General features: G+C 72.3%; 54 protein-coding genes (2 of these 54 cut by a window edge). 13 read left to right on the top strand and 41 right to left on the bottom strand.

Annotated features, from left to right (window positions below):
- On the bottom strand, positions 1-590 hold the 5' portion of the coding sequence (gene tsf, locus A6A08_RS22260; RefSeq protein ID WP_073704575.1) for a translation elongation factor Ts. 247 nt of this gene lie to the left of the window's left edge; 590 of the gene's 837 nt are visible here — the first part of the coding sequence; it begins with the start codon at positions 588-590; its stop codon lies off the left edge, out of view.
- Between the two features lie 119 nt (positions 591-709).
- Entirely contained in the window at positions 710-1693 is a 984-nt protein-coding gene (gene rpsB / locus A6A08_RS22255; protein WP_073704574.1) for a 30S ribosomal protein S2, read from the bottom strand.
- Between the two features lie 280 nt (positions 1694-1973).
- Between rpsB and A6A08_RS22250 the strand changes: the two genes are divergently transcribed.
- The gene (locus tag A6A08_RS22250) at positions 1974-2606 is read left to right on the top strand and encodes a murein hydrolase activator EnvC (protein ID WP_083609227.1); all 633 of its coding nucleotides are present in this window, start codon (positions 1974-1976) and stop codon (positions 2604-2606) included.
- Here the strand turns inward: A6A08_RS22250 and A6A08_RS22245 are convergent.
- From A6A08_RS22245 to A6A08_RS22160, 18 genes are all read right to left on the bottom strand, one after another.
- Positions 2579-3448, bottom strand: coding sequence for a tyrosine recombinase XerC (locus tag A6A08_RS22245; protein ID WP_073704573.1), 870 nt, complete (start codon positions 3446-3448; stop codon positions 2579-2581). The two genes, A6A08_RS22250 and A6A08_RS22245, sit on opposite strands and share 28 nt — an antisense overlap.
- A 4-nt stretch (positions 3449-3452) precedes the next feature.
- Complete coding sequence (locus tag A6A08_RS22240) at positions 3453-3809, bottom strand: RidA family protein (RefSeq protein ID WP_073704572.1); 357 nt, start codon at positions 3807-3809, stop codon at positions 3453-3455.
- A 48-nt stretch (positions 3810-3857) separates the two neighbouring features.
- Entirely contained in the window at positions 3858-5027 is a 1170-nt protein-coding gene (locus tag A6A08_RS22235; RefSeq protein ID WP_073704714.1) for a DNA-processing protein DprA, read from the bottom strand.
- 53 nt (positions 5028-5080) lie between these two features.
- Positions 5081-6604, bottom strand: coding sequence for a YifB family Mg chelatase-like AAA ATPase (locus A6A08_RS22230; protein WP_073704571.1), 1524 nt, complete (start codon positions 6602-6604; stop codon positions 5081-5083).
- Positions 6604-6969 carry a YraN family protein gene (locus A6A08_RS22225; RefSeq protein ID WP_073704570.1) on the bottom strand — a complete coding sequence of 122 codons (366 nt, stop codon included), beginning with the start codon at positions 6967-6969 and terminating at the stop codon, positions 6604-6606. Before A6A08_RS22225 ends, A6A08_RS22230 begins: the two co-directional genes overlap by 1 nt.
- A 107-nt stretch (positions 6970-7076) precedes the next feature.
- Positions 7077-7406 carry a DUF2469 domain-containing protein gene (locus A6A08_RS22220; protein ID WP_073704569.1) on the bottom strand — a complete coding sequence of 110 codons (330 nt, stop codon included), beginning with the start codon at positions 7404-7406 and terminating at the stop codon, positions 7077-7079.
- A 280-nt stretch (positions 7407-7686) separates the two neighbouring features.
- Positions 7687-8562: a signal peptidase I gene (lepB, locus tag A6A08_RS22215; protein WP_073704568.1), complete on the bottom strand. Its 876-nt coding sequence runs from the start codon at positions 8560-8562 to the stop codon at positions 7687-7689.
- A gap of 80 nt (positions 8563-8642) precedes the next feature.
- Positions 8643-8987, bottom strand: a complete 345-nt coding sequence (rplS, locus tag A6A08_RS22210; RefSeq protein WP_073704567.1) for a 50S ribosomal protein L19 — start codon at positions 8985-8987, stop codon at positions 8643-8645.
- 183 nt (positions 8988-9170) lie between these two features.
- Positions 9171-9935, bottom strand: a complete 765-nt coding sequence (trmD, locus tag A6A08_RS22205) for a tRNA (guanosine(37)-N1)-methyltransferase TrmD (protein ID WP_073704566.1) — start codon at positions 9933-9935, stop codon at positions 9171-9173.
- Between the two features lie 11 nt (positions 9936-9946).
- Positions 9947-10459 (bottom strand): ribosome maturation factor RimM, encoded by a 513-nt coding sequence (rimM, locus tag A6A08_RS22200; protein ID WP_073704565.1) that lies wholly within the window; start codon positions 10457-10459, stop codon positions 9947-9949.
- Between the two features lie 126 nt (positions 10460-10585).
- The gene (locus tag A6A08_RS22195) at positions 10586-10828 is read right to left on the bottom strand and encodes an RNA-binding protein (protein ID WP_073704564.1); all 243 of its coding nucleotides are present in this window, start codon (positions 10826-10828) and stop codon (positions 10586-10588) included.
- 1 nt (position 10829) lies between these two features.
- On the bottom strand, positions 10830-11288 hold the full coding sequence (rpsP, locus tag A6A08_RS22190) for a 30S ribosomal protein S16 (protein WP_073704563.1): 459 nt from the start codon (positions 11286-11288) through the stop codon (positions 10830-10832).
- A 279-nt stretch (positions 11289-11567) separates the two neighbouring features.
- Entirely contained in the window at positions 11568-13169 is a 1602-nt protein-coding gene (gene ffh, locus A6A08_RS22185; protein WP_073704562.1) for a signal recognition particle protein, read from the bottom strand.
- A gap of 212 nt (positions 13170-13381) precedes the next feature.
- Positions 13382-14590 carry a hypothetical protein gene (locus tag A6A08_RS22180; RefSeq protein WP_073704561.1) on the bottom strand — a complete coding sequence of 403 codons (1209 nt, stop codon included), beginning with the start codon at positions 14588-14590 and terminating at the stop codon, positions 13382-13384.
- 399 nt (positions 14591-14989) lie between these two features.
- Entirely contained in the window at positions 14990-16321 is a 1332-nt protein-coding gene (locus tag A6A08_RS22175; RefSeq protein WP_073704560.1) for an ammonium transporter, read from the bottom strand.
- A gap of 455 nt (positions 16322-16776) precedes the next feature.
- Positions 16777-17958: a signal recognition particle-docking protein FtsY gene (gene ftsY / locus A6A08_RS22170; RefSeq protein ID WP_073704559.1), complete on the bottom strand. Its 1182-nt coding sequence runs from the start codon at positions 17956-17958 to the stop codon at positions 16777-16779.
- A 246-nt stretch (positions 17959-18204) separates the two neighbouring features.
- The gene (locus A6A08_RS22165; RefSeq protein WP_073704558.1) at positions 18205-19239 is read right to left on the bottom strand and encodes an iron ABC transporter permease; all 1035 of its coding nucleotides are present in this window, start codon (positions 19237-19239) and stop codon (positions 18205-18207) included.
- 1 nt (position 19240) lies between these two features.
- Entirely contained in the window at positions 19241-20191 is a 951-nt protein-coding gene (locus A6A08_RS22160; protein WP_073704557.1) for a helical backbone metal receptor, read from the bottom strand.
- A gap of 613 nt (positions 20192-20804) precedes the next feature.
- Here A6A08_RS22160 and A6A08_RS22155 point away from each other — a divergent pair.
- Positions 20805-23456: a S8 family serine peptidase gene (locus A6A08_RS22155; RefSeq protein WP_073704556.1), complete on the top strand. Its 2652-nt coding sequence runs from the start codon at positions 20805-20807 to the stop codon at positions 23454-23456.
- 245 nt (positions 23457-23701) lie between these two features.
- Here the strand turns inward: A6A08_RS22155 and smc are convergent, their stop codons facing one another.
- The 10 genes from smc to recG all read right to left on the bottom strand — a co-directional run bounded on the left by smc (position 23702) and on the right by recG (position 35241).
- Positions 23702-27247, bottom strand: coding sequence for a chromosome segregation protein SMC (smc, locus tag A6A08_RS22150; protein WP_073704713.1), 3546 nt, complete (start codon positions 27245-27247; stop codon positions 23702-23704).
- A gap of 370 nt (positions 27248-27617) precedes the next feature.
- Entirely contained in the window at positions 27618-27809 is a 192-nt protein-coding gene (locus tag A6A08_RS22145) for a hypothetical protein (RefSeq protein ID WP_073704555.1), read from the bottom strand.
- 366 nt (positions 27810-28175) lie between these two features.
- Positions 28176-28463, bottom strand: a complete 288-nt coding sequence (locus A6A08_RS22140) for an acylphosphatase (RefSeq protein WP_073704554.1) — start codon at positions 28461-28463, stop codon at positions 28176-28178.
- 58 nt (positions 28464-28521) lie between these two features.
- On the bottom strand, positions 28522-29376 hold the full coding sequence (gene mutM / locus A6A08_RS22135; protein WP_073704553.1) for a bifunctional DNA-formamidopyrimidine glycosylase/DNA-(apurinic or apyrimidinic site) lyase: 855 nt from the start codon (positions 29374-29376) through the stop codon (positions 28522-28524).
- A 6-nt stretch (positions 29377-29382) separates the two neighbouring features.
- A complete protein-coding gene (gene rnc, locus A6A08_RS22130) occupies positions 29383-30165 on the bottom strand; it encodes a ribonuclease III (protein WP_073704552.1) in 783 nt (260 codons plus the stop codon).
- A gap of 359 nt (positions 30166-30524) precedes the next feature.
- Entirely contained in the window at positions 30525-30701 is a 177-nt protein-coding gene (rpmF, locus tag A6A08_RS22125; protein WP_013151268.1) for a 50S ribosomal protein L32, read from the bottom strand.
- Between the two features lie 132 nt (positions 30702-30833).
- Entirely contained in the window at positions 30834-31379 is a 546-nt protein-coding gene (locus tag A6A08_RS22120; protein WP_073704551.1) for a DUF177 domain-containing protein, read from the bottom strand.
- A 237-nt stretch (positions 31380-31616) separates the two neighbouring features.
- On the bottom strand, positions 31617-32111 hold the full coding sequence (gene coaD, locus A6A08_RS22115; RefSeq protein ID WP_073704712.1) for a pantetheine-phosphate adenylyltransferase: 495 nt from the start codon (positions 32109-32111) through the stop codon (positions 31617-31619).
- Positions 32112-32417: 306 nt separating this feature from the next.
- On the bottom strand, positions 32418-32999 hold the full coding sequence (rsmD, locus tag A6A08_RS22110) for a 16S rRNA (guanine(966)-N(2))-methyltransferase RsmD (RefSeq protein ID WP_073704550.1): 582 nt from the start codon (positions 32997-32999) through the stop codon (positions 32418-32420).
- A 34-nt stretch (positions 33000-33033) separates the two neighbouring features.
- Positions 33034-35241, bottom strand: coding sequence for an ATP-dependent DNA helicase RecG (recG, locus tag A6A08_RS22105; protein WP_073704549.1), 2208 nt, complete (start codon positions 35239-35241; stop codon positions 33034-33036).
- 487 nt (positions 35242-35728) lie between these two features.
- On the opposite strand from recG, the gene rpmB reads away from it, so the two are divergent.
- A complete protein-coding gene (rpmB, locus tag A6A08_RS22100) occupies positions 35729-35914 on the top strand; it encodes a 50S ribosomal protein L28 (RefSeq protein ID WP_073704548.1) in 186 nt (61 codons plus the stop codon).
- Between the two features lie 386 nt (positions 35915-36300).
- On the opposite strand, the gene A6A08_RS22095 is transcribed toward rpmB, so the two are convergent.
- Both A6A08_RS22095 and A6A08_RS22090 read right to left on the bottom strand, forming a co-directional pair.
- Positions 36301-36969 (bottom strand): cellulose binding domain-containing protein, encoded by a 669-nt coding sequence (locus tag A6A08_RS22095; RefSeq protein WP_073704547.1) that lies wholly within the window; start codon positions 36967-36969, stop codon positions 36301-36303.
- A gap of 226 nt (positions 36970-37195) precedes the next feature.
- Positions 37196-38191 (bottom strand): thiamine-phosphate kinase, encoded by a 996-nt coding sequence (locus tag A6A08_RS22090; RefSeq protein WP_073704546.1) that lies wholly within the window; start codon positions 38189-38191, stop codon positions 37196-37198.
- Between the two features lie 132 nt (positions 38192-38323).
- Between A6A08_RS22090 and A6A08_RS22085 the strand changes: the two genes are divergently transcribed.
- Entirely contained in the window at positions 38324-38557 is a 234-nt protein-coding gene (locus A6A08_RS22085) for an Lrp/AsnC family transcriptional regulator (RefSeq protein WP_073704545.1), read from the top strand.
- Positions 38558-38591: 34 nt separating this feature from the next.
- Positions 38592-39059, top strand: coding sequence for a DUF3515 domain-containing protein (locus A6A08_RS22080; RefSeq protein ID WP_073704544.1), 468 nt, complete (start codon positions 38592-38594; stop codon positions 39057-39059).
- Between the two features lie 125 nt (positions 39060-39184).
- On the opposite strand, the gene A6A08_RS22075 is transcribed toward A6A08_RS22080, so the two are convergent.
- Complete coding sequence (locus A6A08_RS22075) at positions 39185-39958, bottom strand: DUF3105 domain-containing protein (protein ID WP_073704543.1); 774 nt, start codon at positions 39956-39958, stop codon at positions 39185-39187.
- Positions 39959-40046: 88 nt separating this feature from the next.
- Between A6A08_RS22075 and A6A08_RS22070 the strand changes: the two genes are divergently transcribed.
- The 7 genes from A6A08_RS22070 (at position 40047) to A6A08_RS22040 (ending at position 49380) form a co-directional block, all read left to right on the top strand.
- The gene (locus A6A08_RS22070; RefSeq protein ID WP_073704542.1) at positions 40047-40781 is read left to right on the top strand and encodes a DUF305 domain-containing protein; all 735 of its coding nucleotides are present in this window, start codon (positions 40047-40049) and stop codon (positions 40779-40781) included.
- Positions 40782-41249: 468 nt separating this feature from the next.
- A complete protein-coding gene (locus tag A6A08_RS22065) occupies positions 41250-42695 on the top strand; it encodes a cytochrome ubiquinol oxidase subunit I (protein ID WP_073704541.1) in 1446 nt (481 codons plus the stop codon).
- Positions 42696-42707: 12 nt separating this feature from the next.
- Positions 42708-43760, top strand: coding sequence for a cytochrome d ubiquinol oxidase subunit II (gene cydB, locus A6A08_RS22060; protein ID WP_073704540.1), 1053 nt, complete (start codon positions 42708-42710; stop codon positions 43758-43760).
- Between the two features lie 221 nt (positions 43761-43981).
- Positions 43982-45778, top strand: a complete 1797-nt coding sequence (cydD, locus tag A6A08_RS22055) for a thiol reductant ABC exporter subunit CydD (protein ID WP_073704539.1) — start codon at positions 43982-43984, stop codon at positions 45776-45778.
- Positions 45775-47544, top strand: coding sequence for a thiol reductant ABC exporter subunit CydC (cydC, locus tag A6A08_RS22050; protein WP_073704538.1), 1770 nt, complete (start codon positions 45775-45777; stop codon positions 47542-47544). Before cydD ends, cydC begins: the two co-directional genes overlap by 4 nt.
- 147 nt (positions 47545-47691) lie before the next feature.
- Positions 47692-48471 carry an RNA ligase family protein gene (locus A6A08_RS22045; RefSeq protein ID WP_073704537.1) on the top strand — a complete coding sequence of 260 codons (780 nt, stop codon included), beginning with the start codon at positions 47692-47694 and terminating at the stop codon, positions 48469-48471.
- Between the two features lie 75 nt (positions 48472-48546).
- Positions 48547-49380, top strand: coding sequence for an EI24 domain-containing protein (locus A6A08_RS22040; RefSeq protein WP_073704536.1), 834 nt, complete (start codon positions 48547-48549; stop codon positions 49378-49380).
- Between the two features lie 136 nt (positions 49381-49516).
- Here A6A08_RS22040 and A6A08_RS22035 read toward each other — a convergent pair whose 3' ends face one another.
- From A6A08_RS22035 to A6A08_RS22015, 5 genes are all read right to left on the bottom strand, one after another.
- Entirely contained in the window at positions 49517-50062 is a 546-nt protein-coding gene (locus A6A08_RS22035) for a Uma2 family endonuclease (RefSeq protein ID WP_242422806.1), read from the bottom strand.
- Between the two features lie 345 nt (positions 50063-50407).
- On the bottom strand, positions 50408-51532 hold the full coding sequence (locus A6A08_RS22030; RefSeq protein WP_073704534.1) for a D-alanine--D-alanine ligase family protein: 1125 nt from the start codon (positions 51530-51532) through the stop codon (positions 50408-50410).
- Positions 51533-51590: 58 nt separating this feature from the next.
- Positions 51591-52820 carry a PLP-dependent aspartate aminotransferase family protein gene (locus A6A08_RS22025; protein WP_073704533.1) on the bottom strand — a complete coding sequence of 410 codons (1230 nt, stop codon included), beginning with the start codon at positions 52818-52820 and terminating at the stop codon, positions 51591-51593.
- 11 nt (positions 52821-52831) lie between these two features.
- Positions 52832-53887 (bottom strand): NAD(P)H-dependent glycerol-3-phosphate dehydrogenase, encoded by a 1056-nt coding sequence (locus tag A6A08_RS22020; protein ID WP_073704711.1) that lies wholly within the window; start codon positions 53885-53887, stop codon positions 52832-52834.
- An 8-nt stretch (positions 53888-53895) separates the two neighbouring features.
- A complete protein-coding gene (locus A6A08_RS22015) occupies positions 53896-54762 on the bottom strand; it encodes a 1-acyl-sn-glycerol-3-phosphate acyltransferase (RefSeq protein WP_073704532.1) in 867 nt (288 codons plus the stop codon).
- Between the two features lie 286 nt (positions 54763-55048).
- Between A6A08_RS22015 and cofC the strand changes: the two genes are divergently transcribed.
- A complete protein-coding gene (gene cofC / locus A6A08_RS22010) occupies positions 55049-55741 on the top strand; it encodes a 2-phospho-L-lactate guanylyltransferase (protein ID WP_242422804.1) in 693 nt (230 codons plus the stop codon).
- A 251-nt stretch (positions 55742-55992) separates the two neighbouring features.
- Here the strand turns inward: cofC and A6A08_RS22005 are convergent, their stop codons facing one another.
- From A6A08_RS22005 to leuC, 3 genes are all read right to left on the bottom strand, one after another.
- Complete coding sequence (locus tag A6A08_RS22005) at positions 55993-56274, bottom strand: HU family DNA-binding protein (RefSeq protein WP_017576946.1); 282 nt, start codon at positions 56272-56274, stop codon at positions 55993-55995.
- A 362-nt stretch (positions 56275-56636) separates the two neighbouring features.
- Positions 56637-57233: a 3-isopropylmalate dehydratase small subunit gene (gene leuD / locus A6A08_RS22000; protein WP_073704530.1), complete on the bottom strand. Its 597-nt coding sequence runs from the start codon at positions 57231-57233 to the stop codon at positions 56637-56639.
- Between the two features lie 24 nt (positions 57234-57257).
- Positions 57258-57671 carry the 3' portion of a 3-isopropylmalate dehydratase large subunit gene (leuC, locus tag A6A08_RS21995; RefSeq protein ID WP_073704529.1) on the bottom strand. The gene runs 993 nt beyond the window's last position, so 414 of the gene's 1407 nt are visible here — the last part of the coding sequence; the start codon falls outside the window, past its right edge — the gene reads right to left on this strand; the stop codon is at positions 57258-57260.

The following is a 57671-nucleotide window of genomic DNA, read 5'->3' as shown; positions in this document are numbered from 1 at the left end:
TTGCCGACGTACTGGGGGGCCAGCGCGGCGATCTGCTGGGCGAGGTCCTTGCCGACCTCCTCGTCCGCCTTGTCCAGCTCGACCAGGACGCCCATGGTGGGGGGCAGGTCCGGGTCGGACTTGTGCAGGTAGCTGGCGACGTAGGCGCCCTCGAACTTGGCGAAGCGGCGGAACTCCAGCTTCTCCCCGATGACGGCGCTCTTGCCCTCGATGAAGGCCTGGAGGCTCTTGCCCGGCTCGATCTCGGCGGCGGCCACGGTGGCGAGGTCGTCGCTGTCCTGGGCGGCGACGAAGTCGGCGACCTGGTCGGCGAGCGCGATGAACTGCTCGTTCTTGGCGACGAAGTCGGTCTCGCAGTTGAGCTCGACCAGGGTGGCCTTGCCCTCGGACTCCTGCTTGAGGACGACCATGCCCTGGGCGGCGGTGCGCTCGGCGCGCTTGCCGACGTCCTTGGCACCCTTGACGCGCAGGGCCTCGACGGCCTTGTCGAAGTCGCCGTCGGCCTCGGTCAGGGCCTTCTTGCAGGCCATCATGCCGGCGCCGGTCATGTCGCGCAGCTTCTTGACGTCCGCGGCGGTGAAGTTCGCCATGACTGTTCTCGGATTCCCTTGGAGTGGAGAGTCTGTACGGAAAGTGGAGCGGGTCCGGCCGGGCACCGAGCGGCCGCCCCGCCGGGGTCGGCGGGGCGGCGGTGCGCTAGGGCACGGAACTACTCGTTGGAGGCCTCGGTGGCCTGCGGGGCCTCGCCGGCCTCGGGGGCCTGGGCGGGCGCGTCGACCGGGGAGTCCTCGGCGGTGGCCTCGGCCGGGGCCTCGGCGGCGGCCTCGGCGGCCGGGATGACGTCGGTGGCGTCGGCGGGGACCTGCTCGGCGGCGGCCTCACCGGCTCCGGCGGCGGTCTCGGCCTTGGCCTCGCCCTTGCCCTCCAGGAGCTCGCGCTCCCACTCGGCCAGGGGCTCCTCGGCGGCGGCCTTCTGCTCGCCGGCGCCCTCGGTGGCACCGGAGCGGGCCAGGAGGCCGTCGGCGACGGCGTCGGCGACCACGCGGGTGAGCAGGCTGACGCTGCGGATGGCGTCGTCGTTGCCCGGGATCGGGTAGTCGACCTCGTCCGGGTCGCAGTTGGTGTCCAGGATGGCCACGACCGGGATGTTCAGCTTGCGAGCCTCGCTGATCGCGATGTGCTCCTTCTTGGTGTCCACGATCCACACCGCGCTGGGCACGCGGGCCATGTCGCGGATACCGCCGAGGGTGCGCTCCAGCTTCTCCTTCTCACGGCGGAGGTTGAGGAGCTCCTTCTTGGTGAGCGTGGAGCCGGCGACGTCGTCGAAGTCGATCTCCTCCAGCTCCTTGAGGCGCTGCAGCCGCTTGTGGACGGTGGAGAAGTTGGTGAGCATGCCGCCCAGCCAGCGCTGGTTCACGTAGGGCATGCCGACGCGGCGGGCCTGCTCGTCGATGGCCTCCTGCGCCTGCTTCTTGGTGCCGACGAACAGGACGGTGCCGCCGTGGGCGACCGTCTGCTTGACGAACTCGTAGGCACGGTCGATGTAGGCCAGCGACTTCTGGAGGTCGATGATGTAGATGCCGTTGCGCTCGGTGAAGATGAAGCGCTTCATCTTGGGGTTCCAGCGACGGGTCTGGTGCCCGAAGTGGACGCCGCTCTCCAGGAGCTGGCGGATCGTCACGACTGTGGCCATGACCTGGTCCTCCTTGCGGTGGCGGGAGGCGACTCCCGCCTTCGGTTGTGCCTGACGTCCCGGCCGCACCGCCGCACCACCGGAAGATGGCGTGCGGACCGCGGGTGCGGCCCCTCACTGAGGAGGCTCGTGGACGTGCGTATTGTGGTCGGCCCCGAGGGGCCGGAGACGATTCTATCCTCCGTCGGGAATACACAGGACGTACGCTGCCGCCTCCGGAGTTGTCCACAGTCTCCGGCTCTCCCTGGCGGAGCCGCCCCGTCCGGCGGACCCTTGGGGTATGGCCCTCCTCCTCGCCCGTCTGCTGCTCCTTCCGCTTCTGCTGTTCCCCCTCCGTCCCCAGTCAACCGCCGCCGACTGGCGCTGGCCCGTGGGCCCTCCCGCCGAGGTGCTGCGCCCCTTCGACCCGCCCGGGCAGCGGTGGCTGCCCGGGCACCTGGGCGTGGACCTGGCCGCCGAACCCGGCCAGGAGGTGCGCGCGGCCGGTTCCGGACGGGTGCGCTTCGCGGGCACGGTGGCGGGCACGCCGGTGGTGAGCGTGAGCCACGGCGAGCTGCGCACCACCTACCTGCCGGTGGAGTCCGGCCTGGTCCGGGGCGACCCGGTCACCGCCGGGGACCCGCTGGGCACGCTCGCCGCCGGGCCCGTCCACTGCCGCGGCCGCCCCTGCCTGCACTGGGGCCTGCTCCGCGGCGCCGACTACCTCGACCCCCTCAGCCTGTTCGGCCTCGGAGAGTTCCGCCTGCTACCGCTCCGACGGAGCACCCGTCCGGAGACGGCGGAGGCGGGGGAACCGGGACCGGGAAGGGCCACGGAAGCGGGAGTGGAGTCTTCCGGGAGCGAGGAGACCCGGGAGCGGAGGAGTCCCGGATCACCGGGGAGTGATCAGGCCCGGGGGTGGGCCCTGCGGTAGGTGTCGCGCAGGCGCTCCACGGACACGTGCGTGTAGATCTGCGTGCTGCGCGGGCTGGCGTGGCCCAGGAACTCCTGCACACTGCGCAGGTCGGCGCCGCCGTTGAGCAGGTGGGTGGCGGCGCTGTGCCGCAACCCGTGCGGTGTCCCGTCCACACCGGCGGCGCGCAGGTGGGCGTGCACGTCCTCACGTGCCTGGCGGACCCCCAGGCGCCCGCCGCGCGCCCCCAGGAACAGCGCCGTACCGCTCCCGGGGGCCGCCATCTCCGGGCGGCCCCCGGACAGCCAGGCGTCGATGGCCTCCAGCGCGGGTCCGCCCACGGGGACCGTGCGCTCCTTGCCGCCCTTGCCCAGGACGCGCACGGTGTCCCGCCCGCGGTCCACGTCGGCCACGTCCAGCGCGCACAGCTCGGCCACGCGCACACCGGTGGCGTAGAGCGTCTCCACCACCGCACGGCGGCGCAGGCCGACCGGGCTCTCGGCGGGGCCCTCCGAGAGCGCCGCGGCGGCCTGGCGCTCGTCGAGCACCGCGGGCAGGGTGCGCTGCTGGGCCGGGCCGGCCAGCCGGGGGCCCGGGTCCGTGGCCAGCACTCCCTCGCGGTGCAGGAAGCGCGTGAGGGCGCGCACGGCCGCCACGCGCCGGGACACCGTGGCACGGCTCGCGCCCCCGTCGCGGGCACGCGAGAGCCATCCGCGCACCAGGGGCACGTCCAGGTCCTCCCAGCCGCACCCCTGCGACTCCAGGTGGGACAGGAGCGAGCGCAGGTCGGCCAGGTAGCCGCGCACGGTGTGGGGCGAGCGGCCCAGCTCACCCGACAGGTACGCGGCGAAGCGGTCCAGCACGTCTTCACTCCCCCGAAGGAAGGCAGGCGATCCCGTCGATCTCCACGAAGTAGGCGGGGTTGACCAGGCCGCCCACCTCCACCAGGGAGGCGGCCGGGCGGTGTCCCTCGGGAAGGCACTCGACCAGGGCGCCGCGGAACTCGTCCAGGTCGGAGATGTGCCGCAGGTAGTAGGTGAGCTTGACCAGGTGGCCGAGGTCCGCGCCGTGGCGGGCCAGGACGGCCTCCAGGTTGCGGAAGATCTGGCGGGTCTGCCCCGCGACGTCCCCGGCGACCTCTCCCCCGGGTCCCTCCGGGACCTGTCCGGAGACGAACAGCAGCGGCCCGTCCGCCAGCAGGGCGTCACTGTAGGGTTTTGCCATGGCGGTGCCATACCCACAGCGGTGCCGCCCTATCGCGGTTTCCCTCTCTCATCGCGGAAGCCGCCAGCCCGAGTGGCAGCGCTCCACCAGGCCGGTGGCGGCCAGCATCCCCAGGACGCGCATGGCCTTCTCCAGGGGGAGCCCGCTGGCCGCGGCGATCACCGCCGGGCCGGCCCCGGAGCGGGGCACCGCTTCGAGCACGCGGACGCCGTCCCGGTCGAGCTCGGCCGACACCCGTAGCGGTCCGCTGCGCGGCGGCAGTTCCTCCCCCAGCGCGCCCACCTGGGCGAGGACGTCGTCCGCGCAGGTCACACACCCCGCGTGCCAGTCGCGGAGCAGCAGGTGGCAGCCCACCGACATCGCCGAGGTGACCGGTCCGGGCACCGCCATCAGCACCCGGTTGAGCTCGGCGGCGTGCGACGCGGTGTTGAGCGCTCCGCTGCGCCGGCCCGCCTCCACGACCACCGTCCCCGGGGTGAGCGCCGCGATCAACCGGTTGCGTACGAGGAAGTCGGGGGCGCGCGGGGTGGAGCCCACCGGCCGCTCGCTCACCAGAACGCCGGTGCGGGCGACGTCGGCGAACAGCCCCGCGTGCCCGCGCGGGTAGTCCACGTCCAGCCCGCAGGCCAGCACCACCACCGTGCTCCCCACGGCGTGGGCGGCCCGGTGCGCGGCCCCGTCGATGCCGTACGCGCCGCCGGAGACCACCACGACCGCGCGCTCGGACAGCTCGTAGGCCATCTCCGCGGCCACGTGCTCGCCGTAGGCGGTGGCCGAGCGCGCCCCCACCACGGCCACCGAGCGCAGGCACAGGTTGCGCAGGTCCCCGCCGCCGCGCACCCACAGTCCGTGCGAGCGGCGCCCTCCGGGCAGGTCCAGCCCGTCGAGCCGTCCCGGCCACTCTGGGTCCCCGGGGGCCACGAACCGAATCCCGGCCGCCGCCGAGTCCGCGAGCAGCCCGTCGGGGTCCACCCCGGCCGCGGCGGCGCTCCACCTCCGCCACCGGCGGTGCAACAGGTCCAGCGCCTCCGGCCCGGGCTCCTCGTCCTCCGTGCGGGGCACCGCCGGCGGGGGCGCCCCCGCCACCAGCTCCGCCCACACCCGGGCCGCCCCGTGCTCGGCGAGCATCGCCCCCAGCCACAGGTCCCCCGGCGGGGCCACCGCCGTCAGGCAGGCCCGTGCCCGCGCGTCGGCCTCGCCCTCGGTGTCCCGCTCCACCGCGCCGCTCCCCTCCTTCGGTGTCCGCTCCCGGCCTCGGCCTGCGGCGGCGCTCACCACGCACGCCCCGACCACAGGGCGAAGGCGTAGGCCGCCTCCTCCTCGCCGGGGCGGTCACGGTCGGCGAGGTCGGCCAGCGTCCACGCCACCCGCAGTGCCCGGTCCACTCCCCGGGCACTGATCTGCCCCAGGTCCATCGCCCGCCCGAGCACTCTCAGCGCGGCGGGCTCGACCGGGAACTCGCGGCGCAGCCTCGCCCCGGGGATGGCCGCGTTGGTGGTCCACGGGGTGTGCGACAGGCGCTCCGCGGCACGGGCCCGGGCCTTCTCCACCCTGGCGGCCACCACCTCGGAGGACTCGGCGAAGGCGCGGTCGGCGAGCAGTTCGGCCCTGGACACCGGCTGAAGCTCCACCTTGAGGTCGATCCGGTCCAGCAGGGGCCCGGACAACCGGGAGAGGTAGCGGCGCCGCTCGCCCGCGGGGCAGGTGCACAGGTTGCCGGGTTTGGCGCAGGGGCAGGGGTTGGCCGCCATCACCAGCTGGAAGCGGGCCGGAAAGGTCACCGTGGCGGAGGCCCGCGCCAGGACCACCTCGCCCCGCTCCAGGGGCTCGCGCAGGGAGTCGAGCACCCCGCGCCCGAACTGCGGTGCCTCGTCGACGAACAACACCCCGCGGTGGGCCTTGGACACCCACCCGGGAGAGGGGTGGCCGCTGCCGCCGCCGATGATCGAGGCCCGGGTGGAGGTGTGGTGCGGCGCGGCGAAGGGCGGCATGGTGACCAGGGGCGACCCCGGGGGCAGTATGCCCGCCACCGAGTGGATGGCGGTGGCCTCCAGCGCCTCGGCGGGCCTCAGCCGGGGCAGCACCGTGGGCAGCCGCTCGGCCAGCAGGCTCTTGCCGGTGCCCGGAGGCCCCAGCATCATGAGGTTGTGGCCCCCGGCCGCGGCGATCTCCACCGCGCGGCGCGCCACCGGCTGCCCCAGCACGTCGGCCAGGTCGGGGCCCTGGCCCCGGGGCTCGCGCGGCCGCGGTACGGACTCTGCGGGCTCCTCCTCCGGGAGGTACTCGCCGCGCAACCACTGGCACAGGTCCGTCAGGCTGTCCACCGCCGTCACCTCGGCGTCGGGCACCAGCCGGGCCTCGGCCGCGTTCCCCCTCGCGACGACGAACCTGCGGTAGCCCTGTTCGGCGGCCGACACCACCGCCGGGAGCACTCCGAGCACCGGGCGGGCCCGCCCGTCCAGGCCCAGTTCGGCGATGAGGACGGTGCCCTCCAGCCGTTCCACCGGCACCGATCCCGCCGCAGCCAGGACGGCCCCCGCGATGGCCAGGTCGAAGAGGCTGCCCGCCTTGGGCAGGCTGGCCGGGGACAGGCTGATGATGATCTGGCCGCTGGGCCACTCCTCGCCGCTGTTGACCACGGCCGCGCGGATCCGGTCCCGGGCCTCGCGGAGCGCGGCGTCGGGCAGCCCCACGAGGGTGACCCCGAAGTCGCCGCCGCCCAGGTGCACCTCCACCTCGACGATGTGCCCCTGGACTCCCAGCAGGGTGATGCAATGGGTGCGGGCGAGCGTCATCATGGCATCCCCCGCTCGTGGGAGACGAACACGCGCCCGCCGCTGACCAGGACGCACACGCCGTCCACCCTCAGGGGATGGACGGGGACCCGGTGCCGGACCGCCCAGGCGCGCCCGAGGCGGCGCAGGCGGCGCCGTTTGTCGGGGGTGATGGCCTCCACCGGGTGTCCGTACCGCACGGAGGTGCGGGTCTTGACCTCGGCGACGACCAGGACGGGGCCGTCCCGGGCCACGATGTCGATCTCCCCCGCGGGGGTGCGCCAGTTGCGGGCGAGCACCCGCATCCCGGCTCGTCGGAGGAAGGCCGCGGCGAGGTCCTCGCCGCGGCCGCCCAGCGTCCTTCGGTACTCGGCCCACCGATCCAAGGTCGACCACCTCCCGTTACCACGTTCGGTGATCGCCGGTCACTGCGCCAGAGCGGGTTCTCTCCTGTGGACGACCGGGGCCGGGCCCCGCGGGCGCCCGGCGGAGCTCAGCCCTGGGCGCCCCCGTCGGTGGGCGGCATCTCCAGGTCGGCCTTGGTGATCTCCTCGACGTTGACGTCCTTGAACGTCACCACACGCACGTTGCGGACGAACCTGGCCGGGCGGTACATGTCCCAGACCCAGGCGTCCTCCATCACGACCTCGAAGTACATCTCCCCGTTCTCGGTCGAACGCGGCTGGAGGTCGACGTGGTTGGTGAGGTAGAACCGCCGCTCGGTCTCCACCACGTAGCTGAACAGACCGACGACGTCCCGGTACTCGCGATAGAGCTGGAGCTCCATCTCGGCCTCGTATTTCTCCAGGTCCTCAGAACTCATCCACGCGCTCGCTTTCGTCGCACTCTCCGGTCGTGGTGTGCCGGTCCCTTCCACTGACACCGTCGCCGCGCGGTGTCCCCGGTCGGCGGCGGCCCCGCGTGTCGGGGGACGCCGATACGGTCCAAGTCCATCATGCGTCACGGAGGTGTCTCGTGTACTCCGAGGGAGGGATTTCCTTCGGCGGATCGTCCGCCGCGTGAGGCCGGCGCCCCCGGGCCGGCCGGAGCGGAGCCGCTCCGCGGACCGCGGCCCACCGGCCGGAAGGTCCCTGGTCGCGGCCTCACCCGTCCTCGGCGTTGAGCTTTTCGAAGGTCTCCGGGACGCCCAGCGTCCCGACCTGGCTGAACGGCCAGATGATCACGAACGCCCGGCCCACCACGTGGTCGATGGGGACCGCGCCGTTGCCGGGGTTGTTCTGGTTCACCCGCGAGTCGGCGGAGATCGCCCGGTGGTCGCCCATCAGCCACAGGTGCCCCTCGGGCACCTCAAGCGGTCCGAACTCGGTGTGGCTGGCGATGCTGCCCGGGTACAGGTAGGCCTCCTCCTCCAGGGGGACGCCGTTGACCAGGACGCGGTTCTGCTCGTCGCAGCACTCCACGGTGTCCCCGGGAAGGCCGATGACCCGCTTGATGTACTCCTTGCCGGTGGGCGCCGCCCCCAGCTGCTGCTGCACCCAGGTGAACGCACCGGAGACCGGGTTGGTGGACTCGGGGACCGTCACCATGTTCGGATCGTCCCACGACCCGTCGCCGTCGAAGACGACCACCTCTCCGCGCTCGATGTCGCGGATCTGGTAGACGACCTTGTTGACGAGCACGCGGTCTCCGACGAGCAGCGTGTTCTCCATCGAGGTGGAGGGAATGTAGAAGGCCTGCACCAGCCAGGTCCTGATCACGAACGCCAGCACCAAGGCGATCACGACCAGGATGGGGAGTTCCTTCCAGAACGACCCCTGCTTCTCGCTGCTCTGGGACTTGCTCATCTGGGCGTCCGCCTTCTCCTCGGGCTCCTGTCCCCCGGCTTCGGAGACACCACTGGCTCCCGGGAGCTCGTGCTCTCGGGAGCCAGTGGTGGAGCTTCGCTCCTCCGGACCGGACCGGGCGCCATCCTCGTCCTGGGCCCCGTCCGTGCCGAGGTCCCTCTCGTCTTTGCTCATCGAGTCGAAGCCTATCCTGCGCCCCCTCGGTGAGCGGAGGGTTTCGACCCGTGAAAAGCGCGTGTGAGGGGAGGCGGCCGCTAGCGGCGCTCGCGGATACGGGCGGCCTTGCCCCGCAGCTCGCGCAGGTAGTACAGCTTGGCGCGACGCACGCGGCCGCGGGCGGCGACCTCGTACTTCTCGATGGCGGGGGTGTGGATCGGGAAGGTACGCTCCACGCCCACGCCGTAGCTCACCTTGCGGATCGTGAAGGTCTCACGGCTGCCCGCGCCCTGGCGGCGGATGACAACGCCCTTGAAGACCTGGACACGGGTACGGTTGCCCTCGGTCACACGGACGTGGACGTTGAGGGTGTCACCCGGACGGAAGTCCGGGACGTCGGAACGCAGCTGGGCCTTCTCCAGCTCCTGAATGGCGGTGTGCATCTCGCGAATCCTCATCGATAGCGCTCCGCGTCCTGTCCCCGGCGGGGAGGGGTGCGCGGGCGAGGGCCCTTATGGGTCTGAACTTTCGAACCGCCCGGGTGACCGTCACAGAGGCCGACGTCGTGCCGCCGGCATGCGGATGCCGCCGGTCACCTGGGGGGAACCCACCCAGTTTGCCACACCTCAGGTGGCGTCTCGAACGGTCTCCTCCGCCAGGACCTCGCGGTCGCGCCGGTCCAGGGCCTCCTCCGGCAGGGCGCCGACCAGGTCGGGGCGGTTGTGCGCGGTCCTGCGCAGCGCCTGGTCGCGGCGCCAGCGGTCCACGGCACCGTGGTCGCCCGACAGCAGTACCGGGGGCACCTCCCGGCCGCGCCAGGTGGCGGGCTTGGTGTAGACCGGCCCCTCCACCAGGTTCTCCATGCCGCCGGAGGCGAAGGAGTCCTGCACGGCCGACTCCGTGTTCCCCAGCACACCCGGCAGCAGCCGGGTGATCGCCTCGACCATCACCAGCGTGGCGGACTCACCGCCGTTGAGCACGTAGTCGCCGATACTGATCTCCTCGACGGGCATCCGCTCCGCCGCGTCGGCCGCGACCCGGGAGTCGATGCCCTCGTAGCGGCCGCATCCGAAGACCAGGCGCTCCTCCTTGGCCAGGCGCTCGGCGTCGGCCTGGCGGAACGGGCGGCCGCTGGGGGTGGGCAGGATCAGCCGGGCGGGCTCGCCCGCCACGACCTCGTCGAGCGCCTCACCCCACGGCTCGGGCTTCATGACCATTCCGGGGCCGCCACCGTAGGGGGTGTCGTCCACGGTGTTGTGCCGGTCGTGGGTCCACGTGCGCAGATCGTGCACGCGCACGTCGAGCAGCCCCGAGACGCGCGCCCTGCCGATCAGGGACAGGTCCAGGGGGCCGAAGTAGTCGGGGAAGATGCTGATGATGTCGATGCGCACGGCGCGCCCCTTCAGTCGGCGAGGTCGAGCAGGCCGGGCGGGGGATCCAGGACGATCCGGCCCCCGGCCACGTCGACCTCGGGGACGAGGGCGGCCACGAAGGGCACGAGGACCTCACCGCCCTCGGGAGTGGTGAGGACGAGGACGTCCTGCGCGTGGTGGAGGACGTCCTCCACCGTGCCGACCGGCTCGCCGCCGGTGGTGACCGCGGCCAGGCCGATGAGTTCGTGGTCGTGGAACTCGTCCGGGTCGTCCAGGGGGGCGATGTCGGCGGAGTCCACGAACAGGGTGGTGCCGCGCAGCTTCTCGGCGGCGTCGCGGCCGGCCACGCCCTTGAAGCGCACCAGCATGCGGCCGCTGTGGCGGCGGGTGGAGGCGACGGTCAGCGGGCCGACCCCGGCCGGATCGGTCTCCAGTACGGCGCCGTCGGCGAACCGCGCCTCCGGGTCGTCCGTGCGCACGTCGACGGCGACGTCGCCGCGGATACCGTGCGCGCGGCCGATCCGGCCGACAACGAGTCGCATGGGAACTCCCGTTCTGTGTCCGTCCCGCACTCGCCGGGACGTGGAGAGAAAGCCGTGCCCGGGGCGAGGGCCCCGGGCACGGCTGCGGGGCGCCGACCGTTCGCGGTCGGCGCCCCAGGAGGCGCGTCAGCGCACTTCGTGCAGGTCCAACAGGTCCACGCGGACGTAGCGGCCCCCCGCCAGGGAGCCGATGACGGTCCTCAGGGCTTTGGCGGTACGGCCGTTGCGGCCGATCACCTTGCCCAGGTCGTCGGGGTGGACCCGGACCTCCAGGACTTTGCCCTTGCGGAGCCTCTTGGCTCTCACCTGGACGTCGTCGGAGTTCGCAACGATCCCCTTCACGAGGTGCTCAAGCGCCTCTTCCAGCACGTCAGGCCTCGCCCTCGGACTTCTTCTCAGCCTCGGCGGTCTCGGCGGGCTTCTCCGCCTTGTCCGCCTTCTTCTCGGACTTCTTGGCCTTGCCCTTGCCCTCGGCGCCCGGGAGCACGAGCTCCTTCAGCGCGGCCTGGAAGGCGGCTTCCTTGGCCTCGGGGTCCTTGGCCTCGGCGACCTGGAGCGGAGCCGGGGCGGGAAGGCCCTTGAACTTCTGCCAGTCACCGGTCTTGCGAAGGAGGACCTTGACCGCGTCGGAGGGCTGGGCGCCCACGGACAGCCAGTACTGGGCCCGCTCGGAGTCGACCTCGATGAGGCTCGGGTGCTCCTTGGGGTGGTACTTGCCGATCTCCTCGATCGCCTTGCCGTCGCGCTTGGTGCGGGCGTCGGCGACGATGATGCGGTACTGGGGCGTACGGATCTTGCCCATACGCTTGAGCTTCAGTTTGACAGCCACTGGAGTGGTCTTCTCCCGATTAACGGTGTGAGGCGCCCGTCGGCGAAACCGCGTGGGGTTGCGGTACCCGGCGGGACAGACGTGGGTGACGGGCTAGTTAGAGGGCTGGCCCGTCACCGTTAGTCGACTACTCATTGTGCCAGACGCGGACGGGTTCCCTGCACACGACACCGCGGACCCCCCGGACGGGAGCGGCCCGTCCCCGGAACGTGGACGGGCCGCCGTAGGCATGGTAGCGCTCCGCCCGCCGCGAGACGGGCGGAAGGGCCGCCGGCCGTGCTACTTCTTCGGGAACTTGAAGTTCGACAGGTCCGGCATGTTGGGGCCGCCGAAGCCGGGCGGGAGCGTGGGCTGGTCGCCGCCACCGCCGCCGAGGCCCGGGGGCAGCTGCGGTGCCTGCTGGCCGCCCTCCTCCTGGCGCCGCTGCCGCTCGGCGGCGCGCTCGGCCTCCTGCTGGCGGGCCTTCATCGGGTTGCCGCTGCGCTGCTTGCCCTTCTTCGCCTTCTTGGCCTGGGCCTTGGCCTTCTTGCGGTTGCCGCCGGCGCCGCCGCCCGGCATCCCGGGCATGCCGGGCATACCGCCGTTCTTCATCTTGCGCATCATCTTCTGCGCCTCGAAGAAGCGGGTGACCAGGCCGTTGACGTCGCTGACCTGCGTACCCGAACCGTTGGCGATGCGCAGGCGGCGCGAGCCGTTGATCATCTTCGGGTTCGAGCGCTCGCCCGGGGTCATCGACTGGATGATCGCCTGGATGCGGTCCAGGTCCTTGTCGTCGATGTTCTCGATCTGGTCGCGCATCTGCCCCATACCGGGCATCATGCCGAGCAGGTTGCCGATCGGGCCGAGCTTGCGGACCATCGACATCTGCTGGAGGAAGTCGTCCAGCGTGAAGTCGTCGTCCGAGGCCATGGTCGAGGCCATCTTCTCGACCTCGGCCTCGTCGAACGTGCGCTGCGCCTGCTCGATGAGCGTGAGCACGTCACCCATGTCCAGGATGCGCGAGGCCATCCGGTCCGGGTGGAAGAGGTCGAAGTCCTCCAGCTTCTCGCCGGTGGACGCGAACATGATGGGACGGCCGGTGATGTGCCGGATGGACAGGGCCGCACCGCCGCGCGCGTCACCGTCCAGCTTGGTGAGCGCCACCGCGTCGTAGCCGACCCCGTCGAGGAAGGCCTGCGCGGTGTTGACCGCGTCCTGACCGATCATCGCGTCGACGACGAACAGGATCTCGTCGGGACTGACCGCGTCGCGGATGTCCGCGGCCTGCTGCATCATCTCGCTGTCCACACCGAGACGGCCGGCGGTGTCGATGATCACCACGTTGTGGTTGTTGCGCCGGGCGTGCTCGACCGACTCGCGGGCGACCTGGACCGGGTCGCCGACGCCGTTGCCGGGCTCGGGCGCGAACACGGGGGTCCCGGCGCGCTCACCGACCACCTGCAGCTGCGTGACGGCGTTGGGGCGCTGCAGGTCGGCGGCGACCAGCAGCGGGGTGTTGCGGTCGGCCGCCAGCCACTTGGCGAGCTTGCCCGCCAGGGTGGTCTTACCGGCGCCCTGGAGGCCCGCGAGCATGATCACGGTCGGCGGGTTCTTGGCGAAGCGGATCTGCCGGGTCTCGCCGCCGAGGATCTCGACCAGTTCCTCGTTGACGATCTTGATGACCTGCTGCGCCGGGTTGAGGGCCTTGGACACCTCCTCGCCCCGCGCGCGCTCCTTGACCCGCGAGATGAACTCGCGGACCACCGGCAGCGCGACGTCCGCCTCCAGCAGCGCGAGACGGATCTCCCGCGCGGTCGCGTTGATGTCCTCCTCGGACAGGCGCCCCTTGCCGCGCAGCGAGGAGAAGACCGATGTCAGCCGGTCGGAAAGCGTCTCGAACACGAGTGTGGCCAGTCCTTCGTCTCGGAATTGGTCTCCCAGCCTACCCGCCCCGCGTCACCCGGGGGTATCACGAGGTGGTGAGGCGCCGGTGCACGGGACGGGCGGGTGAGCCTGCGGCCGGCGGCCGTCCGTTGAGGGTGGTGGAGGGCGACGGGCAGGTGAGCCTGCGGCCGGCGGCCGTCCGTTGAGGGTGGTGGAGGGCGACGGGCGGGCTAGTTGCCGCCCTCCTCCTCTTCCGCGCTCTCGGAGGGAGAGGCGCCCCCCGACAGGGTGGCCTCGCGCTGCTCGTCGAGGTTGGCCAGCATCTCCTCCTGCTGGCCGCCGGTCAGCCCGTACGTGGAGAGCTGCGCCTCCCCGTCGATGGGGTAGGTCTGCTGTTCGGCGCTGACGATGTTGTAGTTGGCGCTGCACGCCAGCTCCAGGGTGCCGCCCGCCTCCAGGTTGCCGCTGTCCTCGCACGTCTGCTCGCCGATGTCGGCGTTGCTGAAGGTGACGTCCATGCGCACGGTGACCGTGCCGCTGCCGTCGCCGCCCGCGTCGCGCACCGTGCCGGACCAGGTGCAGTCGGGGCCCTCCTCGCACGACATGTCGGGGCTGCCGTCCCAGCCCACCTCGATGCGGGCGTCCCGGGAGCCGGTCAGCTCCTCCTCGGCGGTGGCGACGACGCCGTCGTAGAGCTCCTCGGCCGCGGCGGTGTCGGCCTCGGCCAGGTCCAGGCGGACCTGCGGGCCGGTCTCGGCCTCCTCGGGGACGAGCTCCTCGATGGCGATGCGCTGGACCTGGTTGGTCTCGGCGTTGATCCACATCTGGTTGCGCTCGCCGGCCAGGTCGATCCGGTAGGTGAGGGTGCCGTCCAGGTTCTCCTCCACGGCCTCCTCCGACTCCAGCTCGATCGCCCCCAGGGCGGCGGAGAGCTCCGGCGGGGCCAGGGTGGTGCTCGGGTCGAACCCGGCCTGCGCCGCGGAGGCGCGCACCCAGTTGCCGTCGAAGTCGTCGAAGTCGGGGCCGAAGACCCCCTGGTCGAGCCAGAAGTTCTCCGCGGCGCGGATGAAGAGCTTGCTGTCGGCGCTGATCAGCTCGGCCTCGACGCCGTTGGCGCGGATCGTGCCGCTGGCCGTACCGGTGTCGGCCACGGTCAGGGAGGTGTCGCGCACGTCGGCGGAGTCGACGCTCTCGGCGACCTGCCCCGTGGCGGTGAGCGCCGGGTAGGTGGCGAGGCCGGCCAGGGCCTCCTCCACGAGGGGGGCCGCGGCGACCGGTTCGGCGGCCTCGGGGCTGGGCTCCGGTTCGCCTCCGCCTCCCGGGCGCAGATGGCTGAGGTCGATGGAGCATCCGGCCAGGCCGAGCGCGACGACCGCACCCGCGGCGGCGAGCGCGGCGCGTCCGCCCCTGCGACCCCTGATGTGACTAACCGGCGCCATCTTGCCTCCTGACCCCGACATGTGGGGCACTGTACGAATCAGCATGGTTTCCGGGTGGGCGGGGGATGGACGCACCGGCCCTGACCCGTTTCTCGGCGTGGGATGCGCACGCGCGGCCCCCCGGTTTCGCCTCGTGCTCTTCGCGGGGATCCGGGACGGTTCCGTCACGGGCTGTTCGCCGTCGACCGGGCACCCCCGTGCCCGGGCTCTACCGCCGCGCCGCTCGGAAAGGGTATCGAACCGATGCGCAGGCCATGGCCAATATGAGCCATGAACACCCACATACGCCACGAAGGGTATCCGAGCACACGAACGGGGCTGACAGGGATCGCTCCCCGTCAGCCCCTGGACACCTCACCGCGTCAGCGGCGCAAGACCCTGCGGCCTCGACGCTGAGGGCTAGGCCTTGACCTGCGGCGAGGTCGTCTCCCCACCCGGAGGCGTCGGCGAGGAGACCGCTTCTGTCTCCATCTCGTCCAGCTCGTCGAAGGCGTAGGCGGACTCGGCGTGCAGCTCGTGGTCCAGCCCGTTGGTCTCGACCTCCTCGGGGATGCGGAACCCGATGACGAGGTCGATGACCTTGGCGATGACCCAGGTGACGACGAAGGAGTAGATCATGACGCCGACGACCGCGACGGCCTGGACGGCCAGGAGGCCGATGCCGCCGCCGTAGAGGAGGCCGTCGGAGCCGCCCGTGACACCCGCGGCCAGCAGGCCCAGGACCAGGGAGCCGATGATGCCGCCGACCATGTGGATGCCCACGACGTCGAGCGCGTCGTCGTACTTGAACTTGAACTTCCAGCTGATGGCGTAGGCGCAGACGGCACCGGACAGCAGACCCACGACGATCGCGCCGACCGGGGTGACGTTGGCGGCCGCCGGGGTGATGGCGACCAGGCCCGCGATGGCGCCGGAGGCGAAGCCGAGCGCGCTGACCTTGCCGTACCGGAAGCGCTCGACGAGCATCCAGGCACCGGTGGCGGCGGCGGTGGCCACCTGGGTGTTGACCAGGGCCAGGGCGGCGGTGCCGTCGGCGGCGTAGGCGGAGCCCGCGTTGAAGCCGAACCAGCCGAACCACAGCAGCGCGGCGCCCAGCAGGACGAACGGCAGGTTGTGCGGACGCATCGACTCCGAGCCGAAGCCCTTGCGGCGGCCGAGGACGAAGGTCAGGGCCAGTGCGGCTGCGCCGGCGTTGATGTGGACGGCGGTACCCCCCGCGAAGTCGATGACCTCGTAGCCACCGATCGACAGGTCGCCGATCCAGCCGCTGCCCCAGACCCAGTGGGCGACGGGGAAGTAGGCCAGGAGCGCCCAGATCGGCGCGAAGAGGATCCAGGCGCCGAACTTGGCGCGGTCGGCGATGGCGCCGCTGATCAGGGCCACGGTGATGACCGCGAACATCATCTGGAACCCGGCGTCGACCAGGAGCGGGTAGCCTCCGCCGCCCTCACCGTCCGCGGGTTCGATCTCACCGATGAGGCTGGTCAGGCCCACGTAGTCGAAACCGCCGATGAAGGCGTCCACCGGGCCGCCGTCGGAGTAGGTGAGCGAGTGGCCGACGACCACCCAGAGCACGCTGACGACCGCGATGCTCGTGAAGCTCATCAGCATCATGTTCAGGACGCTCTTGGCCCGGGACATGCCTCCGTAGAAGAAGGCCAGGCCCGGAGTCATGAGCATCACGAGGGCCGCGCTGATCAGCAGCCACGTCGTGTTGCCGGTGTCAATCATTGCGTCGCCTCCATAGGACGGACGGGGGATTGTCTGTGAGGGCGGCGGTCAGCGAGCGCATCATCGGGCCCGATGCAGAACACCACGCAGGCAACTTTCCGACCGGGGTGTTTCTCCGCTGGACCCGACATGTTGCGCCCGGGTAAAAGGACAGACAGAAGTGTTAAGGGGCCGTGAACCAAGGCCCCGGCGCGTGCGAACGCACATGCACCACCCCGGAGCGACCTCCGTCACACCGACGGAGAGTAGTGGACTGGGCACACTCCGCCGGTTCTCACGCTCGCGGCGGCGGCGCGGTCAGCTGGTCGCTCCCCGTGTTGCGCCGGGGTTTCCCTCTTGTGTCCCCCACCACCCTCACGCGCCCCGGGAAGGCACCGACGTCATATCCCCGTGCACACACGAGCGCGGCCGGACACCCGGTCGGGTGCCCGGCCGCGCCGCCGGTGGCCTCTCGCTCAGTCCTCGGACAGGATCGTGTCCACGAAGACCTCGGGGTCGAAGGGCGCCAGGTCGTCGGGGCCCTCGCCGAGCCCGACGAGCTTGACCGGCACGCCCAGCTCCCGCTGGACCTGGACGATGATGCCGCCCTTGGCGGTGCCGTCCAGCTTGGTCAGCGCGATGCCCGTCACGTTCACGACCTCGCCGAACACCCGCGCCTGGCGCAGGCCGTTCTGCCCGGTGGTCGCGTCCAGGACGAGCAGGACCTCGTCCACCTGGGACTTCTTCTCCACGACCCGCTTGACCTTGCCCAGCTCGTCCATCAGGCCGGTCTTGGTGTGCAGGCGCCCGGCGGTGTCGATGATGACGGTGTCGGCTCCGTCCTCGATGCCCCGCGACACGGCGTCGAAGGCCACGCTGGCCGGGTCGGCGCCCTCCTCCTTGGTCACGACCGGGGCCCCCACGCGTCCGCCCCAGGTCTGGAGCTGCTCGCTGGCGGCGGCGCGGAAGGTGTCGGCGGCACCGAGCACCACGCTGCGGCCGTCACCGACCAGGGCGCGGGCGAGCTTGCCGGTGGTGGTGGTCTTGCCGGTGCCGTTGACCCCCACGACCATGATCACGGCCGGACGGTCGCCGTGCGGCTCCGTGTGCACGGAGCGGTCGGCGCTGGTGGTGATCTGGGCGAGGAGCTCCTCGCGCAGCAGTGACCGGACCTCGTCGGGGCCGCGGGTGCCGAGCACCTTGACCCGGGTGCGCAGGTTCTCCACGATCTGCGTGGCGGAGGTCACGCCGATGTCGGCGGTGATGAGGGTGTCCTCGATCTCCTCCCAGGCGTCCTCGTCCAGGGAGTCGGCGGAGAGCAGGTTGAGCAGCCCCTGGCCGAAGGAGCTCTGCGAACGGGCCAGCCGCGCGCGCAGGCGGACCATGCGTCCGGCGGAGGGGGGCGGTGCCTCCACCTCCGGCTCGGCGGGCTTGGCGGCCTCCTCCGCGGGCGGCGCCTGGGCGGGCGGCGTGCGCACGGTCCCCGTGTCCCGTTCCCGGTCCTCCACGGCGGTCGCCCCCGCCGCCTCCCCGGTGGCCTCGGGCTTGGTCTCCTCCTTGCCCGGTTTGCCCGGGCGCTGGGTCATGACCAGGAAGAATCCGCCGGCGGCCAACAGCACGACGGCGATGACGATGGCAACGAGCAAGGTGATGTCCATAGCGCCACCAGTCTCCCAGAGTGTCCGACGCGTTCGTGTCACGGTGGGATGGCGTGCCGGGAACGAAGGGCCCCTCTTGCTTGGGGACTCCGCTCCGCCCGTGTCCGGACGCCCCGAAGGCAGGAGCCTTCGGCGCCTCCCGTGCCTGGACCCTTCGTCGCCGGCGGCCCGTCCGACGCCTCCAGCACCCTGTCGGCGCCCGAACCACACCCCCAGGCGTCGAGCAAGGCATCCGTCACATGGGTCCTAGATACCTCGGTGGCGCGTGGTGCGCAGGATGAGCACGAAGAAGGGCGCGCCGAGGAAGGCGGTGACCACGCCGATGGGCAGTTCGGCGGGGGCGATGAGGGTTCGGGCGACGATGTCCACCAGCACCAGGAAGGCGCCGCCGAAGAGCACGGTGACCGGCAGGATCGCCCGGTAGCTGGAGCCCACCAGGCGGCGCACGATGTGCGGGACGACGATCCCCACGAAGCCGATCAGGCCGCTCACCGACACCGCGGCGGCGGTGGCCAGGGACGCGGCGCTGATCACCACGATGCGCACGGCGGCCGGGTTCAGGCCCAGGCTGACCGCCTTGTCGTCGCCAAGGGAGAGCATGTCCAGCAGGTAGCCGCTGGCCAGCAGCACGACGAGGCCGGCCACCGCGTAGGGGGCGATCAGCCGCACGTCGTCCCAGCCGCCGCGGCCGAGCCCTCCCATCAGCCAGGCGAAGATGCGCTGGAGCTGGTCCACCCCCATCTGCTGGACGAGGGTCTGCGCGGCGGACAGGAACGAGGAGACGGCCACGCCCGCCAGGACGAGCGAGGCGGTACCGCCCCCGCCGGCGGTGGAGCCGAGCAGGTAGGCGGCCGCCACACCGAGCAGGGCGCCCAGGAACGCCGCGGCGGGGACCAGGGCGCGCGGGGAGTCGCTGAACTGCTGGCCGAAGACGATGACCATGGTGGCGCCGAGCCCCGCCCCGGACGCGGCACCCAGGAGGTAGGGATCGGCCAGCGGGTTGCGGAACACCCCCTGGTAGGCGCCGCCCGCCGTGGCCAGGAGGGCGCCCACGACCGCGCCCATCACCACGCGGGGCAGGCGCAGCTCCACCAGCAGGGCCGCCTGCCGGTCGGACAGCGGCGACCGTACGTCGAGCGGCAGGAGGCTGAGCAGGTGCCGGGCGATGTCGACCGCGGAGAGGGAGGCCGCGCCCGCGGAGACGCCGAGGAGGACGGCCGCGGCGAGCACGGCCAGTCCTCCCGCGAACCACGCGACCGGAAGGCCGACGGCGCCCCGCACGCTACTTGTCCGCGTTCTCGATGACGGCCTGGCCGATCAGGTCGGCGAACTCGACCACGCGCGGCCCCCACCGGGAGGCGATGTCGGCGTCGAGCAGGTAGACGGCGTCGTTCCTCACCGCGGTGACGGTGTCGAAGGCGGGGCGCTCGGTGACCTCGGTGACCGTCGAGTCGTCGCCGTAGGAGAGGAAGATCAGGTCGGGGTCCTCCTCGACGATGTACTCCTGCGACAGCTGCGGGTAGCCGCCCGCGGCACCGTCCGCGTCGGCGGCGTCGGCGATGTTGACCAGCCCGAAGGACTCGTAGACGTCGCCGACGAAGGTGTCGGAGGTGGCGGCGTAGGAGGTCTCGTCCAGCTCCTGGTAGAAGCTCAGCTCGGTGTCGCCGACCTGTTCGCGCACGTTCTCGACGATCGCGTCGAACTCGCTCTCGACCCGCTCGGCCTCGGCGTCGGCCTCCTCGGCGTTGCCGGTGGCCTCACCGAGCAGGCGGATCTGGCCGTAGGTGTCCTCCAGGTCCACGGCGGCGTCCAGGACCAGCGTCGGGACGCCCACGGTCTCCAGCTGGGAGGCGGTCTCCTCGGCGCTGCGGGCGAGCACGACCAGGTCGGGGTCGTGCTCGACGATGGCCTCCACGTTGGGCTCGAAGCCGCTCAGCGAGGTGGTGGGGGCCTCCTCCGGATAGGTGGAGTACTCGTCGACGGCCTCGACCTGGTCGCCCGCGCCGATGGCGAAGAGCATCTCGGTGTGGCTGGCGGACAGGGAGACGATCCGCTCGGGCGCCTCCTCGAGGGTGACCTCGCCGGTGGCGTCGGTGACGGTGACGGGGAAGGCGCCCTCACCCTCACCCGTGCCGGCGTCGGACTCGGGAGAGCCGCCCTCCTGCGCGCCGCAGGCGGTCAGGAGGAGTGCGGTTCCGAGGAGGGCGAGGGGAAGATGGCGTGCGGTCCGCACGGTGCTCCTTTTCGGGCAGGGGAAGGAGCACGGCCCCGGTGGAGACGGCCTGTCCTTCCCACGAGGACGGGGACGTCGGCGTCGGGGAGGCGACCTGGCTCGTCCCCGCGCGGGCGGGGCGTCACAGTTGCGGGACAGCGCCGGGTTGGCGGCCGGTTGTGGCCGCGGTACCGGACTTCGCTCCCTCGACACCGGTCGGGCCGCCCGTGGGCGGCCCGGTCCCTCCAGCGTACTCGGCCCGCCGCGCGCTCCGGAGGGCGCCCCGGGGCTACGCTGGCCTGCGCCTTCTCCGATACGGCCGTGGTTTCGCGCGGAGAACGGCGCACTCCGCCGGGGTTCCTTTTTGCCCCCTTAGAGACGAAAGAGAATATTGTCCGCTTTTGTGTAGAAATAACAAACAGTGCACCTCCTGTCCCTCTATGTGGCCAGATTGAGTCTTGGTGAACATTGACACCTTCATGGCGCACGGCAATGATCTCGTTGCTATGCGCGCCGATTAACCGAGTACGGACATTAAGCGGCGTATCCCCCTGAACGCCACAGACGTACCCAGCGGGGTACCCCGCGCCCCCGGTGTCCTCCGGCGTGCACCGAGAAGGGATGTGTTGACAAGGTGGTACCCCACCGAACGCGCCTGGCACCGCTCGCCGGGTTGACACTCGTCGCGGGTCTGGTCGCGGCCACACCGGCAAGCGCCGACGAGATCTCAGAGCTCGCCCCCCTGCACCCCGCCCCCACCGCCGAGAACGGCGAACTGACCCACCAGGCCAGCGGCCTGTGGTTCATCGAACTCGAGAGCCCGCCCACCACCGAGGGCTCCTCCTCGGCCAAGGTCGAAAGCGAGCAGGAGGAGTTCCGGGCCGAGGCCGAGGAGTACGGCCTGGAGTACGACGAACGGCACTCGTTCGCGGACCTCTGGAACGGCCTCTCCGTGGAGATGGACGACGCGCAGGTGGGCACGGCCCGGGAGATCCCCGGCGTCAACGCCATCTACCCCGTCGTCAACTACCAGATCCCCGAGACCGACGACAGCGCCCCCGACCTGGACACCGCGCTGCCCATGACCGGGGCCGACACCGCGCAGAACGAACTGGGCCTGACCGGTGAGGGCCTGCGCGTGGCCGTCATGGACACCGGTATCGACTACACCCACCCCGACCTGGGCGGCGGCGGCTTCCCCAACGAGCGCGTGGTCACCGGCCACGACTTCGTCGGGGACGACTTCAACGCGGGCGTCCCGGACTCCGTGCCCGTGCCCGACGACGACCCGCAGGACTGCCACGGCCACGGAACCCACGTGGCCGGGATCGTGGGTGCCGAGGGCGAGGTCACCGGCGTGGCCCCCGACGTGGAGTTCGGCGCCTACAAGGTGTTCGGCTGCAACGGCTCCACCACCTCCGACATCATGATCGCCGCCATGGAGCAGGCTCTGGACGACGGCATGGACGTGCTCAACATGAGCATCGGCTCCGCCCACTCCTGGCCGCAGTACCCCACCGCGGTCGCCTCGGACAACCTGGTCGACGAGGGCATGGTCGTGGTCGCCTCCATCGGCAACGAGGGCGACACCGGCCTGTACTCCGCGGGCGCCCCCGGCCTGGGCGAGGACGTCATCGGCGTCGCCTCCTTCGACAACACCCACATCCAGGCCGCGTCCGTGACCGCCAACCCCAGCGGCGAGGTCCTCGCCTACATGGAGATGGGCGAGGCCGCGCCTCCGCCCACCTCCGGGGAGACCGACGAGCTCGTCTGGATCGGGCGGGGCTGCACGTCCCTGGGCGACGGGCTCGAAGGCGACCCCGAGGGCAGGACCGCGCTGATGGTGCGCGGCGAGTGCACCTTCGCCGAGAAGTACGAGACCGCCCTGGCCGCGGGTGCCACCGGCGTGGTCATGTACAACAACGTCGCGGGCATGTTCGCGGGCGGCGGCATCGTCGACCAGGGCGCGTTCGCCATCGGGATCTCCGCCGCCTCCGGCGCCCACCTCCGGGAGCTCCTGGAGGGCGGGGAGACCGTCACCCTGTCCTGGACCGGCGAGAGCACCACCGTGCCCAACCCGACCGGCGGCCTGATCAGCTCCTTCAGCTCCTTCGGCCTCTCCCCCGACCTGACCCTGAAGCCGGACATCGGCGCCCCGGGCGGTCTGATCAACTCCACCTACCCCGTGGCCAAGGGAAGCTACGCCACCATCAGCGGCACCTCGATGTCCTCCCCGCACGTGGCGGGCGGCGTCGCGCTGCTGCTGCAGGCCAGGCCCGACCTGGGGGCGCACGAGGTGCGCGACGTCCTGCAGAACAGCGCCGACCCCAAGGCCTGGTGGGGCAACCCCGACCTGGGCTACCTGGACAACGTGCACCGGCAGGGCGCGGGCATGCTGGACGTGCCCGGCGCGGCGCTGGCCACCACGACCGTGACCCCCGGCAAGCTGTCCCTGGGCGCCACCCAGGACACCGTGACCAAGACGGTCACCATCACCAACGACGGTGACGAGGAGGCCACGTACGAGCTGGGCCACGAGGGCGCCCTGGGCACCCACGGCAGCACCTTCTCGCCCGGCTACAACGACGGCACCGCCGAGGTGTCCTTCGACACCGGCGAGGTGACCCTGGCCCCCGGCGCGTCGGCCGAGGTCCGGGTGACGGTCACCCCGCCCGCCCAGGACTACGACCGGATGATCTACGGCGGTTACGTCACCGTGGCCGAGACGGACGGCGAGACCTACCGCGTCCCGTACGCCGCCTACAACGGGGACTACCAGGAGATCGAGGCGATGACCCCGGTCACCGACGGCGACGGCAACACGTTCGAACTGCCGTGGCTGACCAAGATCACCGACTGCGGCGCCTTCTCCGGCCTGGAGTGCGCGAGCGCCGACGGCGGCACGTTCGAGAACCAGCCCGACGGCGCCACCTACACGATGGAGTGGGTCGACGGCCTGCCGGACGTCCCGTACGTCATCGCGCACTTCGACCACCACGTCACCAAGCTGGAGATGGTCGTCATCAACGAGCGCACCGGACGCCCGGTGCACCCGCACCGCAACGTCGCCGTGTCCGTGGACCACGTGAACCGCAACGCGACCGGGACGTCGTTCTTCAGCTACCCGTGGGACGGCACGGTCGTGGACAGGCACGACAAGATCAAGCCCGTCAAGGACGGCGACTACCGCCTGGAGGTCCGCGCGCTCAAGGCGCTCGGCGACCCGGACAACCCCGAGCACTGGGAGACCTGGACCTCCCCGGTGATCACCATCGCACGCGGCTGAGCCCTGCCTCTTGGGCTCCGCTCCAAGGGGGCTGGTTCGGGCGTCCACGGGGTTCTGGAGGATGCGTAGGTGGGACTGCGAGGAACGAGCCGTCACACCGGAGGGTCCGAAGGTTCCCGTTCTTCGGACGCCCGAACACGGGCCGAGGCGAAGCGGAGGTCCGAAGGGGCACAGCACCGGGGCCGCTCTTCCCGAGGGGGAGGGCGGCCCCGGCCGTGTGCCGGGCGCACGGCCGGACCCGGCCCTCAGGCGGGGCGTTCGAGCTTCTGGCTGATCACCTGGGAGATGCCGTCGCCCTGCATGGTCACGCCGTACAGCGCGTCGGCCGCCTCCATCGTGCGCTTCTGGTGGGTGATCACGATCAGCTGAGAGGAGGCGCGCAGCTCCTCGAAGATCACCAGCAGCCGCTGCAGGTTGGTGTCGTCCAGGGCCGCCTCGACCTCGTCCATCACGTAGAACGGGGACGGGCGGGCCTTGAAGATCGCCGCCAGGAAGGCCACCGCGGTCAGGGACCGCTCGCCGCCGGAGAGCAGCGACAGCCGCTTGACCTTCTTGCCGGGCGGGCGCGCCTCCACCTCGATGCCGGTGGTCAGCATGTCCTCGGGCGAGGTGAGCAGCAGACGCCCCTCCCCTCCGGGGAACAGCCGCCCGAAGATCGCCGCGAACTCGCGCTCCACGTCCAGGTAGGCGGCGGAGAAGACCTCCTGCACCCGGGCGTCGACCTCCTGGACGATGTCCATCAGGTCCCGGCGGGTCTTCTTCAGGTCCTCCAACTGGGCGTTGAGGAACGCGTGCCGCTCCTCCAGGGCCGCGAACTCCTCCAGCGCGAGCGGGTTGATCTTGCCGAGCTGGTTGAGCTGGCGCTCGGCCGACCGGGCCCGCTTGGCCTGCACCTCGCGCACGTACGGCAGCGGGACCGCGTCCTCCCCCGCGTCGGCGGGCGGGGGCACGGGCACCCGGGGCCCGTACTCGGCGACGAGGGTGGGCACGTCCACACCCATCTCCTCCAGCGCCTTGGTCTCCAGCTGCTCCAGGCGCATGCGCCGCTCGGCACGGGCCACCTCGCCGCTGTGCGCCGAACTGGTCAGCTTCTCCAGCTCCACGGACAGCTCGCGTACCCGGGCGCGCACCGCCTTGAGCTCGGCGTCGCGCGTCTCCTTCTCCGCCTCGGCGGCGGCCCGTTCGGACTCGGCGGCGGCCTGGGACACCGCGATCCGCTCCAGTGCCAGGCGGGCGCTCTCGGCGACGGCCCCGGCGACGACGGCCTGCGCGGCGCGGGTGCGGCGGCGCTCGGCCGCGCGCTCCACGGCACGCCGCTCCTCGAAGGCCTGGGCGCGCAGCTGCTCGGCGCGGCCGGCGATCGAGCGGGCCCTCTCCTCCGCGGTGCGCACCGCCAGACGGCGCTCCATCTCGGTGGCCCGGGCGCGCGAGGCCTGGGCGGCCAGCTCGTCGCGGGTGTCGGCGTCGGGTGCCTCCTCCTCGATGGAGGCGGTCATCTCCTCGGCCTCGGCCAGCTCCTCCTCCAGGCGGGCCAGCCTGTCGGCCTCCTCCCCGCGCGCGGCCGCGGCCTTGGCCGCGGCGGCCGCGTACCGCTCGGACTCGGCCTCGGCGGAGCGGGCCTGGCCGCCGAGCTTGCCGAGCCGCTGCGCGGACTCGTTGCGCTTGCGGTCGCCCTGGCGGCGGCGCGCGGTGAGCTCCTCCACCTCGGCGGCCAGGGCGGCGCGCTCGCGCTTGCGCTCCTCCAGTTCGGCGGCGATCCGGTCGGCGTTCTCGGCGGCCGCCTCCAGCCTCTCGCCCGCCTCGTCCACGGCCGCCTGCACCTCCAGCAGGCTGGGAGCTCCGGCCGAACCGCCGTGGACCAGCTCCGCGGCGAACACGTCGCCCTCGGGGGTGACGGCGCGCACGCCGGGGACCTTGTCGACGAGGTCGCGGGCGGCGACCGCGCCGGAGACCAGGGCGGTGCGGTCCAGCAGGGCGGTGACCGCGCCGCGCAGGTGTTCGGGGGCGACGACGGCGTCGACGGCGTAGCGGGCGCCGGCGGGCAGCTCGGGCCACTCCTGGCGGGGCACGGCGGGAACGGCCTGGGCGATGACGATCCCGGCCCGGCCCGCGTCCTCGGACCTGAGCAGGTCCAGCGCGGCCACGGCGGTGTCGATGTCGCCGACGGCGACCGCTCCCGCGGCGGCGCCAAAGGCGGAGGCCACGGCGGTCTCCCGGCCCGACTCGACCTGGACGAGCGCGGCGAGGCTGCCGAGCATCCCGGGCAGGTCGGCGCCCAGGAGGGTGTCGGCGCCGTCCTTGTGCGCCAGGCCCATCTCCAGGGCCTCCTTGCGGGCGGCGAGCGCGGCGCGCTCGCCCTCGGCGGTGCGCTCGGCGTCGCGCAGGCGGTTGAGCTCGGCGTCGGCCTCGGAGAGCCGGAGGGCCGCGCGCTCCTGGGCGGAGTCGAGCTCGGCGTCGCCCTCGTCGAGTCCGGCGGACTCCTCGGCGGCCATCTCGTACTCGGCCTGGGCCTGTTCGGCGCGCTCGGCGGCCTGCCGGGCCGACTCCTCCAGGCGGGTGATCTCGGCCTCGCTGGAGGCCAGGCGGCCGCGCAGGCTCTCCACCCGCGCGGACAGCCGCACGATGCCCTCACGGCGCTCCGCGGAGGCGCGGGCGGCGGCCTCCAGCCGCTTCTCCTCGCGGTGCAGGGCGTCCTCGGCGGCGGCGCGCTCGGTGACGGCGGACTCCAGGACCTCCCGGGCCTCCTCCAGCCGGGTGAGGAGCTCCTCCTCCTGGGCCGCGGCCTCCTCGGCCTCCATCTCCAGTTCCTCGGGGTCGCGGCGGTGCACGGGCTCGTCGTCGACGGAGGCCAGGTTGCGGTGGCGCTCGCTGGCGAGTCCGCGCACGGCGTCCAGGCGCTCGGTGAGGCGGGACAGGGCGTGGTAGGTCTCCAGCGCCCGGGCCAGGGCGGGGGCCGCGGCGGCGGACTGCGCCTCCAGCTCGGTCTCGCGCTCCTGGGCCTGGGTGAGGGCGGCCTCGGCGGACGCGCGGCGGGCGAGGACCTCCTTCTCGTCCGCCTCCTCCTTGGCCAGCTGCTCGGTGAGGGTGGTGATGTCGTCGGCGAGCAGGCGCAGGCGGGCGTCGCGCAGGTCGGCCTGGATGACGGCGGCCCGGCGCGCGAGCTCGGCCTGCCTGCCCAGGGGCTTGAGCTGGCGGCGCAGCTCGGCGGTGAGGTCGGTGACCCGGTCCAGGTTGCCCTGCATCGCGTTGAGCTTGCGGATCGCCTTCTCTTTGCGCTTGCGGTGCTTGAGGATGCCCGCGGCCTCCTCGATGAGGGCACGGCGCTCCTCGGGGCCGGCGTGCAGGACGGTGTCCAGCTGCCCCTGGCCGACGATGACGTGCATCTCGCGGCCGATGCCGGAGTCGCTGAGCAGGTCCTGGATGTCGAGGAGGCGGCAGGTGTCGCCGTTGATGGCGTACTCCGAGCCGCCGTTGCGGAACATGGTCCGCCGGATGGTGACCTCGGTGTAGTCGATGGGCAGGGCGCCGTCGGTGTTGTCGATGGTGAGGCTGACCTCGGCGCGGCCCAGCGCCTGGCGGGTGGAGGTGCCCGCGAAGATGACGTCCTCCATCTTGCCGCCCCGCAGGGACTTGGCCCCCTGCTCCCCCATCACCCAGGACAAGGCGTCGACGACGTTGGACTTGCCCGAGCCGTTGGGACCGACCACACAGGTGATCCCCGGCTCGAAGCGCAGGGTGGTGGCCGACGCGAACGACTTGAAGCCGCGCAGCGTCAGGTTCTTCAGGTACACCCACACCTCCCACGTCGGTCACCTTCGACACGGACCGCAATCACCCAAGGGTGCCACGAAGCGGTGGCCTACGGGTGGGGTTCGGGCCGGTGTCCCGGATGGAACGGGCCACTGAGCAGGCGCTTCCGTGACCGGGCGGGGGGAGGGGGGATGTCCGGCGGACACAGAGGGTTGCAGCAGGGTCCGCCGGGTACAACGGTGAAAAAGGCCGCAAAGGGAAAGGAAAAACAGCGGCTCGGTGAACGGGGGTCAGACCCGGTCCGTCGACGGTTCCGGCCAGGGACGCCTGGATCGTGCTCTCGGCGTCCCCGTCGGTGGGTCAACCACGAAGGCCAGCCTGGCTGGAGCCGAAACGTCGACGGTGTTCAGGTCAGGCGAGCGCCGGCTCGCGCTCGGTCGCGCTGGACGCGGCATCGGTCACGGCCATGCTGAGCTGGTCGTTCCGTGCCTGAAGACGGCTGATCTCGTCCTCGAGGTCGCGTACCCGCTTCTGAAGCCGCCGCATCTCCGAGACCATCCGAGGGTCGGAGCCGCCGACGTGGCCAAACAGAGCCTTCGCCATGATGTGGGTCCTCCACGCTGAGTGACCAGTGGTGATCCGCGCGTGCGATGTCCCGCGGTAACGCCGACTGGCGTCGTCTCACACGGGTCTGGAAAGTTGCGCGATGTACCTTCCAGAGTCTCACTGTGCGCGCCGCTGGTCAAGATTGGATTACAACGGTCCGTAACGGCCACACCCCAGAGTGATACACCTGGGCAGGTGGCAGCGCACGATCCGAACACGGTCACCCCGGTCTGCGCCGGAGCGTGCGGACGACGCGGACTCCGCACAGTGGTCGCCTCGCACTCCGCGAGACCCCCGCCGCGAACCCCTTCGGGCCGCCGCGGTCGCGCGGTGCGCTCGGATCGCGTTACCCATCCAGCATACTCACCGTTCGACGAATCCGGTGAACGTCCCCCCCGCCGCGGACCAACGTTCGACCACGGAGTCCACACGACCGGGTGTTGCGCCGCCCCTGAGATGGCCAAGAAGCCGCTCGCAGTCGCTTCTCGGCCCCTCGGCGACCACCTCGACCCGGCCGTCGCCGAGGTTCGTGGCCGCCCCTCTCAGGCCGAGTTCCAGCGCCTTGGACCGCGCCCACCAGCGAAAACCCACGCCCTGCACGCGCCCCCGCACCCATGCGGTCAGCCGGACGTCCTCGACGTCGTCCCCCACGGCCCGACTCCTTACTTACCTGACAGACACACTTTGCTCACCAACACGCCGCACTGCCTCAGCCGCGGGCCCCGGGCGGCTTCTGGCAGCCGGGGCAGCTGTAGGAGGAGCGGTTCATGAACGCCTCGCGGACGATCAGCACGCCGCACCGGCCGCACGGGCGGTCGCGGCGGCCGTAGGCGTTGAGCCCCCGCTCGAAGTAGCCGCTCTCGCCGTTGACGTCGACGTACAGGCCGTCGAAGGTGGTGCCGCCCACCTCCAGGGCCTCGGCCATCACCTCGCGCACGTGTCCCAGCAGCTCCATGGCCTGTTCGTCGGACAGGCCGTGTGTGGGACGCGCCCAGTGCAGCCGTGAGCGCCACAGCGCCTCGTCGGCGTAGATGTTGCCGACGCCGCTGACCAGGGACTGGTCCAGCAGCGCCCGCTTGACCTCGGTGCGCCTGGCCCGCAGCGCCCGCACGAACGCCTCGGGGACGAAGTCGGGGTCCAGCGGGTCCAGGGCGATGTGGTCCACCGCCGAGGGCACGTCCTCGCGCGCGCCGGGCACGTCCACCATCAGGTGGCCGAAGGTGCGCTGGTCGACGAAGCGCAGCTCGGTGCCGTCCGACAGCGGCAGGCGCACCCGCAGGTGCCTCTCGTCGGGCTTGCCCGTGGGCTGGACCAGCATCTGGCCGCTCATGCCCAGGTGGGTGAGGAGCATCTCGCCGCTGTCCAGGAGCAGCCACAGGTACTTGCCGCGCCGGTGCGCGGCCGTGGGCACGCGTCCCGACAGGCGGGCGGCGAAGTCCGCGGCGCCGGGCACGTGCCGCCGCACCGACCGGGGGTGCAGGACCTCGACCGCGCCGACGGTGCGGCCCAGGGCGTGTTCGGCCAGGCCGCGGCGGACGACCTCCACCTCGGGGAGTTCGGGCACGTCCCCTCACCCCCGCCCGCTGCCGGAGGCCCTGCCCCCGGCGGAGTCGGCGGTCCCGGTCATCTCCTCGGCGACCTTGGCGGTGGCCTCGGAACGGGCCTTGATGGCCTTCCACGCCGACTCGGCGGCCTGCTGCTCGGCCTCCTTCTTGCTGCGCCCCTCGCCCAGGCCGTAGCTCTCCCCCGCGACGTGGACCGTGGCGCGGAAGGTCTTCTGGTGGTCGGGGCCGCTCTCGTCCACGTGGTACTCCGGGACGCCGAGCATCTCGGCCGCGGTCAGCTCCTGCAGGGAGGTCTTCCAGTCCAGGCCCGCGCCCAGCCCGGAGGCCGTGGCGATGAGCGGGTCGAAGAGCCGGTGCACGAACTCCGAGGCCACGTCCAGGCCGCGGTCCAGGTAGACGGCACCGATGACCGCCTCCAGGGTGTCGGCGAGGATCGAGGACTTGTCGCGGCCCCCGGTGCCCTCCTCGCCCCGGCCGAGCCGGATGTAGGAGCCGATGCCCAGGCCGCGGGCGACGTCGGCGAGGGCGCGCATGTTGACCACGGCGGCGCGCAGCTTGGCGAGCTGCCCCTCGGGCAGGTCGGGGTGCTTGCGGAAGAGGGTGTCGGTGACCACCAGGCCGAGCACGGAGTCGCCGAGGAACTCCAGGCGCTCGTTGGTGGGCAGGCCGCCCTTCTCGTAGGCGTAGGAGCGGTGGGTCAGGGCCCGGAGCAGGATCTTCGGGTCGACCTCGACCCCGATGGCCCGGTGGAAGGACTTGGCCTCGGAGGCGGAGAGTTGGCTGGCCACTGGTTCACTTCCCTGTTCGTGCGCGCCGGGGTGCGGCGCGGCGGTCTGGGGGACCCGCGGCCCGGCCAGGGTGCTCGAAAACGAGGTGACCGTCGCGGGAGGCTCCGCTCCCCCGGCAACCACCACGAACTCGGGAACCCGGGAGAGCCCGGATCACTGCGCGGTGCACTGTGTGCTGCTGGGTGTGCCTGTATCCGTCGTGTGTCGTGCGTTGTTCCTCAGGTAACTCTACAAATCCTTGCACGGTGGCGCTCGGAGAGCATCCGAGGTCCTGACAGCACTTCGGGGCGGACCCGTCGGACGGGTCCGCCCCGAGGCGGATCGGGTATCGGGTGCCGGGCCCCGAGGCCGGGCATCCGCTAGGCCGGGTTGGTGACCTGGCGGTTGTTGTAGGTGCCGCAGGTCGGGCACGCGATGTGGGGCTGCTTCGGGTCGCGGCAGCGCGGGCAGTTGACCAGCACCGGGCGCGACGCCTTCCACTGGGAACGGCGGGTCCGGGTGTTGCTCCGCGACATCTTCCGCTTCGGGACGGCCACTTCAATCCTCCTGGGTCACCCCCGCGGTCGCGGGAGGTCGCTTATCTGGTCACCCCGCGCGCTGTGGCGGGGAGGGCGTGCTCCGGTCGACGGGGGCGCCCGGGGGCGGCCGTCCGTGATCGGTTCACGAGCTCATCGTTCGCCGGGATCCTCCGCGAGCTTGCGGAGTGCCTCCCAGCGCGGGTCGACGTCGTCGCCGTGGCTGTGGTCGGGACCGGCCTCGGCGAGCTTGGCGCCGCACTCGGAGCACAGGCCGGGGCAGTCCGGGCCGCACAACGGTGTGAGCGGGAGCGCGAGCACGACGGCGTCTCGGACCACGGGTTCGAGGTCGAGCAGTTCGCCCTCTAGATAGTAGTCCTCATCCTCGTCGTCCTCGTCCTCGCCCGCACCGGAGGCCGCGTCCTCGTCCGCGGGGTAGCGGTACAGCTCCTGGAACTCGGCCTCGATGTCGTCCGAGATCGGGTCCAGGCAGCGCGAGCACTCGGCGGTGAGCTGGCCGCGGACGGTACCGGTGACGAGGACGCCCTCCATCACCGCTTCCAGGCGCAGGTCCAGTTCGATCTCACTGCCCTCGGGCACGGCCGCCATCGCCGACGAGAACGCCTGAGGCGCGGTCACGATGCGGTTGACGGTGCGCATCGACCCCGGCTGGCGGCCCAGCTGGCGGGTGTCGACCACGAACGGGTCACGGAGATCTAGGCGAGACAGGGTTATCGAACCTTCACGAGGAATCCGGAAAGTGCCGGGTGCGCGATGAGGTCTTGCGCGGGACCGACACGGGCGCGCCGAGAACCGACGACACCCATGGTCAAACCAAGATTCTACCTACCATCTCCCCTGCCACCCAAATCAGCACGGGTCCGCCCGCCTCGGGGCCCGTGGCGGGACCGGCGGGGTCCGGTGGCGCGGGCCCGGTCAGCGGCCCTCGGCGGCCCGCTCCGCGTACTTCTCCCGCAGGCGCTGCTCGACGTAGGGGGTGACCAGGCTGGAGACGTCCCCGCGGTGCTGGGCGATCTCGCGCACCAGGCTGGAGGACAGGAACGAGTACTGCGGGTTCGCCGTCATGAACACGGTCTCCACGCCGGAGAGGCGGTAGTTCATCTGGGCGATCTGGAGCTCGTAGTCGAAGTCGCTGACCGAGCGCAGGCTGCGGACGATGGTCTCGATGCCGTTCGACCGGCAGAAGTCGACGAGGAGCCCGTCGAACTCGCTGATCCGCACGTTGCCGAACTCGGCGGTGCCCTCCCGGAGCATGTCGAGCTTCTCGGGGACGGTGAACAGGCCGCTTTTGTTGACGTTGTTGAGCACGGCGGCGACGACCTCGTCGTACTGCTTGGCCGCCCGGCCGATGATGTCGATGTGGCCGTGGGTCACCGGGTCGAAGGAACCCGGGCAGACGACTCGACGCACGGTGATCGCCCCTTTCACAGAACTACGTTCGGGTATCGCGATCGTAGGGGTTCACCCTCGTGGGGATTCGGGCAACACCCGCTTAGTGACCGGATCCGTCCCTCACCGGTGACGGGCGCAGACCCAGGCGGCACCGCGCCGCAGGCGTCGGTTGAGGGTGGTGGCGGGAGACGGGCATGGAAAGCACCGCGCCGCAGGCGTCAGCTGAGGGTGGTGGCGGGAGACGGGCATGGAAAGCACCGCGCCGCAGGCGTCAGCTGAGGGTGGTGGCGGGAGACGGGCATGGAAAGCACCGCGCCGCAGGCGTCAGTTGAGGGTGGTGGCGGGAGACGGGCGGGCGTACCAGAGAACCGCCTCCCCGTACCCCCTGCTGCGCGCACGCTCCAGGCCCTCGGGCCAGGCGGGCTCGGCCCCGCGCTTGGAGCGCTCGACGACGACCACGGCGTCCTCGGCCAGCCAGCCGTGGCCGACCAGGTCGGCCAGCACTCGGGTGACCTCGGCGTCGGTGACGGCGTAGGGCGGGTCGGCGACCACGAGGTCGTAGGGGTCGCCGGCGTTGTCCTGCCTGAGCACCCTCTCCACCCGGTCGGCCACCAGCCGGGCGCCGGGGAGCCCGAGCGCCGTGATGTTGCCCCTGACCACCTGGGCCGCCCTGCGGTCCGCCTCCACCAGCAGCGCGTGCGCGGCGCCCCGGGACAGGGCCTCCAGGCCGATCGCCCCCGAGCCCGCGTACAGGTCCATCACCCGCAGGCCGTCGAGGGCGCCGAGGTCGGACTGGACCGAGGAGAACAGGGCCTCGCGTGCGCGGTCGCTGGTGGGGCGGGTGGTACGGCCCTCGGGGACGGAGATGCGCCGTCCGCCGGCCGTTCCGGCGATGATGCGGGTCATGCCCCCAAGGTAACCACGCAGGCGGCCCGGCCGTTCAGGCCTTGTCCAGGTACTCCGCGCGCTCCTCGGGCAGGAGCGTCTCCAGCGCCTCGGCGAGCGGCGGGTACCCGGTCAGCCCGGGGTCCCCGGCCACGTACTCCGCGGCCTCCTCTCGCGCCTGCCCGATGAGCTCCTCGTCCTTGAGCAGCGTGAGCAGCCTCAGGCTGGACCGGGCCCCCGACTGCGAGTCGCCCAGCACGTCGCCCTCCCTGCGCATCTCCAGATCCACGCGGGAGAGCTCGAACCCGTCGGTGGTCGCGGCCACGGCGGCCAGCCGCTCCCGGGCCGGCGAGCCCTCCTCCGCGTCGGTGACCAGCAGGCACAGTCCGGGCAGCCGGCCCCGGCCGACCCGGCCGCGCAGCTGGTGCAGCTGCGAGACGCCGAAGCGGTCCGCGTCCATGATGACCATCACTGTGGCGTTCGGCACGTCCACTCCCACCTCGATGACGGTGGTGGAGACGACCGCGTCGGTCTCCCCCGCCGCGAACCGGCGCATCACCGCGTCCTTGTCGTCGGGGGCCATCCGGCCGTGCAGGACCTCCACCCGCAGGTCGGAGAGCGGCCCCTCCCCCAGCCGCGCGGCCACGTCCAGCACCGCCAGCGGCGGCCGCGCGCCCGGGACGTCCTCGTCCGGGTGGCCGCCGGCCTCCTCCTCCGCCCCGCCCCTGTCGTCGTCGCCGATCCGGGGGCAGACCACGAACGCCTGGTGCCCGTTGGCCGCCTCCTCCCGGATGCGCTCCCAGGCCCGCGTCAAAAAGTGCGGCTTGTCCTTCGCGGGCACCACGTGCGTGGACACCGGGGCCCGGCCGGTGGGCAGCTGGGTGAGGGCGACCACGTCGAGGTCGCCGTAGACGGTCATCGCGACGGTGCGCGGGATCGGGGTGGCGGTCATCACCAGCACGTGCGGGCGCCCGTCCACGGCCTTCTCCCGCAGGGCGTCGCGCTGCTCCACACCGAAGCGGTGCTGCTCGTCGACCACCACCAGGCCCAGGTCGGCGAAGGTCACGTGCTCCTGGAGCAGGGCGTGGGTGCCCACGACGATCCCCGCCGCACCGGACGCCGCGTCCAGCAGGGCCTCCCGGCGCGCGGCGGCGTTCATGGAGCCGGTGAGCAGGGCCACCCGGGTGGCGTTCTCGGCCCCGTCGATCTGCCCGGCGCGGCCGAGTTCCCCGAGCATGGCGCTGATGGACCGGTGGTGCTGCTGGGCGAGGACCTCGGTGGGAGCGAGCATGACGGCCTGGCCGCCGGAGTCCACGACCCGGAGCATGGCGCGTAGCGCCACCAGGGTCTTGCCCGCGCCCACGTCGCCCTGGAGCAGGCAGTGCATGGGGTGCGCGGCGTCGAGCCGTTCGGCGAGGCGCCCGCCCACCTCGCGCTGGCCCTCGGTGAGGGTGAACGGCAACCGGGCGTCGAAGGCGTCGAGGATGCCGCCGACCGCGCCGGGACGGGGCTTGGCGGGCAGCTCCTCGGCGTGGTGGCGCCTCCGGGCGAGTGCGAGCTGCAGGACGAACGCCTCGTCCCACTTCAGGCGGCGCCGGGCGGCGCCGACGTCGGCCCACTCGGCGGGGCGGTGGATCGCGCGCAGGGCGTCGGCGACGCCGAGGAGCTTGTGGCGCTCGCGCACCTCGGGCGGCAGCGGGTCGGGCAGGCTGTCGACGTCGGCCAGGACGACGTCGACGACACGGGTGATGGTCGTGGAGTCCATGCCCTTGACCGCGGGGTAGACCGGGATGAGCTCGTCGGCGTAGGCCCGGGCCCGCTCGCCCTCGCGGCCGTCCTCGTCGAGGAGCTCGTACTGGGGGTGGTCGAGCTGGCGGCGGCCCTTGAAGGTGGAGACCCGGCCGGAGAACATGGCCAGCCGTCCCGGGACGAGCGCGTTCTGGTGGTAGGAGCCCCGGTTGAAGAACGTCAGGTGCAGGCGGCCGGTGCCGTCGGTGACGGTGGCCTCCATCATGTCCATGCGGCGGCGCCCCTGCCGGGCGGGCACGGTGCGCCGCTTGGCGTCCAGGACGCGGGCCTGCACGGTGACCTCCTCGCCCTCGCGCAGCTCGGCGAGGTCGGTCAGGTCGCCGCGCCGGTCGTAGCGGCGCGGGTAGTAGCGCAGTAGGTCGCCCAGGGTGTGCAGGCCGAGCTTCTCGGCGAGGGCCTTCGCCGTCTTGCCCCTGAGCGGTCCCTTGCTCAGCGGTTCGTCCCAGGTACTCACGTGTGCGTCCCCGTCTCGGATGGCCGGTCACCGCAACGGTAGTCCTCCGGTGCGACGCTCGCGTGCCCCTCGGCCGGGGCCGCCCCGGGCCGTCCGCGCCGGGACCGCCGGCGGTGCCCCTGGGACCGCGGCCGGTCGCGGGGACCGTCGCGGGGCCGCGTCCCGGCGGACGGGGCCGTCCGGCGCCCGCGGGCTCCCGACCGCTCCCAACCGGGGTATACTCATCGGAGTTCATGCGTTTTCGCCATGCCTGCGTGGCGGATTCGATGCTCCGGTTGGTCACCGAGGCCGTCTTCGGCCACGCGGTACCGCCGTTGCGCGTACGGGCATGGGTCGGCGGCACAGGGCTTTTCCGCGTCCGGCCTTGTCCTTCGTGTACTCTTCCACGGTTGGCGTCTGCGCCAACCAGTCCGCCCGACCTCTCCCGGTCGGATGAACCTTCGCGTGCGGCGACGTGCGCGATCCCGAGCGCTTGAATGGAGTTACCGTGGCTTCCGTCTGCGACGTCTGCGGCAAGGGACCAGGGTTCGGTAACAGTGTTTCCCACTCGCACCGTCGCACCCGCCGCCGCTGGAACCCCAACATCCAGACCGTTCGCACCCGTGTGGGCGGCACGCCCAAGCGCGTGAACGCCTGCACCTCGTGCATCAAGGCCGGCAAGGTGGCCCGCTAGGGTTCCCAGCCCTTCTGGATCTGTCGAGGGCCCCCGACCGTCGCGGTCGGGGGCCCTCGTCGTCTCCCGGCACAGCCGCGGCGGAGGGTTCCGACGGATCGCCGTGGCGGCGGCCACGGTACCCCGGAGACGACGGTCAGCGCCGTCGGCCCCTGACAGGACTCCTCACCGTCCGCGTCCAGGTGGCCGCCGCCCGTCACCGCGAGCGCGCCGGGCAGGCCGAACAACCCGGAAGGGGACCGGGTCTTCCGGGGCGACGCCCTCGACGGCGATGCCTACAGCAGCAGCTCGACGACGGAGGCCGTCGTTCCACGAGGGCGGGGAAGGAACACGGCTCACAGCCGCGGGGCGCCGGGAGCGGGTCCGCGTGCCGTGGCGGGCCGCGCTCAGAGCTCGCAGATGTGCCCGTTCAGGGAGCAGCGGACCGGGCTCTGCGGCACGCCCACGGCCTCGAAGGTGAGCGCGACCGAGTCGCCGGGGTCCAGGTCGTCCTGCCCCTCGGGCTGGCGGGCCAGGATGCCGTCCTCGATCTCCTGCCAGTCGGCGCCGTTGACCTGCGTGACCTCGGCGGAGTCGAAGGCCAGGGCCAGCTCCCAGGCGTCCAGCCTGGTCTGGGAGGTGTTGGTGACGGTGACGTGGCCGCTGAACCCGCCCGGCGTGGACTCCGTGATCCGGTAGACGACCGTGGTGGGCTCCGAACCCGCCTGCGTCTGCGTCCCCTGCGACCCGTCGCCGCCGGAGGCCGACCCGCCCTCCGCCTCCGCCTCCGAGGAGGCCTCGTTCGTGGGCCGGGAGCCGTTCTGGGCCCCGGGGGCCTCGGTCGCGCCCGGGGTGCCGCCGAACTGCAGGTAGATCTGGGTGGTGCTGTAGCCGAACAGGAGCAGGCCGAGGATGACCCCGGAGACGACGAGCACGTTGAGCAGCCGCGGCGGTTCGACGCGCTTGGGAACCGTGCTCTCGATGAGGCCGCCCAGACGCCTCAGCGCGCCCGCGTCCCTCGGCTCGCTGCGGTGCGCACCCCGGCGGGGACCGTTCCGCCAGTCCTGCCGCCCCATAACCCGCCCCTCGACGTTCCCGTCGCCCTCCACCGAGGGCTCCCGGCTTCGATTGCCTCCCTCTGCGCCGCCCTCCGCCGCGTGCGCCCCGCTTCTTCCGGCCGGTCGCCCACGGGACCCCACGGGAGCTTCCGTGTTCCGCGATCCGGGCACTCCGCCCGAAAGCGGTGTGAGCCACATTCGCAAAGCCTAGCGCGAGAGCTAAACAGGACAAATCCAAACAGGCTTATTTCCGATGGAAATGGTCCCAGCCAGTGCGGTGGGGCGGATCTCCGTCGACTGTGACCGGATCGCTGCTTTTCCCAGCGGTTTCGTGTTCCGCCTCGACCACGGTCCCCACCCGGTGCCAGTGGTCGGGCAGCACGGTCTCCGGCGGGAAGACGGCGGCGAGCGCGTGGTCCTCCCCTCCGGCGACCATCAGGTCGCGCGCCGCCCGTTCCGCCCGCCCGGGCGCGGCACCCAGGACGCGGACCGCCTCCAGCAGGGCGGGCTCGGGCCGCAGCGCCTCCGCATCCAGGTCGACGCGCACCCCGCTGGCCCGGCACACGTGACCGAGGTCCTGGGCGAGGCCGTCGCTGACGTCGAGCATGGCGGTCGCCCCGAGCAGGGCCGCCTCGGCGCCCCGCGCGTAGGGCGGGCTGGGCCTGCGGTGCTCGGACAGGCACTCGGCGGGACCGTCGACGCCCCTCTCCAGCAGGGCGAGCCCCGCGGCGGACAGCCCCAGGTGGCCGGTGTAGGCGACCACGTCGCCGGGCCGGGCGCCGTCGCGGCGCACGGGCGCGCGCCCCTGGAGGTCGCCGAGCGCGGTGACGGCGATGGTGAGGGTGTCCGAGCCCACCATGTCCCCGCCCACCACCGTGCCCCCCGAGACCGCGCACTCGTCGCGGACCCCGGCGGTGAACTCCTCCGCCCAGGAGACGGGTAGGTCGGCGGGCGCGGCGAAGCCGATGAGCAGGGCGGTGGGGCGGGCTCCCATGGCGGCGACGTCGGCGAAGTTCTGCGCGACGGCGCGGTGCCCCACGTCCCCGGCGGTGGACCACTCGCGCCGGAAGTGGCGCCCCTCGACCAGCAGGTCGGTGGTCGCCACCGTCCGGCCGTCGGGCGAGGCGACGACCGCCGCGTCGTCCCCCGGTCCGAGGATTACGTCGTCCGTCATGGGGAATTGGCTCGTCACACGTGTGATCAGAGCGAACTCCCCGAGACCCCCAATGGTGTTACGCACAGGGATCAGGGTACGGTGACGCTCCGGCGCGGCGGTCTGGACCCACGTTCGTCATGCGTTCGTCATCGGCCGCACCGCCGGCTCGGCCGGGAACCGCTCGACTCCACGCCCGGCACACACGAAGGAGTACTCATGGTGCAGGCATACATCCTGATCCAGACCGAGGTCGGGCAGGCCGCCGAGGTGGCGGGGCGCATCCGGGGCATCGAAGGGGTCGAGAAGGCCCACGACGTGACCGGGCCCTACGATGTCATCGTCCAGGCCAGTGCCGAGGACGTCGACTCCCTGGGCGCCCTCGTGGTCGCCCGGATCCAGCGGTTGGACGGCATCGCCCGGACCCTCACCTGTCCCATCGTCAACATCTGACGCGTCCTGTCGCGTCGTCCGAAGCGAGGTCCCTGTGCTGAGGCGGTACGCGTACGCCGGCGCGGTCATGGCCGTCACCCTGGCGGCGGCGGGCTGCGGAGCGCAGACCGTGCGGATGGAGCCTCCGGAGACGGACGCGGCGACCGCCGAGGTCTGCGCGGACCTCGTCTCCGCCCTCCCCGACACCCTGCTGGACGCCGAGCGGGCGCGGGTGCGCCCCGAGTCGGACCTGACTGCGGCCTGGGGGGACCCGGCCATCGGGCTGCGCTGCGGTGTCCCCCGCCCCGTGGCCCTGAAGCCGGACTCCTACGTGGAGGAGGTCAACGGCGTGACGTGGCTGCCGCAGCCCCAGGACGCGCCCACCCTGTACACGGCGGTCGGCCGCGAGGCCTACGTGGAACTGACGGTCCCCTCGGCCCACGGCGCCCCCGCAGCCGCGCTGTCGACGGTCAGCGACCTGATCGCCGAGCACGTGCCGCCGCTGCCCGACGGGCGGCTCTGACCGGCCGCCTCGTGGCCCCGAGGACGACGGGCGCGGGGCCGCCGGCGTGGACCGGCGGCCCCGCGCGCCCGTGCCGTGAGGGCACGGAAGGGGTCACGGCGTCACGGAACGGGCGGAAGGTACCGTCACTGCTCCTCCGCGGTCGGCTCGTCCCCGGCCGACTCGGAGGGAGCGTCGGACGCCTCCTCCCCGGCACCGGTGTCGCCGCCCTCGCCCTCGGGGCCCTCCATGCCGCCGCTGGTGTCGATGCTGCCGCTGTCGAGCATGGTGTCGACCTCGGCGGCGGTCTCCGACACCTGGCCGGAGCAGGAGGCGCCCGGCTCGGGCACGTCGGTGCCGCGCTCGTAGAGGCGCACGAAGCGCTGGAGGTTCTCGTCGGCGGCGGTCTCGGCGGAGATCTGGCGGCCCCAGCTGGAGGCCACGATCGGGGCGTCCATGTCCCCCTCGTAGGGGCTGATCACCAGGTAGTCGCCGGGGCTGTACATGTCGTTCAGCGCCTGCACCTGGTCCTCGGGCAGGTCGGGCCGGTAGTTGATCCACACCGCGCCGTGCTCCAGGGCGTGCACCGCGAACTCGGGGGTCACCGGTTCGGGGTAGACACCGCAGTTCTGCCAGGCGTTCCAGTGGTTGCCGCCCACGGGCGGGGACTGCTCGTAGTCCACGCGCTGTCCCGTCTCGACGTGCTCGTAGGAGCCGACCTCGAACTCCTCCACGCCCGAGATCGTGCGGCTGCGGAACTCCATGAAGATCAGGAATGCGAGCAGTCCCACAACCAGGACCACAGCGGTCGTCACGCCGGCGATGGTGAGGATCTTGCGGCGTCGTTCCTCTCGAAGGCGTTGCGCCTTCAGCTCGGCTGCTCGGCGGCGACGCTCCTCCGCCGTCTTCTTCTTGGCCACTGGGTCTCCTGGGTGGGTGGTGACAAAAGGGACTTACCTATCCTCTACTTTGGCACCACAGTTGTGCGATTCGACCAGGATGGTTCCCATGGAACACAGAAACGGCCCCGCGTCCGGAGCCGTCGACGACGTCGAGGACGCCGAAGACGGGCACGCGCGGGCGGATGACGCGGATGACGGGACGGCGCACCGGGATGCGTCGCCGCAGGCGGCCCGGCGCTCGGTACCGACATGGATCGCCGTGGTCCTGGTCGTACTGGCCCTGGGCGCGGGCTACCTGCTGGGGCGCCCGTCCCCTCCCCTGGACACCAGCCCGGACGCCGGCTTCCTGCGCGACATGAGCGCGCACCACGCCCAGGCCGTGGACATGTCGATGGTCATCCTGGACAAGACCGACGACTCGGAGCTGGACACGGTGGCCACCGACATCGCCCGCACCCAGCAGGCCCAGATCGGGATCATGCAGGGGTGGCTGATGGCCTGGGACCTGAACTCGCGCGGCACGCGGCAGCCGATGGCCTGGATGGAGGGCCACGACCACGGCGGCGGGGGAGGCGAGGTCCCCGAGGCCATGCCGGGCCTGGCCTCCTCCGAGGAGATGGTGGCCCTGGAGGAAGCCGAGGGCGTGGAGGCGGAGATCCTCTTCCTGGAGCTGATGATCGCCCACCACAAGGGCGGCATCGACATGGCCCAGGCCGAGGTGGACCTGGGCGAGGAGGACATGGTCGTCGACTTCGCCCAGGGGATGATCGACGCCCAGCAGACCGAGATCGGCCTGATGGAGGACATGATCGGCAAGCGCGAGGACGCCGCGGAGAACTGATCCGGCGCCTCCTCCGGGTCCGGCCGGGGCCCCTCGGACACCGGACCGTGTCCGCCGGACCCCGCTGACGGCGGCGCGCCCCTGGGCGAAGGGGCGCGCCGCCGCCGCGTTCGGGGCGCACTCCCCGCGCCCGCGGCAGCCAGAGCGCGTTCGGCCTCGCCCCGGAGAAGGGCGCCGGGTCCCCCCGTGCCCGGAAGCGCGTGGGCGCGAGGGAACGCGGGGAAACCCGTGTGTCCGAACGCACAGGCCGTGCCCGGCGCCCCCTTCCCTGTCGGCCCGTTCCGGCTCCGCCCCAGGTCGCAGCGGTGCGGACACTCCGCCTTCGCCGTCCGCGGTGCTCCCGCGAGCCTCCCCTCCCCCTCGGGGAGACGTACGGAACACCTTTTGACCCCGGGGCGGATGGAACTACGACACCCTGTAGAACTACAGTTTGTAGTACTACCGACGGTCGGTACCTGAGAGGCGGGTATGGAAGCCCTTGAACTCGCGCGGTGGCAGTTCGGTGTCACCACGATCTACCACTTCCTGTTCGTGCCCCTGACCATCGGGCTGTCGTTCATCGTGGCCGTGCTCCAGACCCTCTGGTACCGCACCGGCAGGCACGAGTACCTCCAGGCCACCCAGTTCTTCGGCAAGCTGTTCCTCATCAACTTCGCCATGGGTGTGGTCACCGGCATCGTGCAGGAGTTCCAGTTCGGCATGAACTGGAGCGAGTACTCCCGCTTCGTCGGCGACGTGTTCGGCGCGCCGCTGGCCATGGAGGCCCTGCTCGCCTTCTTCCTGGAGTCCACCTTCATCGGCCTGTGGATCTTCGGCTGGCACCGGCTGCCCAGGGGCGTGCACCTGGCCTGCATCTGGGCGGTCGCCGTCGGCACCAACCTCTCGGCGTACTTCATCCTCGCCGCCAACGCCTGGATGCGGCACCCCGTCGGCTTCACGGTCAACGAGGAGACCGGCCGCGCCGAACTCACCGACATCTGGGCCGTGCTCAGCAACGACCAGGCCTGGTCCACCTACCTGCACACCGTCTCGGCCGCCTTCGTCACCGCCGGGCTGTTCGTGGTGGCGGTCAGCGCCTACAAGCTCTGGCGCAACACCCACCACAACGACACCGGCGTCACCGGGATGGTCCCGCCCAAGGGCGACTTCGCCCTATTCCGCGGCGCCCTCAAGGTCGGTCTGGTCCTCACCCTGGCCGCCGGCGCGCTGGTGGTCTTCTCCGGCGACCACCAGGCCAAGCTCGCGGCCCAGTACGAACCGATGAAGCTCGCCGCCGCCGAGGCCCTGTGGGAGACCGAGGAGGGCGCGGCCTTCTCCGCGCTGGCCGTCGGCGACACCGAGGAACGGTACAACCCCATCGACATCACCATCCCCAACGTGCTCAGCTTCCTCGCCACCGGCGAGTTCGACGGCGAGGTGCACGGGATGAACAACCTCCAGGAGGCCTACGAGGAGTACTACGGCCCCGGGAACTACACCCCCAACGTGTTCGTCGTGTACTGGTCCTTCCGCCTGATGATGGGCCTCGGCATGTTCGGGGTCGCGGTCGCCGCGCTGGGCCTCTACCTCACCCGGGGCGGGGACCGCACGCCCACCGGCAAGTGGTTCTACTACGCGGCGATGCTCGCCCTGCCCGCGGCCCTGGCCGCCAACGTCCTCGGCTGGGTGCTCACCGAGATGGGCCGCCAGCCCTGGACCGTGCACGGCGAGCTGCTCACCGCGGCCAGCGTCTCCCCCGGTGTCAGCCTGGGCGCCGTCGCCACGACCCTGGCCGGGTTCACCGCCGTGTACGGGCTGCTCTTCGTCGTCGAGGTCGGGCTGCTGATCAAGTACATCAAGGCCGGACCCTCCCACCTCGTCCCCGACCTGGAGGACGACGAGGACGAGTCCCGGATCCCGCACTTCAGCTACTAGGAGCCACGGACCATGGAACTGACCGTCATCTGGTTCATCGCCATCTCGGTCCTGTGGACCGGGTACTTCGTCCTGGAGGGGTTCGACTTCGGGGTGGGCACGCTCATGCCGTTCATGGGCAGGCGGGACTCCGTCGAACGCCGGGTCGCCATCAACGCCATCGGGCCGGTCTGGGACGCCAACGAGGTGTGGCTGATCACCGCGGTCGGCGCCACGTTCGCCGCCTTCCCGGCCTGGTACGCCTCCCTGCTCAGCGGGTTCTACGCCCCGGTGTTCCTCGTCCTCGTCGCGCTCATCCTGCGCGGGGTGGCCTTCGAGTACCGGGGCAAGCGCGACAGCGCCGCCTGGCGCGCCTGGTGGGACCGGGCGATCCTCCTCGGCAGCGCCCTGCCCGCCTTCCTGTGGGGCGTGGTGTTCGCCAACGTCGTCCGGGGCGTGGCCATGGACGCCGACCAGATCGTCACCGCGTCCGTGCCGGACCTGCTCAACCCCTACGCCCTGCTCGGCGGGCTGACGACGCTGTCACTGTTCACCCTGCACGGCGCGGTCTTTTTGACCCTCAAGACCGACGGGCCGGTGCGGGTGCGCGCCCGCCGGGCCGCGCTGTGGGCCGCGTGCGCCGCGGTCCCCTCCGGCACGCTCTTCCTGGCGTGGACCCAGGCCGCGCACGGCGGCGGGACGCGCACCCTGGCGCTCGTCATGGTCGCCGCCGCGGCCCTGGCGTGCGGTGTGGCCGCGGCCTGGCGGCACCGGGAGGGGTGGTCGTTCGCCTTCACGGCGGTGACCGTCCTGACGGTGTTCACCGCCCTGTTCACCTCGCTGTTCCCGAACGTGCTGCCCTCCACCACCGACCCGGCGTTCAGCCTGACCGTGTCCAACGCCGCCTCCGCCGAGTACACGCTCACCGTGATCTCGTGGGTGGCGGTGGTGTTCCTGCCGCTCGTGCTGCTCTACCAGGGGTGGAGCTACTGGGTGTTCCGCCGCAGGGTGACCGGGGAGACCGTCACCGGAGCGACCGTCACCAGGGTGGCGGGGGCGCGCGGAGAGCCCGAGCCCGCCGCATGAGGACGGCACCCCAGCGCCCGCGCCGCCGCCGCGCCCGCCTGGGCGCGGCGGCGCGGGCGCTGGGGTGCCCGGCCGGTGCCCGGGTCCGGGTGGATACTGGGGCCATCGCCCGCCCCGGTCCCCTCCGGACCCGCACCGTGCCGCCGCGGGGCCCGCAGCCGCACCGGGCACTTGTACACCCGGCCGAGACGACCGAGACGATGCCGTGAGGTCCCGCGCGTATGAAGCCCCTTGACCCGCGCCTGGTGCGCACCGCAGGAGCGGTCCGGACGCACCTCGCCGTCTCCGTGGCCTGCGGAGTACTCATCACCGGCCTGATCCTGGCCCAGGCCTGGCTGCTCGCACGCGCCATCAGCGGCGCCTGGCGGGGCGAGGGCCTGGACACCCTGGGCTGGGTGGTCGGCGCGGTCGCGGCCATCGCCGTGGCCCGGGCCCTGCTGTCCTACCTCGCCGAGACCTCCGCGCTGCACAGCGCCGCGCGCACCAAGTCGCAGCTGCGCCGCCGCCTGGTGGCACACGTGACCGGGTCGGGCAGGGTGTGGACGGCCCAGCCGGGCTCCGACACGGACGGGGGCCCTCCCAAGGCGGGCGAGCTGGTCACCCTGGCCACCCGAGGCCTGGACGCGCTCGACGACTACTTCGCCCGCTACCTGCCCCAGCTGGTCCTGGCCTCGATCGTGCCGCTCGCCGTCCTGGCCGTGGTGTTCTGGGCGGACTGGATCTCGGGGGTCGTCGTCCTGGTGACGCTGCCGCTGATCCCGGTCTTCATGGTGCTGATCGGCATGCACACGCAGCAGCGCACCGAGCGGCAGTGGCGGCTGCTGAGCCGTCTGGGCGGGCACTTCCTCGACGTGGTGGAGGGGCTGCCGACCCTGGCCGTGTTCCGCCGGGCCAAGGCGCAGGCGGCCATCCTCCGCCGGGTGGGCGAGGAGCACCGCCGGGCGACGATGGGGACGCTGCGGGTCGCGTTCCTGTCGGCGTTCGCCCTGGAGGTGCTGTCCACCCTGGCCGTGGCGCTGGTCGCGGTCGAGGTGGGCCTGCGCCTGCTGGGCGGCCACATGGACTACCAGACGGCGCTGCTGGTGCTCATCCTGGCTCCGGAGGCCTACCTGCCGCTGCGCGAGGTGGGCGCCCGGTTCCACGCGAGCATGGAGGGCGTGGCCGCGGCCGAGCAGGTCTTCGCCGAACTGGAGCGCGGGCGCGGCGCACACGACCGACGCGGCGGGGCCTCCGGCGACGCGGACCAGGACACGGCCGGGGAGGCGGCCCGCAGGACACCGGCCCCTCCCCCGGCCACCGGCCGGCCGGCGCCCGCCGCCGGCGGCGACATCCGCTTCGAGGGCGTGGAACTGCTCTACCCGGACCGGGAGGTACCCGCGCTCTCCGGCCTGGACCTGCAGGTGTCGGCCGGGGAACACCTGCTGCTCACCGGTCCCAGCGGCGCGGGCAAGTCCACCCTGCTGTCGCTGCTGCTGCGGCTGACCGAACCCACACGGGGCCGGATCAGCGTGCGCGCGCCCGGCGGGCGGTGGGAGCCGCTGGATGCGGTCCCGGCCGACGACTGGCGGCTGGGCACCGCCTGGGTGCCCCAGCACCCCTACCTGTTCGACGTGTCCGTGGCCGACAACATCCGGCTGGGTGCGCCGGAGGCCTCCATGGACCGGGTGCGCGAGGCGGCCCGGCTGGCCGAGGCCGACGCGTTCGTGTCCGCGCTGCCGGACGGGTACCGCACCCGGCTCGGTGAACGCGGCGCACGGCTGTCGGCCGGACAGCGGCAGCGGATCGCCCTGGCCCGGGCGATGTGCCGGGACGCCCCGCTGGTGCTGCTGGACGAGCCCACCGCCCACCTGGACCCGGAGAACGCGGCGGCGGTGCGCACGGCCGTCGCCCGGCTCCTGGAGGGCCGGACCGCCGTCATCGTCGCCCACGACACCGGGTGGGCCCGCGAGACCCTCGGCGGCACCCTGCGCACCGCGTCGCTGCCGCTGCCCACCCAGGAAGGGAGCGTGTCACGATGAGCACCAGCACCACCGTCCCCGCCGACCCGGGCCCGGTACCCGGGAGGGAGCGCCGCCGCGACCCGCTACTGCGGATGATCGCCCTGGCCCGGCCGCGCGGCGGCCGCTTCGCGCTGGGCGTGCTGCTGGGCGCCGCCGCGACCGGGGCGGGGGTGGCCCTGCTGAGCCTGGCCGCGTGGATGCTGGCCGTCGCCGCCGACCACCCGCCGATCACCGCGCTCGGCGTGGCCGTGGTCGCCACCCGCGCGCTGGGCGTGGGCCGGGGGGTGGCCCGCTACCTGGAGCGGCTGGTCACCCACGACGCCGCGTTCCGCACGCTGGCCGATGTGCGGGTACGGGTCTACGACCGGCTCGCCGCGACCGAGCCCTTCGGCCGCTTCCGGTCCGGCGACCTGGTGTCCCGGCTGGTCAACGACACCGAGGCCACCCTCGACCTGCTGGTGCGCGGGCTGACGCCTCCACTGGTCTCGGTGGTGACGGGCGGTGCCGCGGTCCTGTTCCTGACCGTCCTCCACGTGCCGGGCGGGCTCCTGCTGGCGGCGGGCCTGCTGCTGGCCGGGCTCGCGGTGCCGATGGCCGCCGCCGCGCTGAGCCGGGGCCCGGGCAGGCGCCAGGCCAGGGCACGGGGAGAGCTGTCGACGGCGCTGGTGGACACGTTGCACGGGGCGCCGGACCTGGTCGCCTACGGCGCCATGGAGCGGCAGGTGGAGCGGGTGAACGCGGCCGACGCCGAGCTGACCCGGCTGGCGCGCGGGGACTCGGCGCTGCTGGGCCTGGGCGCCGGTGCGAGCGCGCTGGTCACCGGGCTGACCGTGTGGGGCTCCCTGTTCCTGGGTGTGGCCGCGGTGGAGGGCGGCGCGTTGGACGCGGTGTCCCTGGCGGTACTGGTGCTGACGACGCTGGCGGCGTTCGAGGTCGTGGCGCCGCTGCCCGCCGTGGCGGCGAGGCTGGGGGCGATCCGGGCCGGCGGGGCCCGGCTGTTCGGGGTGCTGGACACCCCGGCCGGGACCGCGCCTCCCACCCGCTCGGGCCTGGGCACCGAAGGCGGCGCGACGGTCCGGGTGCGGGACCTGCGGGTGCGCTACGGGCCCGAGGAGCCGTGGGCCCTGGACGGGGTGGACCTGGAGATCCCCTCCGGTTGGACGGTGGCGGTGATCGGGCCGAGCGGTGCCGGCAAGAGCACGCTGGCGTCGGTGCTGCTGCGGTTCCGCGACCCGGACGGGGGACGGGTGGAGATCGGCGGGGAGGACGTCACGGCGTACCCGGCGGACGAGGTGCGCGGGGTGGTGTCGGGAGTGCCGCAGGACCCGCACGTGTTCGCGTCGACGCTGCGGGAGAACCTGCGGCTGGCCCGGCCCGGAGCGGACGACGGGCAGTTGTGGGAGGCGCTGCGGCGCGCGCGGCTGGCCGACGAGGTGGCGGCGATGCCCCTGGGGCTGGACACGCAGGTGGGCACCCACGGCCTGGGGCTGAGCGGTGGGATGGTGCAGCGGCTGGCGCTGGCCCGGGCCGTGCTGGCGGCGCCCCGGGTGCTGGTGCTGGACGAGCCGACCGCCCACCTGGACCCGGACACGCGCGACGCGGTGGTGGAGGACCTGCTGGCCGCCGCCGAGGGGTTCTCCACCCTGCTGATCACACACGACCTGACGGGCCTGGACCGGGTGGACCGGATCTACGTGGTGCGCCACGGACGGGTGCTGCAGCAGGGAACGCACGAGGAGCTGTCCCTCCAGGAGGGGTGGTACCGCGACGTGGGCGCGGGCTGATCCCCGCCCCCGCGGGCCCGAAAAAGCGGAGGACGTGGCGGATCGCCACGGGATACCGTTCCACCGTGCCGTGGGGCGCCCCCGCCCCGCGGCCAGCCGACCGACCGCTGCCCCTGCCCCGGCCGGACCGCATCCCTGGAGCCGCACATGACCGACCTCGATCTGCGCGACCTCGACCTGTCCGTGCTCAACTCCGCCACCAAGTACCCCAGCATCCCCACGTACCACATGCTCGATCCCAAGAACGGCGGCCTCCTGGAGGAGCACGCCAAGTTCACCGGCGACGTCGTACTGACCGAGAAGGTGGACGGGGTCAACTCGCGGATCATCTCCCTCCCGTCCGGCGACTACGTCATCGGCAGCCGCGAGGAGCTGCTGTACGCCAGGGGGGACCTGATCGGGAACCCGGCCCTGGGCATCGTCGACGCCCTGCGCTCCCTCGCCGACCGGATCACCCCTCCCGGGACCGGGATCGCCGTCCACTACCTGGAGGTGTACGGGGGCAAGGTCACCGCGGCCAGCCGCGAGTACACCGGCGACCGCGCCGTGGGGCACCGGATGTTCGACTCCGCGCGCGTCCCGGCCGGGGTGCTGTCCTGGCAGCGCCGGGAGATCTCCGCCTGGCGCGAGGACGGCGGGCAGGACTTCCTCCCCGAGGACGAGCTCACCCGGCTCGCCGAACGCGAGGGGGGCGAACTGACGCCCAGGATCGCCACGATCCCCGCGGACGACCTGCCCGAGAGCGTCGCCGACGCCCGGGAGTTCGTCGCCGCTCACCTGCCGGGCACCCTGGTGGCGCTGGACGGGGACGCGGGCGGCCGCCCGGAGGGGATCGTGCTGCGTACCGCCGACCGTTCGGTGATCGCCAAGGCCCGTTTCCAGGACTACGAGCGCACGCTCAAGCGCCGGGCGAAGCGGAGGGGCTGAACCGGCGGACACGGAGGGAACCCGGCCCCGGGCCCGGATCTGACACCGGGGCCGGGGTTCCTCTAGTGTTCCCCCGTGGCCAATCCTGTTCGTGAGTTCTTCGGTGGTGTCGGTACCCTCCTGCGCGGTTTCACCCTGCTGCTGCGCCGGCCCCGCCTGTTCCTGCTCGCCGCACTTCCCGCGCTGATCACGTCGCTGCTGTTCCTGGCGCTGTTCGTGCTCCTGGTGGTGAACCTGACCGACATCGTCGGCTGGGCGACCCCCTTCGCCGACGGCTGGGACCCCGTGTGGCGGGGACTGGTGCGCGGCGCCGTGTCCGTGGCGCTCCTGGCCGGCTCGTTCCTGCTGATGGTGGTGGCGTTCACGACGGTCACGCTGACCCTGGGCGGGCCGGTCTACGACAAGGTCACCGAACTGGTGGAGAAGGAGCTGGGCGATGATCCCGGCGAGCTGGACGAGCCGCTGATGGCGTCGATGTGGCGGGCGATCCGCCAGTCGCTGGCGGTCGTGGCGATGTCCCTGCTGGTGACGGTGCTCGTGTTCGGGATCGGCTTCGTCCCGCTGGCGGGCCAGGTGGTCGGTCCGGTGCTGGCCGCCCTGCTGGGCGGATGGCTGCTGGGGATCGAGCTGCTGGCGAGCGCGTTCGACCGCCGGAACCTGCTGACCATCCGCGAGCGGCGCAGGCACATGGGAAGGCGGCGGATGCGGGTGCTGGGCTTCGCCGTACCGACGTACTTCCTGCTGGCGATCCCGTTCCTCGCCATCCTGGTGTTCCCCGCCGCCGTCGCGGGCGCGGTCTTCCTCACCCGCGACCTGGTCCCCGCGGCCCCGCACCAGCCGGGCCCCGGAGGCGCCGTGCCCGGTCCGGGCGCCCCCGGCGGACCGGTCCCCGGCGGACCCGGGGCCTGAACCCGGAGCCAGTCCCGCGCCCAGCGGCCCGGGCCGCTCCCCGCAGGCCTTCCCGAGGACGCGGAAGGCGGGCGGCCGTGCGGCCGCCCGCCTGCGGGACTTCCTGCCCGACCTGCTCTCGAAGTCCTTCCGAAAGTCATGTGAGCAGAGAAGACGCCTCGATCTCGATGCCGAAAGGCTCGGGAAGGCGCACGGTTCCCCCGCGGACAGCTCGGGCAACCTCCTGGTACTCCTCGCCCTTTGGTTCGGAGAACAGCGCGATCTCACTCCTGCGGGGGTCGACCACCAGGTACAGAGGGACCCCGGCCTTCGCGTAGCCTCGCGCCTTCGCCTGCCAGTCATGGAGAGCACTGCCAGGAGAGACGACCTCCACCGCGAACTCGGCCTCCTCGGCGGGACGAATCCAGTCGGGGCCCTCCCACCCCTCGCCGTCCACCAGTGCCTCCGGCATGACCACGAGGTCGGGAACGTAGCGCTCGCCGGTCGCGGAGAGCTCCACCGTCGCCATCTGGAGCGCCAGAAGACCCTCGCATCTCGACCTGTCGAGCGCCCTCTCGACCATCCTGACGATCTTGGCATGACGATAGGTCGGTGTCGGCGACACGATGATGCTCCCGTTGATGATCTCCGCGCGGAAACCCTCCGGGAGTTCGAGGCTGTCGGCCAGGGTCGGGAGATCCATCGCCGTCTCCTCCGCCCGCTCATAAGCAGCACACGTCATTCAGTACCCCCTGCGGCATCCGGAACGCTCCTGAGCGTAGCGAGAGCACCACCCCAGGGTACGCCCTTCCACCGAAGAACCCCAGGAAACGCGGATGGCGGGCGGCCGTGCGGCCGCCCGCCATCGGGCCTGTTCCTACGCCGGGCCCCGGCCCCAGGGGGTTGGTTCGGGCGTCCACGGGGCTCTGGAGACGCCGGACGCTTGATTGCGAGGAACGAGCCATCGCACGGGAGGCGGCGAAGGTTCCCGTTCTCCGGACGCCCGAACACGGGCCGAAGCAAGGCGGAGGCCCCAAGAAAACACTGCCTAGCGCAGTCCGGGGGAACGGCGCAGCGCCGAGGAGATCATCCGCTCCACGAGCGCCGCGTAGTCCACGCCGGTGGCGTCCCACATCTGCGGGAAGGCCGAGGCCGGGGTGAACCCGGGCATGGTGTTCAGCTCGTTGACGAGGATCTCGCCGCTCTCGGTGTAGAAGAAGTCCACCCGGGCCAGGCCCTCGCAGCCCATCGCCTCGAACACGTCGGCGGCCATGGCGCGCAGCCGCGCCGTGGCCTCCTCCGGGATCCGCGCGGGGATGGTCAGGCTGCTCGTGGACAGGTACTTGGCCTCGAAGTCGTAGAAGTCGAAGCCGTCGGCCACGTGCACCTCGGCCGGGAAGGACACGTCGGGCGTCCCGCCGTCCTCGGACTCCAGCACGCCGCACTCGATCTCGCGGCCCACGACCTGCGCCTCCACCAGCACCTTGGGGTCGTGCTCGCGGGCGGCCTCCACGGCGGCGACCACCGCGTCGGCGTCCGAGGAGTCGCCGACCCTGCTGATGCCCACGCTGCTGCCCGCGCGGGCGGGCTTGACGAACACGGTGGGGCCCAGGGCGGCCACGTCGTCCAGCACCCGCTTGCGCTCGTTGCGCCACTGGCGGTCCGAGACGGGCACGAAGTCGCTGGTGGGGATGCCGTTGCCGCGCAGCATGGCCTTCATGAAGACCTTGTCCATGGCGGCGGAGCTGGAGAAGACCCCGGCGCCCGCGTAGCGCACACCCATCATCTCGAACAGGCCCTGGATGGTGCCGTCCTCGCCGAAGGGCCCGTGCAGCAGCGGCAGCACGACGTCCACGCCGGCCAGGCGCTCGGGACCCCTGACCGGGTCGACCACCATCAGCTGGCCCGCCGCGTCGAAGGGCAGGGCCAGGTCCGTGCCGTCCTCGGGCACGGACGGCAGCGCCTTGGCCTCCGCGTCGATGCGCAACCGGTCCGGATCGCCCGAGGTCAGCACCCAGTTGCCCGTGCGTGTGATGCCGACCGGCACGACCTCGTAGCGGTCGGGGTCGATGACGGACAGCACGCTGCCCGCGGTGACGCAGGAGATCTCGTGTTCGGAACTACGTCCGCCGAAGACGACGGCGACCCGAATCTTGCGCTGCTCGGACGACATGCTGCCTGACCTTATCTCGCCTGTGAATGGAACCGGAAGCGGGAGGAACCGCCGCGTGTCACTGTGCTCCGCCGAGGGCCGCCAGGGCGTCCTCGATGAGGTCGCGGGGGTCCTCCAGCCCGATGGAGAACCGCACCGCGCCGGGTGAGATACCCGCGGCCGCCAGTTCGTCCGCGCTCATGTTGCGGTGGGAGGTGGAGGCGACGTGCCCGGCCAGTGTGTGCGTGCCGCCCAGCGAGGCGGCGATGGTCGCCACCCGCAGACGGTCGGCGAAGGCCATTCCGGCCTCCTCGCCCCCGCGCGGGTGCACCGTCACGACCGCACCGTACCGCCCCTGGTCGAACAGCTTGTCCGCCAGCGCCGTCTGCGGGTGCGAGTCCAGGGAGGGGTGGTCGACCCGCTCCACGAGGGGATGGCCCTCCAGCGCGGCGGCGAAGGCCGTGGCGCTCTCGCACTGGCGCTGCACCCGCAGCGGCAGGGTCTCCAGACCCCGGTGCAGCAGGTAGGCCTCGTCGGGGGCCAGGCAGGGGCCCAGGTCCACGCGCGCCGAGCGGATGCGCTCGGTCAGGGACGGCGAGGCCACGGCCACGCCGCCGGTGGTGTCGCTGTGGCCGCCGATGTACTTGGTGGCCGAGTGCACGACCACGTCGGCGCCGTGCTCCAGCGGGCGGCACACGGCCGGGGAGGCGAAGGTGGAGTCCACGACCAGCGCGGCACCGGCCTCGCGGGCGATCCGCGCCAGCTCGGGCAGGTCGGAGACGGTCATCGTGGGGTTGGACAGCGTCTCGGTGAACACCATCCGCGTGTTCGGCCCCACGGCGGCGCGCACCGCGTCCAGGTCGGTGATGTCCACGAAGTCGGTGCGCACTCCGAACCGGCGCAGCAGGCCGTCCAGCAGCGAGTGGGTGTTGCCGTAGATGGACCGCGCCGCCACCACGTGCGCGCCCGCCTCGGTCAGCGCCATGAACACCGTGCTGAGCGCTCCCATGCCCGAGGCGAAGGCCTGGCCGCGCACCGGCTCCGGCAGTCCCGCGCCCTCCAGGGCGGCGACCGCGTCGGCGAACGCGTCCACGGTGGGGTTGTCGATACGGGCGTAGGAGTAGCCCTGCCGCGTGCCCGCGAGCACGTCCGCGTACTCCCGGGAGGTGTCGAACGCGTAGGTGGTCGCCCGGTGGACGGGCATGCGCATCGGGCGCTCGGTGGGAACCGGCGGCCGGGGGAGGGAGACGGCGCGGGTGTACTCGTCCCCGTTCCCGGCTCCGGCGGCGTTCGCTGGTGTGTATGGCATCGTGCTCGCTCTCAGACCCCGTAGCGCTCGGGCTTGGCGGTGCGCGCCATGAAGGCCGCGAGCGCCTCGGCCGGGCTCAGGTCGTGGTGCATCATCTTGACGACGGCCTCGGTGATCGGCAGGTCGACCCCGTTGGCCCATCCGAGTTCCAGGACGGACTCGGAGGACTTGACCCCCTCGGCCGTCTGCCTGGTCTCCGCGACGACCTGCTCCAGGGTCTTGCCCGCGCCCAGTTTCTCACCGAAGGTCCGGTTTCGCGACAGCGGCGAGGAACATGTCGCCACCAGGTCACCCAGCCCGGCCAGCCCGGACAGGGTGTGCTCGTCGGCGCCCAGGGCCACCGCCAGGCGCGTGGTCTCGGCCAGGCCGCGGGTGATCAGGGAGGCCTTGGTGTTGTCCCCGAAGCCCATGCCCTCGGCCACGCCCACGGCCAGCGCGATCACGTTCTTCATCGCACCGCCGATCTCCACCCCCGCCAGGTCGGTGCTGGTGTAGGGGCGGAAGTAGGGGGCCTTGAAGAGCCCCTGGAGCCGCACGGCCGTCTCCTCGTGCGGGCAGGCGACCACGGCGGTGGCGGGCTGGCGCTCGGCGATCTCCCGGGCCAGGTTGGGGCCCGAGACGACCGCGATGCGCTCCTTCGGGTACTCCAGGACCTCGGCGATGATCTGGGTGACCCGCATGCTGGTGCCCAGCTCCACGCCCTTCATCAGGCTGACGACCACCGCGTCCTCACGCAGGTGGGGGCGCCAGTCCGCGAGGTTGGCCCGCAGGGTCTGCGACGGCACCGCCAGCACCACCACGTGGGCCCGCTCCAGCGCCTTGGCGGCGTCGGTGGTGGCACGCAGCCGGGGGTTCAGCCTGATGCCGGGGAAGTAGTCCGGGTTCTCGGAGGTCTCGTTGACCGCGTCGACGACCGAGGCCCGCCGCCCCCACAGGACCACCTCTGCGGCGGGGCCGTCCGGGTCCCTCTCCCGGGCCAGGTCGGCCGCGTCCGCGACGATGTTCGCGAACACGGTGCCCCAGGAGCCCGCGCCGAGAACGGCGATCCTCACGTTGTCGGTATCCATCCGCTCCGTCACGCCTCCGTGCTGTTCTTTCCGTTCTCGCTGTCCGCTCCGGTCCGGCCCTCGGCCCGTGCCGTGCCGTCGGCGGCCTCCCCGGCGCCCGCGGCGGCCCGCTCCCCCGGCTCATCCGGGCCGACCGGGCGCTCCGCCCGCTTGGCCTCGGCGCGCGCCCTCTTGAGGTCGTAGGGGACCGCGGGCGGCTCCTCGCCGCGGATGCGCGCCTGCAGGGCCGTGATGTCGGCCATGATCGCCTCGGTGGCCTCCTTGAGGACCGTCCCGGTCAGCGGCAGGTGCCGGAACCGGGACAGGTCCACCGGCGGACCGGCCATGAACTCCAGGCGCTTGCGGGGGAACAGGCTGGGCTTCTTGGAGCCGTAGGGCAGGAGGTTCTGCTCGCCCCAGTGCGCCACCGGCACGACCGGCACCCCCGTGGTGAGCGCCAGGCGCGCCACACCGGTCTTGGCGGTCATCGGCCACAGGTCCGGGTCCCGGGTGCAGGTGCCCTCGGGGTAGAAGATCACCGACGCCTCGTCGCGGGTGAGCGCCAGCTCGGCCTCGTGGAGCGCCTTGACCGCGTCGGTGCTGCCGCGCTTGACGGGGATCTGGCCGGTGCTCCTGGCCACCGCGCTCACCACGGGAATGCGCATGATCGCGTCCTTCATCGTGAAGGTCGGCCAGCGCCGGGCGCCGATGTAGAGGAAGTGGGCGACCGTCAGGGGGTCCGCCAGCGACAGGTGGTTGGCGGCGATGATCACCCCGCCCCGGTCCGGGACGTGCTCGGTGCCCTTCCAGTCCGGCTTGGTGACGAACCACAGGACGAACCGGACGATCCGTGAGACGACCGCCTTCACCCACCGCGATTCTCGTTGCTTGGCCACGGGACTCCTCATTCCATCACTCCGGGCCCGTCCGGACCTCGCAGCACAACCGGTTCAGTCTAGGACGCGTTCGCAGGTGTATGCCCTGCTGTGCGCCGTTCGGGCGGCTTCCGCACCGCGGTTCCCCCTCAGCGGGCGCGGGCCCGGGAGGGCCGCCGCGTCCGCGGAGGGCACGGGGCGCACGCCCCCGGGCCCGCGCGGCACGCCCACGGCCGCCACGCCGCGCGCGGACCCCGACCGCCTACCCTCGTCACTGTCATGGCCGTATCGATGTCCCGGGGGAACCGTGACCGGCTTTGGAGAACGGGGCGGGACGCCGCGCCTCGGGGTGCGCTGGTCCCTGATCGTCCCAGTCAAGCACCTCAGCCGCGCCAAGTCGCGGCTGGCCCCGGCCGTGGGGAGCCGGCGCGAGGACCTGGCACTGGCCGTCGCCTGCGACACGGTCGCCGCCGCGCTGCTCTGCCCGGGGGTCTCGGCGGTGTTCGCGGTGACCGAGGACCCGCGTGTGGGCGCCGAGCTCGCCGACCTGGGCGCAGTGGTGGTGGGCGGCGAGCCCGGCACGGGTCTGAACTCCGCGCTGGCGCACGGGGCGATGGTCGCACGGCGGCGCCTGCCCGGTTCGGGGGTGTGCGCCCTGTCCGCGGACCTGCCCGCGCTGCGTCCGGAGGAGCTGGAGCGGGTCCTGGCGGCGGCCGCCGGGCACGGCAGGTCCTTCCTCCCGGACGCCCCCGGTGTGGGCACGACGCTGCTCGCCGCGACGCCCGGGCACCCGCTCGCCCCGGCGTTCGAGGGGGCCTCGCGCGCCCGTCACCTGTCCGGGGGCACCCGGGAGCTGGTGGTCCCGGGGGTGGCCTCGGTGCGGCGCGACGTGGACACCCCCGAGGACCTGCGCGCCGCGGTGGCGCTGGGCGTGGGGCCCAGGACGCGGGAAATGTGGGAGCTGGTGGGCGGGGGCCTGTGCCCGCAGAACACGCCCTGAGCCGCGTCCGGCAAGTCGCGGCCTCAGGCGTCGCGGCCTGCACGGCCCGGCATCGCGCCCTCCCGCCTCGGGAGCACCCCTTCCGCACGGAGGGGCGGGGAAGGGGCCCGCGGGTGCGCTCCGGGCGACTGAGAGCGCTCCCGCCCGCCTCGGACGCCCTGTCCGGAGCATCGGGCGCCCTGTCCGAAAAGGTTCCGCCCGGGCCCCTGAGGGACCCGGGCGGACTCGACCCGTCGCTGTGCGGTGGCGGGCTACTTCTTGTCGCCGTTGACCAGGGCCTTGAAGTCAGCGCCGGCGCGGAACTTCGGAACGAAGCTCGCGGGGACGTTGATGGTGGCGCCGGTGGCGGGATTGCGGGCGGTACGAGCCGCACGCTCGGACTTCTCGAACACTCCAAAGCCGGTGATGGCGACCTTGTCACCCGACGCCACGGTGGTCTGGATGGTTTCAAGCACAGCGTTGACCGCTTCGGTCGCGGTCTTCTTGTCTCCGAGACGATCGGAGATCGCGTCGATCAGGTCACGCTTGTTCATAAGGTTCCTCCGGTTCCCCCTTGCTCGCACGAAATTAGGGGAAACAGAGGCCCTTACACAAATACAAACGCCTGCGGACAAGGCGTGTCGGGGGCTGTCCCCACCTGCGGGGCAGTCGGGGAGGAGCTCTGGCGCGGACCGGTGACACCTTCCGCTCCAGTCCCTTTTGGCCCCTTCTGTGAACCTCAAATGCCTACGTATAACCGGATTCCGGGCGCTGGACACGCCGAGCTTAAGGACAGAAGACCTGTAAGCGGCTGCTCACTCCAAGTGAAGGTAAAATATTTCTGGACCGGGGGTGTCCTGCGTCACACAGGACTGGATCCCCGGCCCAGAAACCGATCCGCGCCCGACCTCGGTGTCTAGAGGGTCACGGGCAGCCAGGGCTTGCGGGTGCTCTCGAAGGCTGCGACGTCGTCCGTGTGACGCAGTGTCAGCGCGATGTCGTCCAGGCCCTCCAGCAGCCGCCAGCGGGTGTAGTCGTCCAGCTCGAAGGGCTCCCGCACGTTCGCGGCGGGGGCGCGCACCTCGCGCTCGACCAGGTCCACGGTGACCTCGGTGGCGGGGTCGGCCTCCACGGCCTCCCACAGCCGGTCGATGACCTCCTGCGGCAGCAGAACCGTCAGCAGGCCGCCCTTGAGCGAGTTGCCGCGGAAGATGTCGGCGAAGCGCGAGGACAGCACGGCCCTGAAGCCGTAGTCCTGCAGCGCCCATACGGCGTGCTCGCGCGAGGATCCCGTGCCGAAGTCCGGCCCGGCCACCAGCACGGACGCGCCCTGGAACTCGGGGCGGTTGAGGACGAAGTCCGGGTCGGACTTGCGCCACTCGGCGAACAGGCCGTCCTCGAAGCCGGTCCGGCTGACCCGCTTGAGGTAGACGGCCGGGATGATCTGGTCGGTGTCGACGTTGCTGGCGCGCAGCGGCACGGCCCGACCGGTGTGGACGTCGAATTTCTCCATGGGAGTCTCCTTAACGGGTGCGCGCTACCGGGCGGCCAGGTCGGCGGGCGAGGACAGCGTGCCGCGCACCGCGGTGGCGGCGGCGACCTGCGGCGACACCAGGTGGGTGCGCCCGCCTCGGCCCTGGCGGCCCTCGAAGTTGCGGTTGGAGGTGGAGGCGCTGCGCTCACCGGGCTTGAGCTGGTCGGGGTTCATGCCCAGGCACATCGAGCAGCCCGCCTCGCGCCACTCGGCCCCGGCCTCCTCGAAGACCTTGCCCAGGCCCTCCTCGTTGGCCTGCTCCTTGACCCGCATGGAGCCCGGGACGACGAGCATGCGCACGCCCTCGGCGACCTTGCGGCCGCGGATGATCTCGGCGGCGGTCCGCAGGTCCTCGATACGGCCGTTGGTACACGAGCCGAGGAAGACGGTGTCCACCCGCACCTCGCGCATCGGCGT

Origin of the sequence: Nocardiopsis sp. TSRI0078 (assembly GCF_001905145.1) — a bacterium.
Classification (GTDB): Bacteria; Actinomycetota; Actinomycetes; order Streptosporangiales; family Streptosporangiaceae; genus Nocardiopsis.
The sequence above is the reverse complement of the archived record's forward strand: the minus strand, read 5'-3'. Positions and strand labels throughout refer to the sequence as shown.

What these genes read in the sequence shown, in the direction of transcription:
- rpsB (WP_073704574.1), bottom strand. Translation starts at nt 1,693, where the DNA reads ATGGCCACAGTCGTGACGATCCGCCAGCTCCTGGAGAGCGGCGTCCAC.
- A6A08_RS22250 (WP_083609227.1), top strand. Translation starts at nt 1,974, where the DNA reads ATGGCCCTCCTCCTCGCCCGTCTGCTGCTCCTTCCGCTTCTGCTGTTC.
- A6A08_RS22240 (WP_073704572.1), bottom strand. Translation starts at nt 3,809, where the DNA reads ATGGCAAAACCCTACAGTGACGCCCTGCTGGCGGACGGGCCGCTGCTG.
- A6A08_RS22230 (WP_073704571.1), bottom strand. Translation starts at nt 6,604, where the DNA reads ATGACGCTCGCCCGCACCCATTGCATCACCCTGCTGGGAGTCCAGGGG.
- A6A08_RS22220 (WP_073704569.1), bottom strand. Translation starts at nt 7,406, where the DNA reads ATGAGTTCTGAGGACCTGGAGAAATACGAGGCCGAGATGGAGCTCCAG.
- lepB (WP_073704568.1), bottom strand. Translation starts at nt 8,562, where the DNA reads ATGAGCAAAGACGAGAGGGACCTCGGCACGGACGGGGCCCAGGACGAG.
- rplS (WP_073704567.1), bottom strand. Translation starts at nt 8,987, where the DNA reads ATGCACACCGCCATTCAGGAGCTGGAGAAGGCCCAGCTGCGTTCCGAC.
- rimM (WP_073704565.1), bottom strand. Translation starts at nt 10,459, where the DNA reads ATGCGACTCGTTGTCGGCCGGATCGGCCGCGCGCACGGTATCCGCGGC.
- A6A08_RS22180 (WP_073704561.1), bottom strand. Translation starts at nt 14,590, where the DNA reads ATGGCGCCGGTTAGTCACATCAGGGGTCGCAGGGGCGGACGCGCCGCG.
- A6A08_RS22175 (WP_073704560.1), bottom strand. Translation starts at nt 16,321, where the DNA reads ATGATTGACACCGGCAACACGACGTGGCTGCTGATCAGCGCGGCCCTC.
- ftsY (WP_073704559.1), bottom strand. Translation starts at nt 17,958, where the DNA reads ATGGACATCACCTTGCTCGTTGCCATCGTCATCGCCGTCGTGCTGTTG.
- A6A08_RS22145 (WP_073704555.1), bottom strand. Translation starts at nt 27,809, where the DNA reads ATGGCGAAGGCTCTGTTTGGCCACGTCGGCGGCTCCGACCCTCGGATG.
- rsmD (WP_073704550.1), bottom strand. Translation starts at nt 32,999, where the DNA reads ATGACCCGCATCATCGCCGGAACGGCCGGCGGACGGCGCATCTCCGTC.
- A6A08_RS22095 (WP_073704547.1), bottom strand. Translation starts at nt 36,969, where the DNA reads ATGGGGCGGCAGGACTGGCGGAACGGTCCCCGCCGGGGTGCGCACCGC.
- A6A08_RS22085 (WP_073704545.1), top strand. Translation starts at nt 38,324, where the DNA reads ATGGTGCAGGCATACATCCTGATCCAGACCGAGGTCGGGCAGGCCGCC.
- A6A08_RS22070 (WP_073704542.1), top strand. Translation starts at nt 40,047, where the DNA reads ATGGAACACAGAAACGGCCCCGCGTCCGGAGCCGTCGACGACGTCGAG.
- A6A08_RS22065 (WP_073704541.1), top strand. Translation starts at nt 41,250, where the DNA reads ATGGAAGCCCTTGAACTCGCGCGGTGGCAGTTCGGTGTCACCACGATC.
- cydB (WP_073704540.1), top strand. Translation starts at nt 42,708, where the DNA reads ATGGAACTGACCGTCATCTGGTTCATCGCCATCTCGGTCCTGTGGACC.
- cydD (WP_073704539.1), top strand. Translation starts at nt 43,982, where the DNA reads ATGAAGCCCCTTGACCCGCGCCTGGTGCGCACCGCAGGAGCGGTCCGG.
- cydC (WP_073704538.1), top strand. Translation starts at nt 45,775, where the DNA reads ATGAGCACCAGCACCACCGTCCCCGCCGACCCGGGCCCGGTACCCGGG.
- A6A08_RS22045 (WP_073704537.1), top strand. Translation starts at nt 47,692, where the DNA reads ATGACCGACCTCGATCTGCGCGACCTCGACCTGTCCGTGCTCAACTCC.
- A6A08_RS22035 (WP_242422806.1), bottom strand. Translation starts at nt 50,062, where the DNA reads ATGGATCTCCCGACCCTGGCCGACAGCCTCGAACTCCCGGAGGGTTTC.
- A6A08_RS22030 (WP_073704534.1), bottom strand. Translation starts at nt 51,532, where the DNA reads ATGTCGTCCGAGCAGCGCAAGATTCGGGTCGCCGTCGTCTTCGGCGGA.
- A6A08_RS22025 (WP_073704533.1), bottom strand. Translation starts at nt 52,820, where the DNA reads ATGCCATACACACCAGCGAACGCCGCCGGAGCCGGGAACGGGGACGAG.
- A6A08_RS22020 (WP_073704711.1), bottom strand. Translation starts at nt 53,887, where the DNA reads ATGGATACCGACAACGTGAGGATCGCCGTTCTCGGCGCGGGCTCCTGG.
- A6A08_RS22005 (WP_017576946.1), bottom strand. Translation starts at nt 56,274, where the DNA reads ATGAACAAGCGTGACCTGATCGACGCGATCTCCGATCGTCTCGGAGAC.
- leuD (WP_073704530.1), bottom strand. Translation starts at nt 57,233, where the DNA reads ATGGAGAAATTCGACGTCCACACCGGTCGGGCCGTGCCGCTGCGCGCC.